General features: G+C 73.6%; 52 protein-coding genes (2 of these 52 only partly in view). 24 read left to right on the top strand and 28 right to left on the bottom strand.

Annotated elements, in window-relative coordinates:
* Positions 1–362, top strand: partial view of a sulfotransferase family protein gene (locus BM223_RS02885; RefSeq protein ID WP_052139030.1) — the final stretch only. Its footprint begins 637 nt before the window's first position; 362 of the gene's 999 nt are visible here — the last part of the coding sequence; its start codon lies beyond the left edge, outside the window; the stop codon is at positions 360–362.
* On the opposite strand, the gene BM223_RS02880 is transcribed toward BM223_RS02885, so the two are convergent.
* A complete protein-coding gene (locus BM223_RS02880; protein WP_075018450.1) occupies positions 305–1198 on the bottom strand; it encodes a hypothetical protein in 894 nt (297 codons plus the stop codon). The genes BM223_RS02885 and BM223_RS02880 overlap by 58 nt on opposite strands.
* A 91-nt stretch (positions 1199–1289) precedes the next feature.
* Between BM223_RS02880 and BM223_RS02875 the strand changes: the two genes are divergently transcribed.
* Both BM223_RS02875 and BM223_RS02870 read left to right on the top strand, forming a co-directional pair.
* Positions 1290–1652 carry a hypothetical protein gene (locus BM223_RS02875; protein WP_038681792.1) on the top strand — a complete coding sequence of 121 codons (363 nt, stop codon included), beginning with the start codon at positions 1290–1292 and terminating at the stop codon, positions 1650–1652.
* 58 nt (positions 1653–1710) lie between these two features.
* Entirely contained in the window at positions 1711–4275 is a 2565-nt protein-coding gene (locus tag BM223_RS02870) for a LuxR C-terminal-related transcriptional regulator (protein ID WP_038681794.1), read from the top strand.
* Here BM223_RS02870 and BM223_RS02865 read toward each other — a convergent pair.
* Positions 4232–5689 (bottom strand): MFS transporter, encoded by a 1458-nt coding sequence (locus BM223_RS02865; RefSeq protein WP_141267385.1) that lies wholly within the window; start codon positions 5687–5689, stop codon positions 4232–4234. The two genes, BM223_RS02870 and BM223_RS02865, sit on opposite strands and share 44 nt — an antisense overlap.
* Positions 5690–5766: 77 nt before the next feature.
* Between BM223_RS02865 and BM223_RS02860 the strand changes: the two genes are divergently transcribed.
* Both BM223_RS02860 and BM223_RS02855 read left to right on the top strand, forming a co-directional pair.
* Entirely contained in the window at positions 5767–10917 is a 5151-nt protein-coding gene (locus BM223_RS02860) for an Ig-like domain-containing protein (RefSeq protein WP_141267381.1), read from the top strand.
* Between the two features lie 233 nt (positions 10918–11150).
* Complete coding sequence (locus BM223_RS02855; protein ID WP_038681800.1) at positions 11151–11468, top strand: antibiotic biosynthesis monooxygenase family protein; 318 nt, start codon at positions 11151–11153, stop codon at positions 11466–11468.
* Here BM223_RS02855 and BM223_RS29640 read toward each other — a convergent pair.
* The 4 genes from BM223_RS29640 to BM223_RS02835 all read right to left on the bottom strand — a co-directional run bounded on the left by BM223_RS29640 (position 11455) and on the right by BM223_RS02835 (position 15298).
* Entirely contained in the window at positions 11455–11850 is a 396-nt protein-coding gene (locus BM223_RS29640; RefSeq protein ID WP_342351426.1) for an SRPBCC family protein, read from the bottom strand. The genes BM223_RS02855 and BM223_RS29640 overlap by 14 nt on opposite strands.
* Positions 11851–11855: 5 nt before the next feature.
* A complete protein-coding gene (gene purB / locus BM223_RS02845; protein WP_038681802.1) occupies positions 11856–13274 on the bottom strand; it encodes an adenylosuccinate lyase in 1419 nt (472 codons plus the stop codon).
* 45 nt (positions 13275–13319) lie between these two features.
* Positions 13320–13844, bottom strand: a complete 525-nt coding sequence (locus BM223_RS02840; protein WP_038681803.1) for a GNAT family N-acetyltransferase — start codon at positions 13842–13844, stop codon at positions 13320–13322.
* 173 nt (positions 13845–14017) lie between these two features.
* The gene (locus BM223_RS02835) at positions 14018–15298 is read right to left on the bottom strand and encodes an HNH endonuclease signature motif containing protein (RefSeq protein ID WP_038681804.1); all 1281 of its coding nucleotides are present in this window, start codon (positions 15296–15298) and stop codon (positions 14018–14020) included.
* A 77-nt stretch (positions 15299–15375) separates the two neighbouring features.
* On the opposite strand from BM223_RS02835, the gene BM223_RS02830 reads away from it, so the two are divergent.
* Positions 15376–15801 carry an SMI1/KNR4 family protein gene (locus BM223_RS02830; RefSeq protein ID WP_038681806.1) on the top strand — a complete coding sequence of 142 codons (426 nt, stop codon included), beginning with the start codon at positions 15376–15378 and terminating at the stop codon, positions 15799–15801.
* A 23-nt stretch (positions 15802–15824) separates the two neighbouring features.
* On the opposite strand, the gene BM223_RS02825 is transcribed toward BM223_RS02830, so the two are convergent.
* The 4 genes from BM223_RS02825 to BM223_RS02810 form a co-directional block, all read right to left on the bottom strand.
* Positions 15825–16334 carry a GNAT family N-acetyltransferase gene (locus BM223_RS02825; protein WP_038681808.1) on the bottom strand — a complete coding sequence of 170 codons (510 nt, stop codon included), beginning with the start codon at positions 16332–16334 and terminating at the stop codon, positions 15825–15827.
* A complete protein-coding gene (purD, locus tag BM223_RS02820; protein WP_038685343.1) occupies positions 16334–17605 on the bottom strand; it encodes a phosphoribosylamine--glycine ligase in 1272 nt (423 codons plus the stop codon). Before purD ends, BM223_RS02825 begins: the two co-directional genes overlap by 1 nt.
* A gap of 17 nt (positions 17606–17622) precedes the next feature.
* Complete coding sequence (locus BM223_RS02815; RefSeq protein WP_235319056.1) at positions 17623–19560, bottom strand: PAS domain S-box protein; 1938 nt, start codon at positions 19558–19560, stop codon at positions 17623–17625.
* Between the two features lie 102 nt (positions 19561–19662).
* Positions 19663–20946, bottom strand: coding sequence for an adenylosuccinate synthase (locus BM223_RS02810; RefSeq protein ID WP_038681812.1), 1284 nt, complete (start codon positions 20944–20946; stop codon positions 19663–19665).
* 209 nt (positions 20947–21155) lie between these two features.
* On the opposite strand from BM223_RS02810, the gene BM223_RS02805 reads away from it, so the two are divergent.
* Entirely contained in the window at positions 21156–21530 is a 375-nt protein-coding gene (locus BM223_RS02805) for a nuclear transport factor 2 family protein (RefSeq protein WP_038681814.1), read from the top strand.
* Here BM223_RS02805 and BM223_RS02800 read toward each other — a convergent pair.
* Both BM223_RS02800 and BM223_RS30180 read right to left on the bottom strand, forming a co-directional pair.
* Complete coding sequence (locus tag BM223_RS02800) at positions 21523–22950, bottom strand: carboxyl transferase domain-containing protein (RefSeq protein ID WP_038681816.1); 1428 nt, start codon at positions 22948–22950, stop codon at positions 21523–21525. The genes BM223_RS02805 and BM223_RS02800 overlap by 8 nt on opposite strands.
* A gap of 64 nt (positions 22951–23014) precedes the next feature.
* A complete protein-coding gene (locus BM223_RS30180) occupies positions 23015–23557 on the bottom strand; it encodes a MauE/DoxX family redox-associated membrane protein (RefSeq protein WP_342351425.1) in 543 nt (180 codons plus the stop codon).
* A 43-nt stretch (positions 23558–23600) separates the two neighbouring features.
* Between BM223_RS30180 and BM223_RS02790 the strand changes: the two genes are divergently transcribed.
* The 7 genes from BM223_RS02790 to BM223_RS27765 all read left to right on the top strand — a co-directional run bounded on the left by BM223_RS02790 (position 23601) and on the right by BM223_RS27765 (position 28435).
* Positions 23601–24287: a hypothetical protein gene (locus BM223_RS02790; protein ID WP_141267388.1), complete on the top strand. Its 687-nt coding sequence runs from the start codon at positions 23601–23603 to the stop codon at positions 24285–24287.
* A gap of 20 nt (positions 24288–24307) precedes the next feature.
* On the top strand, positions 24308–24865 hold the full coding sequence (locus BM223_RS02785; RefSeq protein WP_038681820.1) for a hypothetical protein: 558 nt from the start codon (positions 24308–24310) through the stop codon (positions 24863–24865).
* Positions 24862–26016 carry a hypothetical protein gene (locus BM223_RS02780; protein ID WP_038681821.1) on the top strand — a complete coding sequence of 385 codons (1155 nt, stop codon included), beginning with the start codon at positions 24862–24864 and terminating at the stop codon, positions 26014–26016. Before BM223_RS02785 ends, BM223_RS02780 begins: the two co-directional genes overlap by 4 nt.
* 29 nt (positions 26017–26045) lie before the next feature.
* Positions 26046–27203, top strand: coding sequence for a WD40 repeat domain-containing protein (locus BM223_RS02775; RefSeq protein ID WP_038681823.1), 1158 nt, complete (start codon positions 26046–26048; stop codon positions 27201–27203).
* The gene (locus tag BM223_RS02770) at positions 27200–27688 is read left to right on the top strand and encodes a hypothetical protein (RefSeq protein WP_038681825.1); all 489 of its coding nucleotides are present in this window, start codon (positions 27200–27202) and stop codon (positions 27686–27688) included. Before BM223_RS02775 ends, BM223_RS02770 begins: the two co-directional genes overlap by 4 nt.
* A gap of 190 nt (positions 27689–27878) precedes the next feature.
* Positions 27879–28190, top strand: a complete 312-nt coding sequence (locus tag BM223_RS27770; RefSeq protein ID WP_083427842.1) for a hypothetical protein — start codon at positions 27879–27881, stop codon at positions 28188–28190.
* On the top strand, positions 28175–28435 hold the full coding sequence (locus BM223_RS27765) for a hypothetical protein (RefSeq protein ID WP_052139036.1): 261 nt from the start codon (positions 28175–28177) through the stop codon (positions 28433–28435). The genes BM223_RS27770 and BM223_RS27765 overlap by 16 nt, the downstream gene beginning before the upstream one ends.
* A gap of 12 nt (positions 28436–28447) precedes the next feature.
* Here the strand turns inward: BM223_RS27765 and BM223_RS02760 are convergent, their stop codons facing one another.
* Positions 28448–29089, bottom strand: a complete 642-nt coding sequence (locus BM223_RS02760) for a response regulator transcription factor (protein WP_200887201.1) — start codon at positions 29087–29089, stop codon at positions 28448–28450.
* A complete protein-coding gene (locus BM223_RS02755; RefSeq protein WP_038681829.1) occupies positions 29077–30363 on the bottom strand; it encodes a sensor histidine kinase in 1287 nt (428 codons plus the stop codon). Before BM223_RS02755 ends, BM223_RS02760 begins: the two co-directional genes overlap by 13 nt.
* 107 nt (positions 30364–30470) lie before the next feature.
* On the opposite strand from BM223_RS02755, the gene BM223_RS02750 reads away from it, so the two are divergent.
* From BM223_RS02750 to lysS, 4 genes are read left to right on the top strand one after another with little or no spacing between them, the layout of a single operon-like run.
* Positions 30471–31214: an ABC transporter ATP-binding protein gene (locus tag BM223_RS02750; RefSeq protein WP_038681832.1), complete on the top strand. Its 744-nt coding sequence runs from the start codon at positions 30471–30473 to the stop codon at positions 31212–31214.
* Complete coding sequence (locus BM223_RS02745; protein WP_038681834.1) at positions 31214–33082, top strand: FtsX-like permease family protein; 1869 nt, start codon at positions 31214–31216, stop codon at positions 33080–33082. Before BM223_RS02750 ends, BM223_RS02745 begins: the two co-directional genes overlap by 1 nt.
* Positions 33045–33938: a diacylglycerol/lipid kinase family protein gene (locus BM223_RS02740; RefSeq protein WP_235319057.1), complete on the top strand. Its 894-nt coding sequence runs from the start codon at positions 33045–33047 to the stop codon at positions 33936–33938. The genes BM223_RS02745 and BM223_RS02740 overlap by 38 nt, the downstream gene beginning before the upstream one ends.
* A gap of 17 nt (positions 33939–33955) precedes the next feature.
* Positions 33956–35638 carry a lysine--tRNA ligase gene (gene lysS, locus BM223_RS02735; protein ID WP_052139038.1) on the top strand — a complete coding sequence of 561 codons (1683 nt, stop codon included), beginning with the start codon at positions 33956–33958 and terminating at the stop codon, positions 35636–35638.
* On the opposite strand, the gene BM223_RS02730 is transcribed toward lysS, so the two are convergent.
* Together BM223_RS02730 and BM223_RS02725 are read right to left on the bottom strand one after the other, a co-directional pair.
* Entirely contained in the window at positions 35635–36690 is a 1056-nt protein-coding gene (locus BM223_RS02730) for an AbrB family transcriptional regulator (protein WP_038685347.1), read from the bottom strand. The genes lysS and BM223_RS02730 overlap by 4 nt on opposite strands.
* Positions 36691–36694: 4 nt before the next feature.
* Positions 36695–37120: a DUF3151 domain-containing protein gene (locus tag BM223_RS02725; protein WP_038681835.1), complete on the bottom strand. Its 426-nt coding sequence runs from the start codon at positions 37118–37120 to the stop codon at positions 36695–36697.
* Between the two features lie 57 nt (positions 37121–37177).
* Here BM223_RS02725 and BM223_RS02720 point away from each other — a divergent pair, with 57 nt between their 5' ends.
* The gene (locus BM223_RS02720; protein ID WP_052139039.1) at positions 37178–38698 is read left to right on the top strand and encodes a DHA2 family efflux MFS transporter permease subunit; all 1521 of its coding nucleotides are present in this window, start codon (positions 37178–37180) and stop codon (positions 38696–38698) included.
* A gap of 179 nt (positions 38699–38877) precedes the next feature.
* On the opposite strand, the gene ilvA is transcribed toward BM223_RS02720, so the two are convergent.
* On the bottom strand, positions 38878–40173 hold the full coding sequence (gene ilvA / locus BM223_RS02715) for a threonine ammonia-lyase IlvA (protein WP_038681838.1): 1296 nt from the start codon (positions 40171–40173) through the stop codon (positions 38878–38880).
* Positions 40174–40177: 4 nt separating this feature from the next.
* The gene (fbaA, locus tag BM223_RS02710) at positions 40178–41209 is read right to left on the bottom strand and encodes a class II fructose-bisphosphate aldolase (protein ID WP_038681840.1); all 1032 of its coding nucleotides are present in this window, start codon (positions 41207–41209) and stop codon (positions 40178–40180) included.
* A 115-nt stretch (positions 41210–41324) separates the two neighbouring features.
* Here fbaA and BM223_RS02705 point away from each other — a divergent pair, with 115 nt between their 5' ends.
* Positions 41325–41921: a hypothetical protein gene (locus BM223_RS02705; RefSeq protein ID WP_038681841.1), complete on the top strand. Its 597-nt coding sequence runs from the start codon at positions 41325–41327 to the stop codon at positions 41919–41921.
* Complete coding sequence (locus BM223_RS02700; RefSeq protein ID WP_038681843.1) at positions 41918–42415, top strand: SigE family RNA polymerase sigma factor; 498 nt, start codon at positions 41918–41920, stop codon at positions 42413–42415. Before BM223_RS02705 ends, BM223_RS02700 begins: the two co-directional genes overlap by 4 nt.
* Before the next feature lie 15 nt (positions 42416–42430).
* On the opposite strand, the gene BM223_RS02695 is transcribed toward BM223_RS02700, so the two are convergent.
* A complete protein-coding gene (locus tag BM223_RS02695) occupies positions 42431–43078 on the bottom strand; it encodes a TrmH family RNA methyltransferase (RefSeq protein WP_038685349.1) in 648 nt (215 codons plus the stop codon).
* An 85-nt stretch (positions 43079–43163) separates the two neighbouring features.
* Between BM223_RS02695 and BM223_RS02690 the strand changes: the two genes are divergently transcribed.
* Both BM223_RS02690 and BM223_RS02685 read left to right on the top strand, forming a co-directional pair.
* On the top strand, positions 43164–43931 hold the full coding sequence (locus tag BM223_RS02690) for a DedA family protein (RefSeq protein WP_235319058.1): 768 nt from the start codon (positions 43164–43166) through the stop codon (positions 43929–43931).
* 108 nt (positions 43932–44039) lie between these two features.
* Positions 44040–44468, top strand: a complete 429-nt coding sequence (locus BM223_RS02685) for a VOC family protein (protein ID WP_038681845.1) — start codon at positions 44040–44042, stop codon at positions 44466–44468.
* A 43-nt stretch (positions 44469–44511) separates the two neighbouring features.
* Here BM223_RS02685 and pyrE read toward each other — a convergent pair whose 3' ends face one another.
* Entirely contained in the window at positions 44512–45057 is a 546-nt protein-coding gene (gene pyrE, locus BM223_RS02680) for an orotate phosphoribosyltransferase (RefSeq protein WP_038681847.1), read from the bottom strand.
* 56 nt (positions 45058–45113) lie between these two features.
* Here pyrE and BM223_RS02675 point away from each other — a divergent pair, with 56 nt between their 5' ends.
* Positions 45114–46313: a pyridoxal phosphate-dependent aminotransferase gene (locus BM223_RS02675; protein ID WP_038681850.1), complete on the top strand. Its 1200-nt coding sequence runs from the start codon at positions 45114–45116 to the stop codon at positions 46311–46313.
* A 6-nt stretch (positions 46314–46319) separates the two neighbouring features.
* On the opposite strand, the gene BM223_RS02670 is transcribed toward BM223_RS02675, so the two are convergent.
* From BM223_RS02670 to clpB, 8 genes are all read right to left on the bottom strand, one after another.
* Positions 46320–47387 carry a hypothetical protein gene (locus BM223_RS02670; RefSeq protein WP_038681852.1) on the bottom strand — a complete coding sequence of 356 codons (1068 nt, stop codon included), beginning with the start codon at positions 47385–47387 and terminating at the stop codon, positions 46320–46322.
* Between the two features lie 42 nt (positions 47388–47429).
* Positions 47430–48113: a response regulator gene (locus BM223_RS02665; protein ID WP_038681854.1), complete on the bottom strand. Its 684-nt coding sequence runs from the start codon at positions 48111–48113 to the stop codon at positions 47430–47432.
* Positions 48110–50611, bottom strand: a complete 2502-nt coding sequence (locus tag BM223_RS02660; protein WP_038681856.1) for a sensor histidine kinase — start codon at positions 50609–50611, stop codon at positions 48110–48112. The genes BM223_RS02665 and BM223_RS02660 overlap by 4 nt, the downstream gene beginning before the upstream one ends.
* Before the next feature lie 4 nt (positions 50612–50615).
* Positions 50616–51188 (bottom strand): potassium-transporting ATPase subunit KdpC, encoded by a 573-nt coding sequence (gene kdpC / locus BM223_RS02655; protein ID WP_082003804.1) that lies wholly within the window; start codon positions 51186–51188, stop codon positions 50616–50618.
* A 5-nt stretch (positions 51189–51193) separates the two neighbouring features.
* Positions 51194–53209 (bottom strand): potassium-transporting ATPase subunit KdpB, encoded by a 2016-nt coding sequence (gene kdpB / locus BM223_RS02650; protein WP_038681860.1) that lies wholly within the window; start codon positions 53207–53209, stop codon positions 51194–51196.
* A complete protein-coding gene (gene kdpA / locus BM223_RS02645) occupies positions 53206–54864 on the bottom strand; it encodes a potassium-transporting ATPase subunit KdpA (RefSeq protein WP_038681862.1) in 1659 nt (552 codons plus the stop codon). The genes kdpB and kdpA overlap by 4 nt, the downstream gene beginning before the upstream one ends.
* Before the next feature lie 2 nt (positions 54865–54866).
* Positions 54867–54956, bottom strand: coding sequence for a potassium-transporting ATPase subunit F (locus BM223_RS28195; RefSeq protein WP_141267390.1), 90 nt, complete (start codon positions 54954–54956; stop codon positions 54867–54869).
* 156 nt (positions 54957–55112) lie between these two features.
* A protein-coding gene (gene clpB, locus BM223_RS02640; RefSeq protein WP_038681864.1) for an ATP-dependent chaperone ClpB crosses the window boundary here: on the bottom strand, positions 55113–55955 show its 3' end. 1758 nt of this gene lie beyond the right edge of the window; 843 of the gene's 2601 nt are visible here — the last part of the coding sequence; the start codon falls outside the window, past its right edge; its stop codon occupies positions 55113–55115.

Below are 55955 nucleotides of genomic sequence, written 5' to 3'. Positions count from 1 at the left end.
TGAGCGCGATCCCGCGGGACAACTCCCGCCCGTACGTCGCTCCCGGCTGGCGTCCGCGGTTCCTCGGCCCGCTCGTGCGCGGCGGCGCCTGGGCCGGTCAGTTCGCGCCCCCGCAGGCCTGGCGGCGGGCGAGCGTGCCGCTGGTGTCCCGGCTGCAGGCGCGCGACGCGCACCGGCCCTCGCTGACCCCGGCCCAGCGGGAGCGGCTGCTGCCCGCCTTCGCCGACGACATCCGGCTGCTGGGCGAGCTGACCGGCGAGGACTTCTCCGACTGGCTCTCGACCCGCGACCGCGGCTCGTTCGCTCAGCGCACCAGCGTCACCAGGTCGTGGGCGCCGTCGGACCGCGCGGCCTCGACGTAGAACCGGGTGCGGCCGTCGGGCAGCGGCACCGCACTGGCGTAGCGCCACGCCCCGTCACCGTGCGGCGACGTGATCGGCGGCCCCTCGGCGGGGACGAGACGGCGACCGTCCCAGGTGGCCACCCCGGTGGTCTCGAACCAGTTGGACGCGGCATCGGGCCGGCCGTCGTAAAGGACGGTGAGGGGTGCCCCCGCGGGCTGCGGCAGGACGGCGGTGACCCGGGCCCCGCGGGCGTCCCACTCCCCCGGGCGGCCGGCGAGCACCACGCCGCGGTCGGTCCAGGACAGGCCGTCGTCGCTGGTGAGCCGGCGGGTGGTCATCCGGTCCTCGTGGCCGGGCTCGTCGAGCGGGTGGCAGCACAGCCACATCTCCCAGCCGTCGGGTCCGTGCGTGACGACGGGGTCCTTGACCGCGACCAGGTCGTCGCCGGGCAGCACCACCTGGCGCCGGCCGCCGGGCAGCTCGGCCGGCGTCGCCGCGGTGAGGCTGTCGACCCACCAGTGCTTCGACCCGGGCGTCGCGCACGAGAGGTAGAGGCGCCAGCCGAGGCCCGGCACGGGCACCAGGACCGGCCGCTCGAACGACTCGCAGCCGAACGCCTCGCGGGACACCTCGGCGACCGGCTCGAACCGCTCGCCGTCGTCGGAGCGGGCCACGACCACGGTGACGCCACGCCCCTCGGTCAGCGGGCGGCGCACCCGGTAGGTCAGCCAGAAGACACCGTCGACCAGGACGGCGCTCGCGGCGCCGGCCCAGTTGCCGGCACCGGCAGCCGGGGCGGGGACGACGACCAGCGGGTCGTCGTACGTCGGGACGGCGGTGGCACCCAGGGTCATGCCCGGGATCATACTTCACCAGATCGATCGACTTTGACGAGAGAGAAGGGGCGGCGACGAGTGCGCCGAGCACGAGTGGCAGCATGTCGCCATGACGGAGTCCGCGCAGCCGCTCACCGACAGCACGTCCTTCGCCCCCGACCAGGTGGTCTGGGAGGACGAGATCTGGGTCCTCGCCCGTCACGACGCCGGCGAACGGCTCGGGCTGACCCTCCACCACCGCGACCCCGAGGCGTTCGGCCAGCTCTCCGACGAGCACGCCTCGCAGCTGGGCCGGATCGGCAACCGCCTCATCCGGATCGTCGAGAACCTGCCCGGCGCCGGCAAGGTCACCCTCGGCCGGACCACGGGCGAGTACGTCCAGCTCGCCTTCGAGGCCGACGGCGTCGGCACCGACCGGCTGCACGAGATCGCGGTCAAGCTCGCCAACTGGGGCGGGGACGCCCGCGCCTGATTCTGCTCCCGAACCTCGTTCGGGACACTAGAGTCCCCCCGGAAAGGGGGCCACTCTGATGACGGTTCCGGGACCCGTCCTGCTCACGCGCCCCCGCTTGCACGCCCGGCTCGACCCGGACGTGCCCCGGATCGCCGTCCTGTCGGCACCGAGCGGCTCGGGCAAGACGAGCCTGGTCCGCTGCTGGGTCGCCCCGCGACCGCCGGGCACCGTCATCTGGGCGACCCTCGAGACCGACCACGTGCGCCGGGCGAGCTTCTGGCAGACCGTGCTCACCAACGCCGGCCGGCTCGGGGTGCTGCCCGCCACCGAGGCCGCCGGCCTGGTCGGCGACGTCGACCGGGCGAGCGACGTGCCCGAGCTCGTCGCCGGCGCGCTGCGTAGGCGCGGCCCGCTCGTGCTGGTGGTCGACGCCCACGAGCGGCTGCGCGACGACTCCGCCGCGGTCGACGCCGACCTGGTCCGGCTGGTCCAGCTCTGCCCCGACCTCAAGGTCGTCGTCACCACCCGGACGAGCACCGGGCTGGCCAGCCCGGGACGCACGCTGCGCGGCGAGGTCGAGCTGCTCACCGCCGCCGACCTCGCGTTCACCGAGGACGAGACCCGCGAGCTGCTCACCACCTTCGCCGACCCCGCCGTCGCCGCGAGCGCGGCCGACCTGCACGCCGCGACCGACGGCTTCCCGCTCGCCGTCCGGGCGGGCATCCTCTCGCTGAGCCGGGCGGGCTCCGCACCGGGCACGCCCGACTGGCGGTCGCTGGTCGCCGAGGACCTGCGGGTCCAGCTCGGCTCCGGCGCGACGTACGACCTCGTGCTCGCGACCTGCCTGCCGCCGTACTTCGACACCGACCTCGCGATCGAGCTGACCGGGACGACCGACGTCAAGGAGACGCTCGCCGAGCTCGAGTGGAACGGCTTCGGGCGCTGGATCCCCTTCGCACCGGGCCGCCAGGTCTTCCAGTACGTCGAGTCGCTGCGCACCGCGATGCTCGCCGACGCCGCGGGGCGCCCCGCCCCCCAGCAGGCCCGGGCGGCCAAGCTGGCGGCCGCCTGGCTGCACCGCAACGGCAACTTCGAGACCGCGTTCGAGGTCGCCGTCGCAGCCCGCCAGTACGACTTCGCCGGCCGGGTCTACGCCTCCCTGCTGGCCAGCGACCCGGACACCATCACGACCGGCCGGTTCGACCAGCAGCTCGTCTCGATCCCGCGCAGCGCGCTCACCCAGTTCCCCGCGCTCGCCCTGGGCCGCGGCCTCGCGTGCCACCGCAACCCGGCACTGCTCGGCGCCGCGGCGGACTTCTTCCGCATCCCCGCCGCCTGGACCGGCCCGCGGCTGCCCGACATGGGGCCCGGCGAGGTGATGATGGGGCACACCGCCAAGGTCGCCAGCCTGCGGGTGCTCGGCCGCTTCGACGAGTCGGCCCGCGCGGCGCACCAGGCGCTCGCCTACTTCGACACGATCCCGGACGGCGAGCAGCACCACGTCGCCGACCTCGGCGCCACGCTGCTGCGGCACCTGTCCTACTCGCTGTTCCAGGACGCGCAGGTCGACGCCGCACGGTCGGCCGCGCTGCGCGCGATCTCGATGAGCACCCGGCCCGAGTCCCTCAACCACACCGCCGTCTACGTCGTCGGGTTCAACGCGCTCGACGGCCGCTCCGCCGATGCCCGGGCCGCCCGCGGCCACGTCGACCCGGAGGCCTGGCGCCCCGGCCAGGACCGCACCTACGGCAACGCGCTCGGCCGGATCGGTCAGGCCGCGCTGCTGCTCGACGACTTCGACCTCACCGCCTCGATCGACGAGTACGACGGCTGCCGGTTCGCGACGACGTCCGAGTTCTGGCCGTTCGTCACCTGGACCCTGATGCACGCCCGGCTCGGGCTCGGCCAGGCGGCCACCGAGGCGCACCGGGTCGAGGCCGCGCTCGCCCGCACCCCGGCGCCGCCCGGCACGGCCGACAGCCTCGGCTCGGCCGCCGTCCGCTCGGCGCTGGCGGTGCTCTGGCTCGCGGCCGGCAACCGCACGAAGGCCGGCCCGCTGCTCCGGCTCCGCACCCGCTACACCGGCCAGGTGGCCCCCGCCGTGGTGCTCGCCCGGCTGCTGGCCGGCGAGCCGGCCGAGGCGCTGGCCGCACTGCCCCGGCTCGAGACCCGGCCCGGCCACACGAACCGCTCGCTGGCCGCGCTGCTCACCGTCGGCGCGGCGGCGGCCGTGCGCACCGGGCTGCCCGAGACGTCCGCGGCGCTGCTCGACCGGGTCCTCGCCCTGGTCGGCCCGGGCGGGGCGCGCGCCCACCTCATGTACCTCCCGGCCAGCGACCTGGCCGGGCTGCGCGCGCTCGCCGGCGAGCGCGGCGACGCCGGGCTGCGCGACTACCTGGCGGGCCCGGTGCCCGACTGCATCACCGCCGAGACCCTGGCCGCGTCGCTGACGCCGCAGGAGCGGGTCGTGATCGCGGCGCTCGCGCACCACCCCACGCGGGCGGCGGCCGCGGCGGCGCTGCACGTCACCGAGAACACCGTGAAGACCCACCTGCAGCGGATCTACCGCAAGCTGGGGGTCAACTCCCGCGACGCCGTCATCGAGAAGGCGATCGAGCTGGACCTGCTGGCTCCTCGCTGAGCACGACGGCGCTGCGGCGCGCGGTCAGCGCGAGGACGAGGGCCGCCGCCAGGCCCGAGGCCGCGCAGATCGACCACACCGCGTAGTAGCCGGCCAGGCTGCCGCCGTCGACCTTCAGCGAGCCGGTGCTCGCCAGGCAGAGCGCGAACACCGACGACGCGATGCCGCCGCCGATCGTCTTGCTGGCGTTGGTGAGCCCGGTCGCCGAGCCGACCCGCCCGGCGGGGGCGACCGCGGCCGCGGCGGCCGGGATCGCCGCCACCAGGCCGCCGGTGCCGAGACCGATCACCGCCATCACGCCCCAGGCCGCACCGGGGCTCGCGTGCAGGGGCAGCCAGGCGGCGTACCCGATCGCGTAGACGACGCAGCCGGTGGCCATCGCGCGGCGGGCGCCGAGGAAGCGGCTGACCGGTCCGAGGGTCAGCGCGCCGATCGCCAGGAAGGCGACGTAGAAGGCGACCCGGGCCGAGCCCTGGGCCGCGGTGAGACCGAAGCCGTAGCCGTGCACCGCCGGGTCGCTGCGGAAGTACGTCGACAGCGGCACCTGCGCGCCCAGCAGCGACATGCCGACGAGGAAGGCGGTCGCCTGGACGCTCCACTGCGCCGGGTGTGCGAGCAGCCGGACGTCGACCAGCGGGTCCGGATGGCCCCGCTCGTAGCGCCACCACGGCACGAGCACGGCGAGCCCGGCTCCGACCAGCAGCCAGGCGGGCACCGACGTGACGCCGTCGAGACGGATCAGCACGAGCCCGCCGAGCACGGCCAGCACCGCGAGCGCCATCAGGCCGAGCCCGCCCCAGTCGAAGCGGCCGCCGGGGATCCCGGGGACCTCCTCCAGCAGCGCCAGCAGCGGCACGCAGAGCGTCACGACGACCGCGGGCAGGACGAGCATCGTGGTGAGCGAGACCCGCTCCGCGAGCTGGCCGGCGAGGACCGCGGCGACGATCACCGACAGCTCGAGCGTCGCCACCAGGATCGCCGCCACCCGACGCGTCATCCGGCCCTGGTCGGGGCGTCCCGCCGTGCGGCGGTGGATCACGGCGACCTCGATCGGCAGCCACACGACGTAGGTGCCCTGCAGGGTCCAGGCCACCAGCATCACCGGGAAGCTCGGCGCGAACGCGATCCCCCAGGTGGCCACGGCCACCACGGCCGTCGCGCCCACGAGCACCCGGCGGTGCCCGACCAGGTCGCCCAGCCGGGCCAGCGGCGGCACGACCAGCGCGGAGAAGATCAGCTGGGCGGCCTCGAGCCAGTTCAGGTCGGCGTACCGGACGTCGAGGTCGTGGGCGATGTCGACCAGCACCGGGCCGTAGTAGCCCTGGATCACTCCGCTCGCCACCTCGACCGCGGCGAGCAGCGCGATCACGGCGAGGAGCGGGTGACGCGGCGGGCGACATCCGCGACGGAGCATTGTCACGAGACTCATGGTGGGGGTTCGCTGATTCTGCCGGTGCATGTCGTCCGGCCCTCGGAACGAAAGATGCTCCCTTGCGCGCTCCCCGCACCCCCTCCCTGGCTCGTCGCGCCCTCGTGACGGCACCCCTCGCCCTCGCCCTCGGCCTCACCGGGACGGCGGTCGTCGCGACCGTCGGGGCGGCACCGGCCAGCGCGGCGGCCGCACCGCAGCCCTGCGGCCCGCTGCCGGCGACCGGGTACTCCCCCGCCGACGTCGCGACCGGGCTGAACGCGCCTGCCGCGCTCGACGTCGACGCCGACGGCCGGATCTTCGTGGTCACCCGCGGGGACGGTGCCGTCCGGCGGTACACGCCGGCCGGGGCGTCGTACACCTCGGCGGACCTGCCGCTGAGCGCGCACACCGGCCAGGGCCTCGCGGTCGACCCGGCGGGCCGGGTGTGGGTCTCGACCGCCGGCAACGGCCGGGTGGACCGGGTCGCTCCGGACGGCACCGGCTACGGCGCCGAGGAGAACGTCGTGTGGGGCCTGGGCGGTCCGACCGGGCTCGCGGTCGACGCCACGGGCCGGGGCTACGTCGCGGTGGGCAGCAGCCGGACGGTCGTCGAGCTGACACCGGGCGACCCCGACTTCAGCACCTCGGTGGTGCGCCCGGCCGCCGCGGGCACCACGCCGTACGGCGTGGCGGTCGACGCCGGGGGCGCCACCGTCTACTCCACCTCCACCGCCGGCGACGGCACGAGCCAGGTCGTGCGGTCGGACCGCGCGGGCGGCGGGTGGACCCACACCGACGTTGCGGCCACGGGCCTGAAGAACGCCGCCGGCATCACGACCGGCCCGGGCGGCACGCTCTACGTCGCCGACAGCGGCAACGACCGGATCGTCACCCTCACGCCGTCCGGAGCGGGCTACACCCAGGCCGTGCTGCCGCTCACCGGCCTCGACGACCCCCGCGACGTCGCGGTCGCCGGCGACGGCACCCTCTACGTCGCCGACACCGGGAACGACCGGGTCGTGCGGCTCTCCGCCCGCAAGGTCACCGCCACCGCGGACACGGCCGGAACGACCGCCGGGACCGCGGTGAGCACCGACGTCACCGCCAACGACTCCGCCACCGGTGCCGGCCTCGCCCGGCCGACCGTCGCCGTCGACCCGCAGCACGGCACCGCGACGGTCAACCCGAACGGCACCATCACCTACACGCCCGACGCGGGCTTCTCGGGCACCGACACCTACCGCTACGCCGTGCGCGACGCAGGCGACCCGGCCTCGGTCTGCGCGAGCGCGACCGTCACCGTGACGGTGGGCCAGGACAACTCCTGCGGACCGGTCGGCAGCACCGGCGGCACCGCGCGCACCGTCGTCCCGTCGGGGATCGACTACCCCAGCCGGTTCGCGATCGACGGCGACGGCAACCTGTTCGTCTCCGACGGCGATCGCGGCGAGGTCGTCCGGCTGAGCCCGTCGGGCGGCGGGTTCACCCGCACGGTCGTCGCCACCGGGCTGCCCGGGGTCGCCGGCATCACCGTCGCCGGCGACGGCACCCTGTTCGTCACCTCGTGGAACAGCGGCACGGTGAGCCGGCTGACCCCGTCCGGGCCCGGCTACTCGGCCACGACGATCGCCTCCGGCCCGCTGCTCGCCCAGCCCTCCGGGATCGCCGTCGCCCCGAACGGTGACCTCTACGTCGTGGCCAACGCCAACCAGCTCAGCCAGGGCCGGGTGGTCCGGCTCGACGCCGCCTCCGGCTACACCCCGGAGGTCGCCGCCTCCGGCATGGACTTCCCGCACCAGACGGCCGTCGGCCCCGACGGCACCGCCTACGTCGTCACCGCGGACAACGTGGTGCGGATCAGGCACCACGGCTCCGGCTACTCGCAGGACGTCGTGGCGAGTGGGCTCCAGGACGCCACCGGTCTCACCGCCGACGCCGACGGCAACCTCTTCGTGGGCGACACCTACAACGACCGGATCCTCCGGCTGACCCCGTCCGGCGCCGGCTTCACGCAGTCCGTCGTGCCCGGCTGGGGCGACAGCAGCCCCGAGGGCGTCGCGGTGCGCGCCGACGGCGTCCTCTTCGTGGGCGACGGCGGCACCAACAAGATCGTCATGCTCGGCCCGGCCCGGCTCGAGGCCGGCGACGACAGCGCCTCCGTCCCCGGCGACGGCTCGGTGATCACCGACGTCCGGATCAACGACGTCAGCAACACCCCGCTGGCCGCGCCCACCGTGACCGGCGCCCCCGCGCACGGCACGGCCACGGTCGACAGCGACGGCACGATCACCTACCGGCCCGACGCCGGCTGGTCGGGCACCGACCACTACACCTACGAGGTCCGCGACCGCGCGACCCCCGCCCAGGTCTGCGACGTCGCCACGGTGACGATCACGGTGAGCCCGCCCAACGGGTGCGGACCGCTCAGCTCGAGCGTGTACGCCGGCCGCTACGTCGGGACGCACGACCTGGCCAACCCGACGGGCATCGCCGTCGACGCGCGCCGGATCGTCTTCATCTCCGATCCCGGCAACGAGGAGGTCATCGCGTGGGGCCCCGGCAGCGGCCCGGCCACGATCGACTCCCGGCCCGGCCTCGACCCCCAGGGCATCGCCGTCGACAGCGCCGGCAACGTCTTCTACGCCGACGAGAACGACCACGAGATCGTGAAGCTGACCTGGTCCGAGGCGGACAACTGGTACACCGAGCGCACCGTGATCGCCGACGACCTCCAGCGTCCCTCCGGCGTCGCGGTCGACGCCGACGGCACCGTCTACTTCACCGAGCGCGGCAGCAGCCACGTCGAGAGGCTGACCCCGTCGGGAGGCGGCTACACCCGCACGACCATCGCGGAGGACCTCGACCGGCCGTTCGGCATCGCCGTCGACGGCGACGGCAACCTGTTCGTCGCCGACCGCGGCAACGACCGGATCGTGCGGCTGACCCCGTCGGGTGACGGCTACACCGCGTCGGTGGTGGCCACGAGCGTCGTCGCCCCCATCGGCGTCGCGGTCACCCCCGAGGGCGACCTGGTCATCGGCGACGCCGGCCACGACCGGGTGCTGCGGCTGGTCCCGTCCGGATCCGGCTACCGGCAGGAGGAGGTCCTCGGCTGGGGCGGTGCGGCGACGTCCTGGGTCGCCGCCTTCGGCGGCGCCATCCTCGCCGTCGACGACGACGAGACCGAGGTCGTGATCATCCCGTCGCTGCGCGTCGACGCGGTCGAGGACAGCGCGAGCACCGATGCCCCCGACCCGGTGACCACGGACGTCACCGCCAACGACGGGTCGGTTCCCGAGGGCTTCCCCCTCGCGAAGCCGAGGATCGGGACCCCTCCCGCGCACGGCACCGCGACCGTGACCGGCGACGGCTCGATCACCTACACGCCGGCGGCCGGCTTCTCCGGCGAGGACGTCTACACCTACACGATCTCCGAGGACCAGGAGGAGCCGATCACCTGCGACGGCGCTCCGGTGACGGTGCTCGTCCGCAACGGGTTCACGCCCGGCCCCGGGTTCACCGTGCCCCAGAACGGGGTGCACGTCTCGGCCCTCACCGACCTCGCCACGACGACAGGGCGTCCGCTGTCGGCCACCGGGGTCAGCCAGGTGCGGGCACCGCAGCACGGCACCATCGACGTCCTCCCGGCCGGTCCGGTGCGCTACACACCGACCCGTGGCTACAGCGGGCCCGACGACTACGTCGTCCGGGTGTGCGACACCTCCGTCCCGCAGCAGTGCACGGAGGTCACCGTCCCGATCACCGTCGGCGTCAACCAGGTGACGGCGGTCGACGACGAGTCGAGCACGACCGTCGGCGTCCCGGTGATCACCGACGTCACGGCGAACGACCTCACCGAGACCGGTCAGGAGCTGGCCGCCCCGACGATCACGACCCCGCCCGCGCACGGCACGGCGATCACGTCCGAGGACGGCCTGTTCTACCGCCCCGACGCCGGGTTCTCGGGCGTGGACTCCTTCGGCTACCGGGTCTGCGACACCTCGGCGCCCCCGACCTGCGACACCGGCAGGGTGACGGTGACGGTCGACAACGTGTTCACGACCGGCGCCGCGATCACCACCGCCCAGGGGGTGCCGGTGGTCACCGACCTGGCCGACATCGCGAGCGTCACCGGCAGCCCGCTCGACCCGACGGCCGTCCAGCAGGCGGTCCAGCCGGAGCACGGCGGCGCCGTCATCAACGGCACCACCGGCGCGGTGACCTACACGCCGCTGCCCGGCTTCCACGGCGAGGACTCCTACACCGTCCGGGTGTGCGACACCTCGGCGCCGGTGCAGTGCGTGGACGCCCTCGTGCGGGTCACCGTGACCGCGCCCGAGGTGCCCGCGGCGCCGGTGATCACGACCTCGGCCCGCGCCCGGGTGGCGATCCCGGTCGACCGCTCCGGCGCCCCGCGCTCGGTCCGGCTCACCGACCAGGTGCGGATCTCCGGTTTCCAGCCCGGCGGTACGGCGACCGGCCGGGCCACGCTGTACGGCCCGGTCGACCGCCCCTCGGCGTCCATGTGCACCCTCGCCAACGCGGTCGGGACGGTCTTCTTCACGCCCCGCAACGGCACCCTGACGACGCCGCCGATCACCGTGCGCGAGCCCGGCTACTACACCTGGGTCGTCTCGACCACGGCCGACGACGACAACCAGGCGGCCTCCCACTCGTGCGGCCAGGTCGCGGAGACGACGCTCGTCCACCGGCCCGGCGTCGGGAAGGTCCGGGTCGAGGCCGGCTACTCCGGCACCGACCGCTCGGTGCGCGCCCGCCGGCTGCGCCCGGTCCAGGTCTCCGTCCCGGCGCTGGGCATGAAGGCCCGGATCGACACCGTCGGCACCCGCCGCGGCACGATGCTGATCCCCGGCAGGATGGCTCGGGGCGGCTGGCTGCTCGGCTCCGCGGCGCCCGGCGAGGCCGTCGGCGCCACGGTGATCGCGGGCCACGTGTCCGACCGCCGCGACCGGCCCGGCGCCTTCGGCAAGCTGCGAAAGGCGCGCACCGGCCAGCTGGTCGAGGTGCGCGGGGCCGACGGGGTGGTCCGGACCTACCGGATCACGTCCGTCAGGTCGCAGCCGCGCGGCCGCGGCCTGACCGGCGCCCCGGTGTCGACCACCGGCGCGCACCGGCTCACGCTGGTGACCTGCACGGGCAAGGTGACCTACCGCAACGGGCGCTTCCACTACACCAGGAACCTGGTGGTGACGGCGGTGCCGATCGGCTGAGGACGCGGCGCGGGTGACATGGCGGGCGACATCGCGCTCCCGTCCTTGCTCACCCGCGCTCCGGACGATTGGCTGGTACCTGCCGACGTCCGCCGCCCTGCTCCCTGGGCCGCCGCGCGGCACCGGCACCGCGCGTGGGGCGACGGTGCCGGCAGGCCGGTGTGCCCGGACGGACCACCCAACCCCCCAGGTCCGTCCGGGCACACCTTCGACCCGCGCCCTAGAGTCGGGACATGCCCGTCGTGAAGATCAATGCCATCCAGGTCCCGCCCGACGCCGGTCCCGAGCTCGAGAAGCGGTTCGCCGCCCGGGCCGGCGCCGTCGAGGGCTCCCCCGGCTTCCTCGGCTTCCAGCTGCTGCGCCCGACCGCCGGCGAGGACCGCTACTTCGTCGTCACCCAGTGGGCCGACGAGGAGTCGTTCGCCGCCTGGCGCGACGGCCAGGGCCGCGCGGCCCATGCGGAGAAGCCGGGCGAGGCGCCCCGCAAGCCGGTGTCCACGGGCGCCGACCTGCTGGAGTTCGAGGTCGTGCTCGACGTCAAGGGCGGCTGAGCAGCCGCGCGGCGCGGCGCAGGTCGGCGGCCACCGTCGACCTGCTCCCCCACGTGACCAGCCCGCCCACCCGGAGGCCGCGGACGCGGAAGTCCGCGGTCACCCGGCAGCGCTGCCCGTCGTCCAGCTCGGCGAAGCGCAGCTCGAGCCGGGCCCGGAAGGGGCCGCACGTGCCCTCCTCGACCCAGCGGTACGGCGGCTCGCTCAGCGTCGTGCGCATCCGCGGGCGGACGCCGGGGACCACCGTGACGTCGGTCCACCCACTGAGGTCGGCCCGCACGTCGGCGACCGCCCGCAGCGACGACTGCCAGGCCGGCCGGTTGCGCGGGTCCTCGAGGTAGCCGAAAGCCCGGTCCCGCGGGACCGGGAAGACGACCTCGATCGACGTCAGAGGATGGCTCCGGGGGTGTAGGCGGCCGCCGCCGGGTGCGCCTCGACGATCGCCGCGACCTGGCGGCAGACCGCCTGGGTCTGCGCGACGGCCGCACCCGTGAAGGTGATCGGCTCGGCCACGAGCGACTGCAGCTGCTCGGTGGTGAGCCCGAGCCGGTCGTCGGCGGCGAGCTTGGCGAAGACGTCGTTCTCGGCCTGGCCCTGGCGCATCGCGAGGGCGGTGCCGACGGCGGCCTCCTTGATCGCCTCGTGCGCGGCCTCGCGGCCCACTCCGTTGCGGACCGCGGCCATGAGCACCTTCGTCGTCGCGAGGTAGGGCAGGTAGCGGTCGAGCTCGCGCTGGATCACCGCCGGGAAGGCCCCGAACTCGTCGAGCACGGTCAGGAACGTCTGGAAGAGCCCGTCGACCGCGAAGAAGGCGTCGGGCAGCGCGACCCGTCGTACGACGGAGCAGGAGACGTCGCCCTCGTTCCACTGGTCGCCGGCGAGCTCGCCGACCATCGACAGGTAGCCGCGGGTGACGACGGCGAGGCCGTTGACCCGCTCGCACGAGCGCGTGTTCATCTTGTGCGGCATGGCGGAGGAGCCGACCTGGCCCTCCTTGAAGCCCTCGGTGACGATCTCGTTGCCGGCCATCAGCCGGATCGTCGTCGCCAGGTTGGACGGCGCCGCGGTCAGCTGCACGAGCGCCGACAGCACGTCGAAGTCGAGCGAGCGCGGGTAGACCTGCCCCACGCTCGTCAGCACCCGCTCGAAGCCGAGGTGGCGCGCCACCCGCTGCTCGAGGTCGGCCAGCTTGTCGGCGTCCCCACCGAGCAGGTCGAGCATGTCCTGGGCCGTGCCCATCGGGCCCTTGATGCCGCGCAGGGGGTAGCGGACGAGCAGCTGCTCGATCCGCTCGACGGCGATCATCAGCTCGTCGGCCACGGTCGCGAACCGCTTGCCGAGGGTCGTCGCCTGGGCGGCCACGTTGTGGCTCCGTCCGGCCATCACCGTGGTCTCGTGCTCGGCCGCGAGCCGGGCCAGCCGGGCCAGCGTCGCCACCGCGCGGTCGCGCAGCAGGTCGAGGGACTGGCGGACCTGGAGCTGCTCGACGTTCTCGGTCAGGTCGCGGCTCGTCATGCCCTTGTGGATGTGCTCGTGGCCGGCGAGCGCCGCGAACTCCTCGATGCGCGCCTTCACGTCGTGCCGGGTGACCCGCTCGCGGTCGGCGATGCTCGCCAGGTCGACGACGTCGACCACCTTCTCGTAGGCCTCGACGACCCCGTCGGGCACCTCGATCCCGAGGTCCTTCTGCGCCTTGAGGACGGCGATCCACAGCTGCCGCTCGAGGACGATCTTGTGCTCGGGCGACCAGATCTCAGCGAGATCGGCGGCGGCGTAGCGGGTGGCGAGGACGTTCGGCACGGTCACGGTGGCCCATTCTCCCACGCCCGGCGAGCGGCTCCGATTCGCCGCTCAGCCGAGAGACGCGGGCACCCGCCGGACCAGGACCATCTCGCCGTCCTCGGTGCTCCCCCGCACCTCGGTGAACCCGGCCTTCGCCGCCACCCGCAGGCTCGCCGCGTTCACCGGCGCGATCGACGCCCGCACCCGGACGCCCGCCCCGTCGGCCCGGGCCAGCAGCGCACCCAGCGCCTCGCTCGCCAGCCCGTACCCGCGCGCCGCCGGCACCAGGCCGTAGCCGACCTCGACCTCGGCCACGCCGTCGTCCGCCTCCTCGGGCGGGCCGAAGAAGCCGATCGAGCCGATCACCAGCTGCTGCTTGAGCGACACGATCGACCGCGGACCCCACGGGTCGCCGTCACGCCAGAGCGTGGCCGCGCCCTCGTCGTCCTCACGCGGGAAGTCGGCGTGCCACTCGGGACGGCGGCGTCCCGCCTTGATGTCGGCGACGGTCGCGGCGTCCCACAGGACGAGGCTCAGCCGGGCCGTGCGGACGCCCGCTGCGGACGCGGACGACGCACCCGTGGTGTCCGTCATCAGTCAGCTCCTCTCGGCGGCCGACCCCGAGCGCATCGGCAACGCCGCAACCCTAGACGTTCGGTTGCCGCACGACGCCGGACGTCTAGGGTTGCGGCGCCTCGCGGGCTGGGGTCTTCTTTACCGATGGCGTGGTGGCGCGCCGCAGTGGTCGAGGTACCTGGATGCGGTGATCAGCGGGTTGCGGGTTGTTGCCGGTACACCCCTGGCTCGGGGTCGTCGGCTTCATCGGTTCGGTCGTGCTGGTGTGTGCCGCGGTGGCTCACCTCGAAGTGGAAGCCGGACGGGCTTCGCCAGACGTAGGTGCCGATCTTGGTGACTTGGTAGCGCCATTGGCTGTGGGTCTTGGCGCGGTGGTGGCGCCGGCAGAGCGGGACGAGGTTGCACGGGCAGGTCGGCCCGCCTTGGCCGTGGGGTCTGGCGTGGTCGAGGTCGCAGCGCATCGCCGTTCTGGTGCAGTACGGGAAGCGGCAGGTGTGGTCGCGGAGCTCGACTTGCTGGCGGTGACGGTCCGGGATCTCGTAGGCCGTGACCGGCACATGGTCAGCGAGGTCGAGCACCGGGCGGACCGTCACCGACATCCCGGGCTGCGCGAGCCAGTCGCGGATCTGCTCGGCACTGACCGGCTGCTGGTCCCACTGGCCCACCGGGTTGGCACCGGTCCCGCGCAGCGTCGCATCAGTGATGTGCACGTTGAGCACGGCCCGGCGGCCCGGCACGCCCTCAAGGTCGAGCGTCAGGTCGTTGCGGGCAAGGTCGCCGAGGGCCTGGGAGCGGCGCACGTCCAGGCTCGCCTCGTTACCCAGTCGGCCGAGCAGGGTCGCGCGGCGGCTGATCGCGTCATCCAGGTCACGGCCGTCGGCCGCATCGAGAAGCCCGTCGATCGACACCAGCCCATTGCCATCCGGCGCCCCCACCTCCACATAGCGGTGGTCGCTCGCCCTAGCCCGCTCGGCTTCGTAGCGCTCGGGGTCGAACCTGATGACCGCCTCCGCAATGAGCCGCTCGAGCTGGGCCCAGCCGACTCCGGTGGCATTGAACAGCTGGCGGTCGACGAACGCTGCGGCCGCGGGGCAGAGGGGGCGGGTGGCTTCGGCGATCCGCTCGGCGCGCCACGGCGCCAGGCGGCCGGCGACCACTGAGGCGTAGACCTGCGGCAGGCGCCACGCACATTCGAGCACCCGGCCGACGTAGACCCGGCCACCATCCGGTGAGCGGCCCAGCACGGCCACGAGCTCCATGAGTGCGAACTCCGAGACCAGCGGGGCGCCCTCACCCGCGATCGGCAACCCCGTATCGACGAACCCGTCGCGAATGGTCGCGGCGCCCGCCTCCGGGTCGGCCACGGTGTTGCCGGCGGCCCACTCCACGATCCCCGCCCACTCGGCAACCACCGACTCCTCCCGCACCCGCACCCCCGCCCGGAGGCCGGCGAGAAGGGCGCTCGAAGTCATACCCGTATTAGATCAGGAGGGTCCGACACAACCCCCGCGCCCGCACCCCTCCCGCCCGGCGCCCCTAGGGTCGCGCCATGGCCCTCGACGACGACCTGGTCGCGCGCATCGCCCGCGCCGTCACGACGTACGGCGCCGGCCGGCCGATCCCGCCGGACGAGCTCGCCGCGCGCCTGGCTCCGCTCGGCCTCACACCGGACCCGGACCTCGCCGACTTCGCCGCGCGCTGGGGCGGGTGCTTCGTGGGCGTCGCCGTGCACCTGTGGGACCACGCCGGGCTGCTCGGCCGCGAGACGTGTCTCGAGATGACGACGTGGGCGCGGGAGACGCACGGTGCGGTCATCGACGGCCTCGTCATCGCCGACGACGGCGCCGGCAACCCGATCTGGATCGCGGCCGACGGGCCGGTGCGGATGCTCGACCACGACAGCGGGCGCGTCGATGCGCTGGCCCCCGACTTCCGGACGTTCGTCGCCGAGAACGTGCACGACTGGCAGGACTGAGCAGACCGGGAGCGTCGGCCCGGTCAGCCGAGCATCTTCTGCCACCACGCGATGTCGATCCAGCGCCCGTGCTTGCGCCCGACCTCCCGCAGCACCCCCTGCCGCTCGAACCCGCACGCGCGGTGCAGCCCCTCGCTGGCGTCGTTCGGGAGCGCGACGACGGCCAGGGCGGTGCGCATCCCGGCCGCGGTCATCCGGGCGAGCAGGTCGTCGTAGAGGAGGCGGCCGACACCGCGTCCGGTGGCGCCGGCGTCGAGGTAGACGGTGACCTCGCGGGTGTGGTGGTAGGCGCCGCGGTCGCGGAAGGGGCCGGAGTAGGCGAAGCCGAGGACGTCGTCGTCCGGCGCGGGGCCGGCGGCGGCGACCAGGAAGTGGTCGCCGGGGTGGGTCGAGGCGAGCTTGGTCTCCCACACCGACCGCGGGGGCGGCTCGACGTCGAAGGTGGCGTGTCCCTCGGCGACCTCCCGGGCGTAGAGGGCGGCGACGGCGTCGAGGTCCGCGTCGGTGGCGGGGCGGACCACGACGGCCGGCATCAGTCCTCCTTGAGGGAGGCGCCCTCGACGGCGCCGAGCGGCTCCGCCGCGATGTCGGTACGGCGCTGCAGCCCGTCGAACCGGACCAGGTCGGCCGCCGCGTAGGCCCGGGCGCGGGCGTCGGCGATGTCGTAGCCGACCGCGCGGACGGCGACCACCCGGCCGCCCGCGGTGACGAGGGAGCCGTCGGCGAGAGCGGTGCCGGCGTGGATGACGTCGACGTCGGTCACGCCGTTGGCCGCGCCGACGCCGGTGATCACGTCGCCCTTGGACGACGTCTCGGGATAGCCCGCCGAGGCGAGGACCACGGTCACCGAGGCCGCGTCACGGAACACCGGGGCGGGCACGGAGGCCAGGTCACCGCGGGCCGCCGCGTCGAGGAGCGCGCCGAGCGGCGACTCGAGGACGGCGAGCACGGGCTGGATGTCCGGGTCGCCGAAGCGGCAGTTGAACTCGATCACGCGCGGCCCGTCGGCAGTGAGCGCGAGGCCGACGTACAGGCAGCCGACGAAGGGCGTCCCGCGCCGGCTCATCTCGTCGAGCGTGGGCTGCACGACCTGCGCCATCACCGTCGACGCGAGGTCGGCGGGCGCCCACGGGAGCGGCGAGTACGAGCCCATGCCGCCGGTGTTGGGGCCGCGACCGCCGTCGAAGATCCGCTTGAAGTCCTGCGCCGGCTGCAGGGGGTACGCCGTCGCGCCGTCGCAGACCGCGAACAGCGAGACCTCGGGCCCGTCGAGGAACTCCTCGATCACGACCCGGCCGCAGCCCGCGGCGTGCGCGAGCGCCTCGTCGCGCGAACGGGTGACGACGACGCCCTTCCCGGCGGCGAGCGCGTCGTCCTTCACGACGTACGGCGGCCCGAACTCGTCGAGCGCGGCCGCGACCTCGTCGGGGGTCGTGCACGTGCGCGAGCCCGCGGTCGGCACGCCGGCGGCGGCCATGACCTCCTTGGAGAACGCCTTGGAGCCCTCGAGCATCGCGGCGGCACGGGAGGGCCCGAAGACCGCGATCCCCGCCTCCCGCACGGCGTCCGCGACACCGGCCACGAGCGGCGCCTCCGGCCCGACCACCACGAGGTCCACGCCCAGCGACGACGCCAGCGCGGCGACGGCCGCGCCGTCCATCGGGTCGACCGGGTGCAGCGTGGCGAAGGCGCCGATGCCGGGGTTGCCCGGGGCCGCGTGGACCTCGCCGACCCCGGGGTCGCGGGAGAGGGCGAGCGCGAGCGCGTGCTCGCGGCCGCCGGTGCCGATGACCAGACAGGTGATGCTCACGGGCGCTCAGCCTAGTTGCGCGGCACCTGCGGCGACATCGGCAGGTCGAGCACGAACGCGGGGCGGCCGCCGGGGCCCTCCACGAGGTAGCGCGCGTCACCACCGTGCAGGCGCGCGATCTCCCGCACCAGGTAGAGCCCGAGGCCCGTCCCGGCGGTGGTCCCGGCGTGGGCGAAGCGCTCGAACAGCCGGCCCACGAGGCGTTGCTCGACGCCGGGACCGGCGTCACTGACGGTCACCCGGACGCCGTCGTCGGTGCGCTCCCCCGTCAGCGCGATCGGCGGCCGGCCGTGCCGGTAGGCGTTCTCGAGAAGGTTGTCGAGCGCCTGGCCGAGCCGAGCGGGGTCCGCGACGAAGTCGACCTCCTGGTCGACCCGGGTCTGGATCCGCGCGGTCCCGTGGGCCGCGTGGACCCGGTCTGCCGACGACATCAGCGTGCGCCGCAGCGACACCACCTCGGGCGCGAGCGCGAGCGCCTCGGTCTGGACGTCGGACGCCGTGCCGAGGTCGGTGACGAGCCGCTGCAGCCGCCGGGCGCTGGATGCCATCGCCTCGAGCACCTGGGCGCGCTCCTGCGGGTCGAGCTCGTCCCCGCCGTCGCGGAGCATCGCGACCGCGCCCTCGACCACCGCGGCCGGCGTCCGCAGCTCGTGGGCGGTGACGGCCAGGAGCTGCGCCTGCTGCTCGAGAGCGCGCCGGCGCTCCTCCTCGTGGGCCCGCTGCTCGGACTGGTCCCGGGTGATCTTGGCGAACCCCCGGAGCCGACCGGCCTCGTCGTGCACGGCCGTGATGACGACGCGCGCCCAGAACCGGCTCCCGTCGCGGCGGACCCGCCAGCCCTCCTCGGCGTGGACGCCGTCGCGCAGCGCCAGCTCGAGGTTGTGCTCCGGATGTCCCGCCGCCTGCTCCTCGGCCGGGTAGAAGAGACGGAAGTGCCGGCCGACGACCTCGTCGGCCCGGTAGCCCTTGATGTGGGCCGCCCCGGCGTTCCAGCTCGCGACGTTGCCGTCGACGTCGAGCATGAAGATCGCGTAGTCCTTGACCGCCGTGACCAGCAGCCGGAAGATCTCCTCGCTGCGCCGCAGCTCGAGCTCGGCCGTGGCGTCCTGGATCTGGGCGAACGCGTAGAGGGCGCTGCCCTTCGAGTCGCGCACCGGGGTCAGCGTGACCCGCACCGTCCGGATGCCGGCGCCGCTGTCGATCGGGTGCTCGAAGGCGACGAGGTCCTCGCCGCCCTCGGTGATCCGGGCGAGGGCCTCGTCGAGGTGGTCGCCGTGCTGCCGGGTGAGCACGCCGTAGTCGAGACCGATGAGGTGGTCGGCGGGACGCCCCACCATGTCGAGGAGCGCCTGGTTGGCGCGGACGATGCTGCCGTTGAGCGTCATCGTCGCCATGCCGATCGCTGCCTGGTCGAAGACCTCCCGGTAGCGCTCGAGGTGCTCGTCCAGGGTCTTCTGGTCGCGCACCTCGTCGACGTCCGCCTCGCCGGCCACCCGCAGCGGCCGGGGCGGCCGGGGCGGCGGGTCGCCCGGGAGCCCGCGCGCCCCGATCCCGCCCAGCCCCGCGTACCCGTGCGCGTCGGCGACCTGGCGCCACAGGCGGTCGACCAGGACGTCGAGCGGGACCGACTTCTCGACGAAGTCCGAGGCCCCCAGCTCGCGGGCCCGGTCGGCCAGGCCGCGGCCGCTGAAGCCGGTGTACATGACGACCCTGGTCTCCGGGGAGACGGCGAGCACCAGCGGCAGGCACTCGAGCCCGTCGAGGACGGGCATCGAGGTGTCGAGCAGCATCAGGCTGGGGCTGTGCTCGTGGGCGAGCATCATCGCCTCGCCGCCGTCCGCGCCCTCCCCCACGACCTCGAAGAGCCCGGACGCGCGGAGCCGGGCACCCACGAGGGCGCGCAGCTCCGGTGAGTCATCGACGAGGACGATCGTCGGCCGTTCTGACACGCCACCCCCTACAGGTCCCACACGGCCCCGACCTGCCGGTGCCCCGCCCGGGCATTCTCATACCTGGGCGGGGCACCGTTCTCTCGCGGGTGGCGCGGGGAGTCAGCGCAGCGGGTGCCGGACGACCGCCTGCTCGCGCTCGGGACCCACCCCGATCACCGAGATCCTGGCGCCGGAGCGCGCCTCGACGTACTCGACGTAGTCCTGGGCGGCCTGGGGCAGCTCGTCGAAGCTGCGGCAGCCGGAGATGTCCTCGGTCCAGCCGGGGAGGTTCTCGTAGATCGGCACGGCGTGGTGGAAGTCGGTCTGGTTGACCGGCATCTCGTCGTGGCGCACCCCGTCGACGTCGTACGCGACGCAGACCGGCAGCTCGGCGAGACCGGTGAGCGTGTCGAGCTTGGTGAGCACGAAGTCGGTGACGCCGTTGACCCGTGCGGCGTAGCGGGTGATCACGGTGTCCATCCAGCCGCAGCGGCGCGGGCGGCCGGTCGTGGTGCCGTACTCCCACCCGGCCTTGCGCAGGAACTCGCCGTTCTCGTCGTGCAGCTCGGTCGGGAACGGACCCTCGCCCACGCGGGTCGTGTAGGCCTTGGCGATCGCGATGACCTGGTCGATGCGGGTCGGCGGGATGCCGGTGCCGGTGCACGCGCCGGCCGAGATCGCGCTGCTGGACGTCACGAACGGATATGTGCCGTGGTCGACGTCGAGCAGGGTGGCCTGGCCGGCCTCCATCAGCACGACCTCGTCGCGGTCGAGCGCCTGGCTGAGCAGCAGCCCCGTGTCGCAGACGTACGGCGCGAGGCGGTCGGCGTGGCCGAGGAGCTCGCCGACGACCTGCTCGACCGACGGCGCGCGCCGGTTGTAGATCTTGGTGAGGATCTGGCCCTTGAGCTCGAGCGCGCCCTCGACCTTGGCGGTGAGGATCTTCTCGTCGAACAGGTCCTGGACCCGGATGCCGATCCGGTTCATCTTGTCGGCGTACGTCGGCCCGATGCCGCGGCCCGTCGTCCCGATCTTGCGGGAGCCGAGGAACCGCTCGGTGACCTTGTCGATCGTGCGGTTGTAGTCGGCGATGACGTGCGCGTTGGCGCTCAGCTTGAGCCGGCTGGTGTCGACGCCGCGCGCCTCGAGGCCCTCGATCTCCTGGAACAGCACGTCGATGTCGACGACGACGCCGTTGCCGATGACCGGCGTGCAGCCGGGCGTGAGGATGCCGCTGGGCAGCAGGTGGAGGGCGTACTTCTCGTCGCCGATGACGACCGTGTGGCCGGCGTTGTTGCCGCCGTTGAACTTCACCACGTAGTCGACCTGGCTGCCGAGGTGGTCGGTGGCCTTGCCCTTGCCCTCGTCGCCCCACTGGGCTCCGACGATCACGATTGCGGGCATCTGGTTGCTCCTTCGCTACGGACGGAGTCCCTCCGTCCGCGCGGACGGCTGCTCAACGCACCAGTTGTGTTGCTTCTTGCACTCGGACAAGCAAGAAGCCCCGGCAAGGACCGGGGCTCTTGCGGCGTCACGTTACCAAATCGCGACCTGGCCGCTAGATTCGGCACAAACGAGAACACGTTCTACTACCCGACGACCAGGAGCACCCCATGGGCGCCAGCCGCGAGACCATCCTCGAGACCATCCAGAACTACGTCGACCTCGTCGCGACCGGCAGCTCCGCCGACGTCGTCGCGCTGTACGCCGACGGCGCGACCCTGGAGGACCCCGTCGGCTCCGAGGTGCGCACCACCCGCGAGCAGATCGCCGAGTTCTACGGCACGCTCGACGGCCTGGAGCAGTCTGGGCGGCTCCTGTTCGCGCGGGTGGCCGGCAACGAGGCGGCGTTCGCCTTCGAGCTCGCCACCAAGGCCGGCGACGAGACCTACACGCTGGCGCCGATCGACGTCATGACGTTCGACGACGACGGCCGGATCACCAGCATGCGGGCTTTCTGGGCCGGCGAGGACATGGTCGTCAGCTGAGCCGCGCCGCGATCTCCGCGGTGACCGCTCGCGCGAGCGTCTCGGCCGTGTCGTCCGCCTGCTCCGGCACGACCCCGTGGACGTCGCCCGCGGCGAGGAGGTCGAGCGCGCCCACCTTCTGCTGAGCCGCCATCTCGGCGGCCTTCGAGGGCTCGCCGTGCACGATCACGCTGGCCCCCTCGGGCGGCAGCGGCGAGAGCCACCCCCGCTCGGTCGCGAGGACCGTCCGGGCCGGCAGCAGCGCCAGCGCCCCGCCCCCGCAGCCCTCCCCCAGGATCACCGAGACCGTCGGCACGGTCATCGTCACGAGGGTCGCGATGCAGCGGGCGATCTCGCCGGCGATCGCGCCCTCCTCCGCCTCCTGGGAGAGCTCGGCACCCGGGGTGTCGATCACCGTCACCAGCGGCAGCCCGAGCTCCTCGGCCAGCTTCATCCCGCGCCGGGCCTCGCGCAGCGCACCCGGGCCCATCGGCGTCGACGGCGTCTGCCGCGAGCGGTCCTGGCCCACCAGGACGCACGGCTGGCCGTCGAGCCGGGTCAGCGCGATCAGCACGGTGTCGTCGCGCTCCCCCTCGTCGGTCCCCTTGAGCCGCAGGGTGCCCGCGGCGCCGTACCTCAGCAGGTCGCGGACCCCGACCCGCCCCTCGGCCCGGGTCACCGCGATGTCGTCCCACACCGGGTGGTCGAGCGCGGTGCCCGCCTCGACCGGCGTACGGCGCTCGAGGGAGCGCTCCCCCGGCGGGTCGACGAGCACGCCGAGCGCGTGGTCGACCAGCGCCGGCAGGTCCTCGACCCGGATGACGGCGTCGATGACGCCCTTGGCCGCGAGGTTCTCGGCCAGCTGGACGCCCTCCGGGAACGGCCGCCCGTTGAGCGCCTCGAAGACCTTCGGCCCCAGGAAGCCCACCAGCGCACCCGGCTCGGCGACCGTGACGTGCCCCAGCGAGCCCCACGACGCGAACACCCCACCGGTCGTCGGGTGCCGCAGGTGCACGAGGTACGGCAGCCGCGCGGCCCGGTGCTCCATCAGCGCCCGGGAGATCTCGATCATCTGCACGAACGCCCGGGTCCCCTCCTGCATCCGGGTCCCACCCGACGACGTGCTTGCCAGCACCGGCAGCCCCTCGGCCGTCGCCCGTCGTACCGCGGCCGCGATCCGAGCCGCCGCCGCCACCCCGATCGACCCGGCCAGGAACCGGAACTCGTTGACCACGAACGCCACTGGCCGACCCCGCACCGTCCCCCGCCCGGTCAGCACCGACTCGTCGGTGCCCGCCTTCTCGGCGGCGGCACGCAGCTCGGCCTGGTAGGCCTCGGCATGGCCACTGATGTCGACCTCGGTGTCCCACGACTCGTAGGAGCCCTCGTCGAGGACGAGGTCGATCAGCTCACGTGCGGTCCAGCGGCGGGAGGCGCTCATGGCCAGGCATCCCATCACATCCCGGTGCGGTCGGCGCGGGCAACAACTGCCGAAACGCCGGTCCCTAGCCGATGAGTCCGGCGACGCCCGCCAGTAGCCCGAGGCCCAGGGCCCGGAGCACCGTGAGAACCGAGCTGGGCCGGCCTCCGGCGAAGCAGCCGCACGGGGCACCAGGCGCCGTGCGGAGCTGCCGAGCGACGTACCCGGCCATCGCCAGGTAGACCGCGGCCACCGACGCGGCGATCGCCGCGCGCGCCGGCCCCCAGCAGCCGGCACCCGACGCAACCGCCAGCACGGTGCCCAGCAGACCGAGGACGAGCTCCACGACGGGGAACACCGTGGCGACGGCGCCCGTCAGCCGGTACGGCAGCACCTGGTGCGCCACCAGCACGGCGTGGAATCGAAGGGAGCCCGCCAGATGAAGGACAGCCGACCACACCAGGAGCGCGCTCGGCACGAGGAGTGTCGGCACGACGACCCAGGTCACCGGAACCCTCCCGCGCACCGTCTCCCGATCGACGATCTGCGCATTGCTAACCCTTTCGAGGCGGATCCAGGCAACTTCACTGGCACGGTAGTCACCCCCAGCACAGGCAGGTGAATCCATGGCCACGACCGAGTTCACGACCGCGGACGGCAGGCGCCTTCGGATGGCGAGCCTGACGGCGGAGTTCCCCCATCCCTGGGACGAGATCGTCAAGGTGAGCAACCGCGTTCTCGACGGCACCGTCCCCGACGAGTTGCAGATCCGCGATGTCTTCATCGCGCCGCGCGGCAATGCCGACGGCATCCTCGAGCACGTCCTCGACGCCGAGGTCACCCAGGTCCTCCAGGCCCGCGAGGGCACGCTCCAGATCGCCGAGAGCAGACGTTCCGACCTCCAGGGCATCGCGTTCTGGCGCGGTCCGCACCACGAGGCACTCGTCTGGCTGCCGTCCGAGGACGACGGCGGCTACGACGACCCTCTGAAAGGGCTGAGCGGCCTGGCCTTCACCGACCGGTCCGACGGCCTCGAGATCCGCCCCGACGCCGGCCAGGACTGGGTGATCAAGCCGGGCCACCTCGGGATGCACGTCCCCGGTGTCGGCTCGCTGTCGGTGCGCCCGGCGGAGGACGCCCTGGCCCAGATCCCGGCCTGGGCGGGGCAGCTGATCGATGTCGGAGAGCTCTGGCAGGTCCAGCACGACGACATCGAGGACCTCGCCGCATCGACCTACTTCACCTTCGCGACCCCCACGGTGGTGGCGAACCTGTTCCCGGAGCGCCCCGACCCGACCGCGCGCTTCATCCCCCAGCTCACGTTCCTGGCCGGGCTCAGCCGGCTCACCCTCAGCTAGCGCCGAAGGAGGCCGTCACCATGGTTCATGACCAGCGCACCATCGACATCGCGTCCGTCCCGTCGGCGATCCACCCACCCAGCCGAGCCACCCGGTCCGGTGTCCGCGACAGCATCGTCGCCCTGCACTTCGGACGGCGGTCGCTGCTGAAGTCGGTGTTCGCCCTGGGCGTCGCGATGGGCCTGGTGTCGCTGGACGGCGTCGCGCGCCTGTCGAAGAGCTACGCCGCCCCGTCGAACTGGGGCGACTGCCAGAACTGGATCAATCGCAGCGGCGCCGCAACCGACTGGACGAAGTGCAACCCGGACGGCTCGGCGCAGGGCTACATCGGGGGCAGCTACTGCAACGCCAACGGCTACCACCGCACCGACCAGGTCGGCGACCCGCCGTACACCTTCACGCAGTACTCGCGGGAGCCCCGCTGCCTCGGGCGCAATGCATGGGAGTGGAAGCCCAACGGGATCAGGCCGTTCCCGGAGCCCCGGCACCGCCGATGCTCCGACGGCGTGGTCCGGAAGTTCAACAACGGCCGCCAGGTCCTCGTCCACGAGTCGACCTGCCAGCGGTTCCTCTCATGAGGCGGGCCCGGACGCTCGGTGTCGCAACGACCATCGCCGTCACCACGCTCGCGGCCTCGTGCGCCGCCGACCGGCCCGCGCCCACCACCTCGCCCTCCGCTGCGTCCACCGAGGGGCCGACCTCCAGAGCCCCCTCCGCGACTGCCCTCGCCTCGCCCATCCCCGACCGGCTGACCACTCCGCTGCGGGACCGCGGCCCGGTGGCCGGTCTCGACCCACGGCTCCAGGACCTCGACCTGCGCGACGCAATCGAAGCGCCGACGCTGGCAAGCACACCGATCGACCGCGCGCTGCTCGTCGCGGACCAGAGCATCTTCGTCGAGCGGCTCGACGTCATCGACGCGGTCAACCAGATCTTCGTCCTGGCCCCGGACCTGACCTGGCGGCGGATCCCGCTGGCCTCGTATGGCGACTTCCACGTGGAGCCGAACCCCACCGTGAGTCCCGACGGCCGACGCGTCGCGCTCTCCGAAGGGAGCAACGGGGCGGTCGCGGTGATCCAGCTGAGCACCGGCGGTCACCGTCGCTACCCGGTCCCGGTCCGCGAAGCGGTCGGCCTCGACTGGTCGCCCGACGGTCGCGCGTTGATGTTCAAGTCGCGCGACAAGGCGGGGTCCGGCGGGTACGAGCTCGACCTGCGCACGGGGACCGCGACCCCGCGCACCGTCGATGTCTTCCGGTCCACCTTCAGCGGCGACAGCAGGTCCGTGATCGAGATCGGCAAGGACTCCACCGGGGCGGCCGAGGTCCGGCGCTACCGCGACGGCAAGAGGACCGGGTCTCGGCTGCTGGAGTACTCGACCATCCCGCGCGGCCAGGTCACCGTGAAGCGCTACGCGGCGTTCGGGTTCTTCCCGACCCGTCGGCAACGAGCGGCGGGGCACCGCGACGGCGCCGTGGTCGTCGACCCTCGCGACGGACGCTTGGTGGCGATGGGGGTCGATCCTCGCCTCCGCGCGACCTGGACCGCTCCGAGCACGTGGATCACCGCGGACCTGCTGGTGGTGGACACCATGCTCTCCGGGGTCCTGCGGGTGTGGAACGTGCGGACCGGCGAGGTGCGACGCCTCGCCCGCTTCCGCAACGAAGGCGTGAACGTGTCGCTCGCACCCGGGCCGGTCGCAGACCTGCTCGCCGGAGTCGAGCGATGAGCCGAGCCGTCGCTGAGAGGAGATCCGCCATGCCGGAACGAGCTCCGCAGGTCGCGTCGATCGTCGCTGTCGCGACGCTGGCGCTGACCTCCTGCACCGGACCGACGACATCCGGCGCTGATCCCGGCCAGCGGCCGACCTCGACGGCGCCGGAGACCACAGCCGCGGCCGTCGACAAGATCCGCGTCCCCGACCGCCTCATCACCGAGCTCCGCGATGCCGGGCCGGTGCCCGGCATCGATCAGGACCTCCTGCGGCTCGACCTCCGCGACGCCCGGAACGCGCCCGCCCTGGCGGACGCTCCCGTGGCGCGCGCCCTGCTCGTGACCGATCAGGAGTTCTGGACCGCGAAGCAGGGTGAACCCCTGGGACCCGACCCCGTCCACCAGGTCTTCGTGGTCACCCCGAACGCGCAGTGGCGCCGCATCCCCTTGGACGACTACGGCAAGTTTCACAGCGAGCCGGTGCCCACACTGAGCCCGGACGGCCGACAGGTCGCGATCTCCGAGGGCGGCAACCGGGCGATGGTGGTCATCGACCTGGCCACCGGCGAGCACCGGCGCTACCCGACCCCGACCAGGGACCCGGTCTTCGTGCAGTGGTCTCCCGAGGGCGACGCGTTGAAGTTCGTGTCGCGCAACAAGGCCGTGTCGCTCGGGTTCGAGCTGGACCTGCGCACGGGCGAGGTGAGCGAGACGGCGTACGGCGTCGTGGGGGCCACCTACCTCAGGTCCCGGCGCACGGTGCTCGAGGTGGGCGCGGACCCGGGCGGCGCCGGCGTGATCCGGCGCTATCGCGACGGGGTGCGGGTGGGTGCCCAGCCGCTGGAGTACCCCCGGCTCCTGGGACTCTCACCTCTGGCCCGTCGCTACCTCGCGTTCGGGCACGACTCGACCAAGCGCACCCGGGCCCAGGGCGACCGCGACGGTGTGGCGGTGGTCGACCCGCGCGACGGCCGCCTCGTCGGGCTGCTGACGGCGGATGGCTTCCGGCGCACCTGGACCTACCCGGCGACCTGGATCACCCCCGCGGTGCTGGCCGTCGTCAGCTCCCGGCCCGGGACCGTGCGCGTGTGGAACGTGACGACCGGAGAGGTGCGGAGGCTCGCCCAGTTCCGCAACCGGGGAATGCACGTGTCCCTGGCCTCCGAGCAGGTCGCGGCGCTCCTCCGCAAGGGCCGCCGATGACGCCGCTGGTCGCCGTGGTGGTGCTCCAGGGCGTCGCCCTGGTGCTGGTGGTCCTCGCACTCGTCGGGCTGCAGCAGAACCTGCGCCGCCTGGAGCGACGGGTCGGACGTACGGGCGCGAGCCGTCGCGGTGCGACCGAGCTGACCGCGCTGCGGCCGCAGGACGGCGCGAACCTGTCGTGCGTCCTGCTGGTGTCGGACCACTGCCCGATCTGCGCCTCCGTGCTGCCGGCGTTCGTCGAGCCCGGGGCCGACGACCGATCCGTCGAGCGGATCGTGCTCTCCCGCGTCGCCCTGACCCAGCACGACGTGGGGCCGCTCCGCACCGTCGTCGACCGCGATCTGTACGACGCACTCGACCCCGGCTGGCAGCCCGCTCTGGCGGTGGTGGACGCCGCTGGCGAGGTCCTGGCGATCCGCCCGGCGGGCTCGGTCGATGCGGTCCGGGCCCTCCTCGGCACGGCCGCACAACGGGCCGGCCGATGACGCCCGGCCTGGCCCGATCCGCGATCCACCATCCGGCGACCCCGGTGGTCGGGCTCGCGGTGGCCGCGCTCGCGGTCGCGCTGACCGATCTGGCCGCGCCGAGCGGGACCACGCCCCTCGGTACTGGCTGGTGCTGGCGCTCGCCGCGGGCTACGCCGTCTCCGGCAGCGTTTGAAGCCACAACTCAGCGATGCTGGCCTCGTCGGTCTGGCGGGGTACTTCCCAGGGATGGTTCATCGGCGGGCTCGTCGTCGGCGGCACCGCGACGGCGACGCTGCTGGCAGCACTCGGCTCGCTGCCGCGCGCCCTGCTCCCCGACGTGGTCGTCGCCGGTGCCGTGGCCGTCGTGCTCGGCGTGGTGCTGCTCCACGAGCTCGGGGCACTGCACCTGCGGCTTCCGCAGAACGCCCGCCAGGTCCCGGAACGGATCGCCGAGGAAGGGCCTCGATTCGGCGCTCTCCAGTTCGGCTGGAGATGGGGACCGGGATGCGGACCTTCCTGACCAGCGCGGCGCCCTACGCGCTGCTCGCCCTGGTGGCGCTGGTCGCGTCGCCGTGGGAGTTCGTCGCCGCCGGCGCGGGGTTCGGAGGTGGGCGAGCCCTGATGACGACCGCTCGCAACGGCTACCCGGAGCCGACCGAGTGGGATCGCCTCCTCGCCAAGCACGACGTCGTCCTGCGCCGCTGCCTCGTCCTCCTGGTCGTCGCGCTCGCGGTCGTCATCGTCTGGATCCGACTCGTCCGCTGACCGCCCGCGCCCTCACCCCCGCAGGTACGCCAGCACCGCCGACACCCGCCGGTCGCTCTGCGGGTCCAGGTCCAGCTTGGCGAAGATCCCACCCACGTGCTTGCGGACGGCGGCCTCGCTCACCACCAGCTGCGCGGCGATCGACCCGTTCGTCCGCCCCTCCGCCATCAGCGAGAGCACCTCGCGCTCCCGCTCGGTGAGCGCGGCGAGCGGTCCGTCGTCGCGGCGGCGGGCGAGGAGCTGGCGGACGACCTCGGGGTCGACGACGAGGCCGCCGGCGGCGACCCGGTCGATGCTGTCGAGGAACTCGCGGACGTGGCCGACGCGGTCCTTGAGGAGGTAGCCCATGCCGCCGGGGCCGGGGGTGTCGAGGAGGCCGTCGAGGTAGGCGTCGGCGACGTACTGCGAGAGCACGAGGATGCTCACGGCGGGGTGGGAGGCGCGGATCTCGGCGGCGGCGCGCAGGCCCTCGTCGGAGTGACCGGGGGGCATCCGGACGTCGGTGACGACGAGGTCGGGTGGGTCGCGGCGGACGTAGGCGAGGAGGGCGTCGGCGGTCTCGACGGCGGCGAGCACCTCGTGGCCGGCGCGCTCGACGATGCCGACCAGGCCCTCGCGCAGGAGGGCGAGGTCCTCGGCGATCACGACACGCAACGCGGGCACTCCATCCGGACCTCGGTCGGCCCTCCGTCGGGGCTGCGGACCGACAGCGTGCCACCGAGGGCGTCGAGCCGGGTCACCAGGCCCGCGAGACCGCTGCCGGAGCCGCCACCGATCCGGGCGCCGCCGGCGCCGTCGTCCGTGACGGTGACGACGAGCCGGTCGTCGTGCAGCCAGCCGGTGACCTGGGCGGATCCCGCGCCGGAGTGGCGGGCGACGTTGGTGAGCGCCTCGCTCGCGACGAAGTACGCCGCGCCCTCGACCGGCGGGGGCAGCCGCGAGACGTCGATCCGCACGGTCACCAGGATGGGCATCCGGTCCGCCACCTCGCGGACGGCGGCCGCGAGGCCGTGGTCGACGAGCACCCGCGGGTGGATCCCCCGGACGGCCTCCCGGAGGTCGGCGAGTGCCGACTCCACCTCGCCGTGCGCCTGGCGGACCAGGTCGAGGCCCGGTCCCTCCGGGACGTCGAGCTCGGCGCGGCCGAGCGTCATGCTCAGCGCCACGAGCCGCTGCTGGACGCCGTCGTGGAGGTGCCGCTCGATCCGCTTGCGCTCGGTCTCGAAGGCGTCGACCAGGTCGAGGCGCGAGCGGCGGAGCTGGCCGATCCGCTGCTCGAGCTCGTTCTCGCCCGGCGACAGCAGCAGCCGGGCCAGCGCGGACTGGCCGGCGGCGAGCAGCGTCACGACGTAGGCGCTGAGCGCGTAGGCGATCGGGCCGCCGACGAGCGCCATCGGCAGCGCCTCGCCGGGTGACTCGACGGTCCACGCGAACACGACGACCTGGTCGGCGGCGGCGACCACGGGCGCGAGCACGAAGGCGCCGGTGAGCAGCACTGCGTTGAACACCACGACGGCGTCGAGCAGCCACAGCAGGGTCACCAGCAGGACGACGTACCCGCCCTCGCGGCCCGACGGCGGCTCGCCGCGGCGCTGGCGCACCCAGGCTCGCAGGCCGCGGCCGTCGGCCACCGGGGGACGCGGCGCGCCGAGCGCCGGCGCGTCCGGCTGGACGACGCGCAGCCGGCGCCGCTCGAGCCCGAGCACCGCGACGCACAGCACCGGGATCGCGCCGATCAGCACGAAGCCCACCACCACGACCGCGGTGAGCGCGCCCGCCATCAGCAGCGCCAGCAGGACGCCGAGCAGCGCGAACCCGACGGCCGCCGTCCCGGCCAGGTAGGCGAGCGAGCGCCACGGCCACGACGAGAGCAGGAACCGGACCGGGTTGCCGCGCAGGGCGCTCCACGCGGACTCCGGTCGGGACATGCGGCCAGCCTAGGGAGCGCGCGAGCCCCGCGGGGTAGCGCACGCGCTACCCCTGACCTCGCGTCCGGGCCAGCGCGCGGACGGCCGATCCGCACCAGGCTCGGAGCATGACCACAGCGACCCTCGCCGCGCCCGCGATCGTCCTCGACGGAGTAACTCGCAGCTACGGCTCGCGCGCCGGCCGGGTCGACGCGCTCCGCGGTGTCACCCACGCCTTCGGCGCCGGCACCTTCACCGCGATCATGGGGCCCTCGGGCTCCGGCAAGTCGACCCTGCTGCAGTGCGCCGCCGGGCTCGACCGGCCGACGTCGGGACGGGTCCTGGTCGGCGGCCACGACCTGGTCCGGCTCGACGAGGCCGCGCTCACCCGGCTGCGGCGCAGCGCGATGGGCTTCGTCTTCCAGGCCTACAACCTGCTGCCGGCGCTCACGGCGTACGACAACGTGGCGCTGCCCGCGCGGCTGGCGGGACGACGTCCCCCGCGCGGGGAGGTCGCCGCGGCACTGACCCGGGTCGGCTTGGAGGCCCAGCAGCGCCGGCGTCCCGCCGAGCTCTCGGGCGGCCAGCAGCAGCGGGTCGCGATCGCGCGGGCGCTGGTGACCCGCCCCCAGGTCGTGTACGCCGACGAGCCCACCGGCGCCCTCGACCGGACCACCGGCCGCCAGGTGCTGGAGCTGCTGCGCTCGACCGTGGACGACGAGGGGCTGACCGTCGTCATGGTGACCCACGACCCGGTCGCCGCGTCGTACGCCGACAGCGTGCTGTTCCTCGAGGACGGCCTCCTCGTCGGCCACCTCGCCCGCGGCACGGCCGCGCAGATCGCCGCCGCGATGAGCGAGCTGGAGCGATGATGCCGGTCGCGATCCGCCTCGGGCTGAGCTCGGTGCGCCAGCACCGCGCGCTCTACGCCGGCTCGTTCGTCGCGGTCGCGCTCGGGGTCGCGCTCATCGCCGGGGTCGTCGTGCTGACCGTCTCGGCCGAGGCGCAGGGGCCCGGGCTCGAGGACACGCTCTCGCTGCTCGGTGTGATGGCCGGCTTCGCCGGCTTCATGGCGATCTTCGTCGTGGCGAGCACGTTCGGCTTCGCCGTCACGGCCCGCCGCCGCGAGCTCGGGCTGCTGCGGCTCGTCGGCGCGACCCCGCGGCAGGTGCGGCGCCAGGTGCGCGTCGAGGCCCTCGTCGTCGCCGTGCTGGCGGCCGCCACGGGCGCGGTGCTCGGCCAGCTCGTGGCGCTGGCGCTCGCCGTCCTGCTCGATGCGCAGGACGTCACCCCCGGGCGGATCCCCCTGTCGTGGGACCTCCTCCCCCTGCTCATCTCGGCCGGCTGCGGCGTCGGCGTCGCGCTGCTGGGCGCCTGGGCCGCCTCGCGGCGGGCGGCGAAGGTCGCCCCGGCGCAGGCCCTCCGCGAGGCGACGGACACCGGCCGCCGGATCGGCGTCGTCCGCGCGGTGATCGGCACGCTCTGCCTGGCCGGCGCGGCGCTCATGCTCGCCGGCATCCGGGCGGGCGACCCGCTGCTGGCGCTGATGCTCTCGATCTTCGTGCCCGAGCTCATCGTGGTCGGGCTGGTCTGCTGGGGACCGGTCCTCCTCCCCCTGCTCGTCCGGGTGCTGGCCGCCCCCTTCCGCGAGCACCCCGTGCTCGGGCTGGCCCGCGAGAACGTGGGCAACCAGGCCCGCCGCACCACCTCGCTGGCGGCGCCGGTGCTCGCGATCTCCGCGATCGCGGGCTCGCTCATCCTCAGCCTCAGCTTCGCCGCCGACTGGGACCAGGGCATCACCCGCCAGCAGCTCGTGGCGCCCGTCGTCGTCACCGGGACGACGAAGGCGCCCACCGCACCGGGCGCGGGGATCGTGGACGGCCGCAACGCCGTCCCCATGGCGACCGCGGGCGAGGCCGGGATGGACTGGACGGCCGAGGGCATCGACCCCGCGACCGCCGTCGCCACCCGCGGCCTGCGGACCCACGAGGGCGACCTGACCCGGCTGACCGGGCGGACGATGGCGATCAGCCGCTCCGCGGTGTTCGACGCCGGCTTCGGGCTGGGCTCGCAGGTGCGGGTGCGCTTCCCCGACGGCGCCCGGATGCGGCTGCGCGTGGTCGCGGTCGTCGAGGATGCGGCGACCCTGCACGAGGACGTCCTGCTCCCGAGCCGGCTCGCCCGGGCGCACGGCGCGAAGCCGACCGGCACCTGGTTCGTGCTGCCCGCACCGGGGGTCGACGCCGCCGCGCTGCGCACCGCGCTCCGGGACGGGGGCACCGGCGACGTCCTCACGGCCGAGCAGTGGATCGCGCGCGTGGACCGCGCCCAGCGCGACCAGAACCAGGTCGGGCTCGTCGCGGTCCTCGGCCCCACCGGGCTCTACGCCGGGATCGCCATCGCCAACACGCTGCTGATGGGCAGCCTGCAGCGGCGCCGGGAGTTCTCGGTGACCCGGCTGGTCGGCGCCACCGCCGCGCAGGTGCGGCGGATGGTGCTCGCCGAGTCCGCGCTGGTCGCCACCGCCGCGCTGCTCCTCGGCTCCGCGGTCACCGTGACCGTCGCGGTGCTGCTCCGCGCCCCGATGACCGCCGGCCTCGACGACGTGCCGCTGACCGTGCCGTGGACGAGCCTGCTCGCGATCGCCGGTGCCTGCGTGACCGTGACCGTCGTCGCCGCGGTGCTGCCCGTATCGTGGCTCCGTGGCCACCCCTCCGCTGCTGCTGATCACCAACAGTGACGCCGGGACGGCGGACCAGGAGGCGGTCGACGCCGCACTCGCGGTCCTCCGCGAGGCCGCCGAGGTCGAGGTGCGGGGCACGTCGGGTCCCGACGAGCTCGCCGAGGTCCTCGCCGAGGCCGGCGCGCGCACGGTCGTCGTGGCCGGCGGCGACGGCAGCATCCACGCCGTCGTGCAGGCGCTCCACTCCCGCGGAGACCTCTCCGGCCGCACGCTCGGGCTGATCCCGCTCGGGACCGGCAACGACTTCGCCCGCACGCTCGGCATCCCGCTGACGCCCGCGGAGGCGGCCGCGGTAGTCGTCGCCGGCCACACGCGGCCGACCGACCTCGTCGTTGACGAGGACGACCGGATCACCGTCAACAGCGTCCACCTCGGTGCGGGCGCCGAGGCCGGCAAGCACGGCGCCCGCTGGAAGAAGCGCCTCGGCAAGATCGGCTACCCGATCGGCGCGCTGCAGACCGCGCTCAACCCGCCGAGCCTGCGGCTGCTGGTCGAGGTCGACGACACCGTCGTCGTGGACGTCGACCGGCCGGTGCTCATGGTCGCGGTCGGCAACGGCGCCTCGGTCGGCGGCGGCACCGAGCTCACCCCCGACGCGGACCCCCACGACGGCCGGGTCGACGTCCTCGTCGCCACGCCCGTCTCGCCCCTGTCCCGGCTCGGCTACGTGCTGCGCCTGCCCTTCGGCCGCCACGAGGACCACTCGGACGTCGACATCGTCCGCGGGCGGACCGTCCGGGTCGCCGGCACCGCCTTCGACTGCAACAGCGACGGCGAGATCGACGGGCCGGTGCGCTCCCGGACCTGGCGGGTCGTCCCGGCGGCCTACGCGATGCTGGTGCCCGGCCCCTAGAACCCTAGGCTTGGCCCGTGGCACGAGGACAGCGCAACCAGCAGGGCGACCAGCAGCAGGACCCCACCGACTGGGTGACCCGGACCGCCGACCTGGCGCTCCGGCACGCCGAGTCGGTCAACGGAGGGACCCTGCCCGACCTCGTCACGTGCGCGTCCGGCATCAGCCCCTCGGGCCCGATCCACCTCGGCAACCTGCGCGAGTTCCTCACCGTGCACTTCGTCGCCGAGGAGATCCGCCGCCGCGGGATCAACGTGCGGCACCTGCACAGCTGGGACGACTACGACCGGTTCCGCAAGGTCCCCGCCGGGGTCGACCCCTCGTGGAGCGAGCACATCGGGCGCCCCCTGTCCGCCGTCCCCGACCCGACCGGCGAGTTCACCAGCTGGGCCGAGCGCTACAAGGCGCCGCTGCGCGCCGCGCTCGCCGAGATGGGCTGCGACATGGTCGAGGTGAACCAGACCGAGATGTACACCTCGGGCGCCTACCGCGAGCAGGTGCTGACCGCGATCCGCAAGCGCGGCGAGATCGAGTCCGTGATGGCGCGGTTCCGCACCAAGAAGACCGACGACGCGCCCGCCGACGACGAGGGCTCCACCGAGGGCGACCTGGCCCGGTTCCCCTACAAGCCCTACTGCCGCGGCTGCGGGCGCGACACCGTCACCCTCACGTCCTACGACGACGAGACGACCGATCTCGCCTACACCTGCGACGCATGCGGTGACTCCTACGTCACCAACGTCGCGACCCAGAACGAGGGCAAGCTCGTCTGGAAGGTCGACTGGCCGATGCGCTGGACCTACGAGGGCGTCCACTTCGAGCCCGGGGGCGTCGACCACGCCTCGCCCGGGTCGTCGTACACGGTGGGCAAGGAGCTGGTCGGCCCGATCTTCGGGGGGACCGCCCCGTCGTTCGTCGGCTACTCGTTCGTCGGCGTCGCCGGGATGCCGAAGATGTCGTCGTCCAAGGGCGGCGTGCCCACCGCGGCCGAGGCGCTGCGGATCCTCGAGGCCCCCATCCTGCGCTGGCTCTACGTGCGCCGCCAGCCCAAGCAGGCGTTCAACGTCGACTTCGGCCAGGAGGTCCTGCGCCTGTACGACGAGTGGGACGCGCTGACCAAGAAGGCCGCGATCCCCGAGAAGCGCGACGCCGCGGTGCTCGCCTGGGAGCGGGCGTCGGCGACGTCGACCGCGGGCACGCTGCCGACGCCGGCGGTCGTCGTCCCGTTCCGGATGCTGTCGTCGGTCGCAGACGTCACCGCCGGCTCACGCGAGATCACCGCCCGCACCGTCGGCGCGACCGAGGCCGACCTCGAGCCGCGCCTCGACAAGGCGGCCACCTGGATCACGTCGTACGTCGACCCGGAGGAGCGGACGACGGTGCGCGAGGACGCCGACACCGCCCGCCTGGCTGCGCTCGACGACGACGAGGCGCGCTGGCTGGGCCTGCTCCTCGACGGGCTCCCCGCGTCGTTCGCCGACGCCGACGAGATGACCACGCTGATCTACGGCGTGCCCAAGGTCGCCCGGGGCCTGGCCGTGGACGACGCGCCGACCGACGAGGTCAAGACCGACCAGAAGGCGTTCTTCAAGCTGCTCTACCACCTGCTCGTCGACGCCGAGCGCGGTCCGCGGCTGCCCACGCTGTTCGCGGCCCTCGGCCCCGACAAGGTGCGCACGCTGCTCACGCCTCCGGCCTAGGACGCCGTGCCGCACCCGCGCCGGCGCAGCACCGCGCCGATCGCGGGGGCGAGGGCGAGCGCGACGAACACCCGGACGAACTGCATGGTCAGGATCAGCCCGATCGCGTCGCCGGAGTCGACCGCGACCGCCACCACGGCGGGCAGGCCGCCCGGGGTCGTGGCGAGGTAGCCGTCGATCCGGGAGATCCCCACGGCGTCGGCGAAGAGGACGCCGACCACCGCGCACGCCCCGACGCTGAGCACCACCTGGGCGAGCGCGAGCGGGAAGAGTCGGACGAGCTTGCGCAGCCGGTCGAGGGTGAGGCTCAGGCCGACGTTGGCGCCGACGATGGTGAAGCCGACGGCGACCACCGCGGCCGGCACCCGCGCGTCGGCGAAGAGCCCGGACAGCGACAGCGCGCTGGACGCCAGCAGGGTGCCGATGATCGGAGCCGCGCTGATCGGCACCAGCCGGGCCAGCACGAGACCGCCCACCACCGAGCAGGCGGTGTAGAGCAGCGCCGACCACGGGTCGGCCGCCGCGCCGGGTGGGGCGGCGGCACCGCCGGAACCGCCGGCGTCGCCGAGCAGGGGCGCCACGAGAGGGACGCTGATGAGGACCAGCACCACGCGCAGGTACTGGACCGAGATCACGATCGCGTCGTCGGCGCCGTACTCGCGGGCCGCCAGGGCCACGCCCGAGGCGCCACCCGCGATCGAGGCGAACACGGCTGTCGTCCCGTCGACGTGCCGGGAGAGCCGCAGGAGCTGACCGATCAGCATCGAGACGAGCAGGGTGGCGACGACGCCACCGACGACCGCGACCGGCTCGCGGGCGACGGTGCGCAGCACCGCGACGTCGACGCTCGCGCCGGCCGCCGTCCCCACCACGGCCATGCCGAGCGCGCGCAGCCGCGGCGGCATCGGCGGCGGCTCGGGCGCCCGCAGCGCCACCACGACGGCGGCGACCATCGCCGCGAACAGCGGCGGCGAGGGCGCACCGACCCAGGCCAGACCCGCGACGACGACGGCGTACGTCGCCGCGGCCGCGAGCCCGAGCCGGACGGTCAGCGGATCAGCTGCCGAGCAGCTCGTCGTACGCGGTCGGGCTGGAGTCGCGCAGGAACGACGAGCAGCGCTCCCACTCGTCGGTCTCGCCGATGGCGCGGGCGGCGACGGCGAGCAGGCCGAGCGCGCGCAGGAAGCCGCGGTTGGGCTCGTGCTCCCACGGGACGGCGCCATGGCCCTTCCAGCCGTTGCGGCGCAGCGTGTCGAGCGAGCGGTGGTAGCCGACCCGGGCGTAGGCGTAGACGGTGACGTCGTCCGCCCCGCCGTCGCGGGCCTCCTCGGCGAGGGTCGCCCAGGCCAGCGGCGAGGCCGGCAGCCGCCGGACGACGGCGGTGGGGGTCTCGCCGGCCGCGAGCAGCTCGGCCGCGGGGTCGACGGGCAGGTGCGTGGGCGGAGGTCCGGCCATCAGGTCGGTACCGGGCGTGAGGCTCATGCGTCCATTCTGTCCCTCACCGGCACCGGTGTCGGTCGGCGGGTGTTCACTGGACTCGTGACTCGGAGCGCACCCACCACCCCTGCCGCGACCAGCTCGGGCGAGGTCGCCAACCCCTGGCCGGCGCTGTGGGCGCTCGTCATCGGGTTCTTCATGATCCTGGTCGACCTGACCATCGTCACGGTCGCGACGCCGACGATCATCGAGAAGCTCGACGCCTCGGTCAACGACGTCGTGTGGGTCTCCAGCGCCTACATGCTGGCCTACGCCGTGCCGGTGCTCATCACGGGACGGCTCGGCGACCGGTTCGGCGCCAAGTACCTCTACCTGATCGGCCTGACCGTCTTCACCCTCGCGTCGCTGTGGTGCGGGCTGACCACCACCGTCGAGGCGCTCATCGTCGCGCGCGTCGTCCAGGGCCTCGGCGCCTCGATGATGACGCCGCAGACGATGGCGATCATCACCCGGATCTTCCCCGCCGCCTCACGCGGGCGGGCGATGGCGGTGTGGGGCGCGACCGCGGGCGTCGCGCTCGTCGTCGGGCCGATCCTCGGCGGCGTGCTGACCGACGGGCTCGGCTGGGAGTGGATCTTCTTCGTCAACATCCCCGTCGGCGTCCTCGCCTTCGTGATGGCCGTGCGCAACGTCCCGGCACTGCCCACCCACCAGCACTCGTTCGACTGGCTCGGCGTGCTGCTGTCGGGGGCGGCGATGTTCCTGCTCTGCTTCGGCATCCAGGAGGGCCACCAGAAGGACTGGGCCGGCTGGATCATCGCGATGATCGCCGGCGGCGTCGTCCTGCTCGTGCTGTTCCTGGTCTGGCAGCGGCTCAACCGCACCGAGCCCCTCGTCCCCCTCAGCCTCTTCGCCGACCGCAACTTCTCGGTCTCCAACATCGCCATCACCTGCATGGGCGCGATCGCCGCGTCGTTCGGCTTCCCGCTCATGCTCTACGCCCAGGCCGTGCGCGGCTACTCCCCCACCCAGGCCGCCCTCCTCATGCTGCCCATGGCCGTGATGTCGATCTTCCTGGCCCGCCTCGTCGGCTCCCTCTCCGACCGGCTGCACCCCCGCAAGGTGCTCGGCTTCGGCTTCGGCACCAGCCTGGTCGGCTTCCTGCTCCTCATCTGGCGCCTCGCCCCCGGCGTCGCCGTCTGGGAGCTCGCCGTCCCCATGGCCCTGATCGGCGTCGGCAACGCCTTCATCTGGGCCCCCACCGCCACCACCGCCAACCGCAACCTCCCGATGCACCTCGCCGGCGCCGGTGCCGGCGTCTACAACGCCACCCGCCAGGTCGGCTCGGTGCTCGGCGCGGCCGCGATCGCCGTCCTCATGGACAGCCGGCTCGCCCACTACCTCCCCGGCGCCGCCGCCCACGGCGACGCCGGCGCCGCCCAGATCCCCGACCCCCACGCCGCCGACCTCTTCAGCCGGGCCATGCAGCAGTCGATGTGGCTGCCCGCGGCGATGTACGCCGTCGGGCTGGTCGCGGTGATGTTCTACGAGCGGCCGCAGCACGAGGGGTTCGGGCAACGGTCGGCGGCGGGGGCACCGGCAGTTTCACCGCCTAGGCGGTGAAACTGGACCTAGGCACACGGAACTCCCCACGCCGACGCCCGGTTTCGTGTGCCAAGTCGTTAGAACGCCGCGGACGGCGAGTTGCGCCCGGCGCGGCGTTCGTCGGGGTGCCCTGCCTCACCCCGCGGGCAGTTTCACCGCCTAGGCGGTGAAACTGCCACCAGGCGCACACAACTCGCCTACGACAGCACGAACCCGAACAACGGACTGTCCGGCGGCACCTTCTCGACCCGCAGCCTCGAGTCGGCCATCCGCGCGACGAGCCCCTCGAGGTCGTCCGGCGACTGCATCTCGATGCCGACCAGCGCCGGGCCGGTCTCGCGGTTGTTGCGCTTGGTGTACTCGAAGAGCGTGATGTCGTCGTCGGGCCCCAGGACGTCGTCCAGGAAGCGCCGCAGCGCGCCCGGCTCCTGCGGGAACTCGATGAGGAAGTAGTGCTTGAGCCCCTCGTGGACGAGCGCCCGCTCGACGATGTCGGCATAGCGCGAGACGTCGTTGTTGCCGCCCGAGACCACGACGACGACCCGGCTGCCGGGCGCGAGGCCGGCCAGGCCGGGCAGGCCGCCGGCGAGGCGGAGGGCGGCGGGGGCGAGGGCGCCGGCGGGCTCGGCGATGATGCCGTCGACCTGGTAGAGGTCGAGCATCTCGACGCAGATCAGGCCCTCGGGCACGGCGGCGGCGGAGAGGCCGACGGAGGCGCGGGCGGCCGCGACGGCGCGGTAGGTGAGGTCGCCGACGCGGCGGACGGAGGCGCCGTCGACGAAGGGGTCGACGGCGTCGAGCTCGACCGGGCCGCCGGCGGCGAGGGCGGCGGCGAGGGAGGTCGCGCCGGAGGGCTCCGCGGCGACGACGCGGACGCCGGGCAGCCGCTCGGCGAGGACGGTGAGGCAGCCGGCGAGGAGGCCCGCGCCGCCGACCGGCAGGACGAGGGCGTCCGGCTGCCAGCCGAGCTCGGCGGCCTGGGTGAGGATCTCGGCGGCCACGGTGCCCTGGCCGGCGACGATGCCCGGGTGGTCGAAGGCCGGGACGACGGTCGCACCCGAGGCCGCGGCGAAGTCCGCCGCGGCGACGGCGGCGTCGTCGTAGGCATCGCCGGCGATCACCACCTCGACCTGGTCGCCGCCGAGCGCGGCGACCCGGTCGCGCTTCTGCCGGGGCGTGGTGCGGGGCAGGAAGATCGTCGCGTGGACGCCGGCCCGGGCGCACGCGAACGCGACGCCCTGGGCGTGGTTGCCCGCGCTCGCGGTGGTCACGCCGCGCGAGCGCTCGTCCTCGGTGAGGCCGGCGAGGACCGTGTAGGCGCCGCGCGCCTTGTACGAGCGCACCGGCGTGAGGTCCTCACGCTTGAACCAGACGTCGAGCCCGGTCAGCGCGGAGAGCCGGTCGGCCCTCCGCAGCGGGGTCGGCGGGATCACCGAGCCCAGCAGCGCCGCCGCCCGGTCGACGTCCGCCGCGGTGGGGAGGTCCGGAGCCAACTGATCAGCCGACGGTCTTGCCGGCCGAGCGGAGGTTCTCGGAGGCCTCGACGACGCGCGCGGCCATGCCGGCCTCGGCGGCCTTGCCCCAGGCGCGCGGGTCGTAGGCCTTCTTGTCGCCGACCTCGCCGTCGATCTTGAGGACGCCGTCGTAGTTGCGGAACATGTGGTCCGCGGCCGGCCGGGTGAAGGCGTACTGGGTGTCGGTGTCGACGTTCATCTTCACCACGCCGTAGTCGACGGCGGCGGCGATCTCGTCGGCGGTCGAGCCCGAGCCGCCGTGGAAGACCAGGTCGAACGGCTTGGCGTCGGCCGGGAGGCCGAGCTCGGCGACGATCGCGGCCTGCGCGTCGCGCAGGATCTCGGGCCGCAGCTTGACGTTGCCCGGCTTGTAGACGCCGTGCACGTTGCCGAACGTGAGCGCGGTCAGGTAGCGCCCCTTCTCGCCGACGCCGAGCGCGCGCACCGTGGCGAGCGCGTCCTCGGGGGTCGTGTAGAGCTTCTCGTCGATCGCGCCGACGATGCCGTCCTCCTCGCCACCGACGACGCCGACCTCGATCTCGAGGATGATCCGGGCCGCGGCGGCACGCGCCAGCAGCTCCTCGGCGATCTGCAGGTTCTCGTCGAGCGGTACGGCGGACCCGTCCCACATGTGCGACTGGAACAGCGGCGCCTCGCCCCGGGCGACCCGCTCGGCCGAGATGTCGAGCAGCGGGCGGACGAAGCCGTCGAGCTTGTCCTTGGGGCAGTGGTCGGTGTGCAGCGCGATGTTGACCGGGTAGCTCTTGGCGACCTCGGCCGCGTAGGCCGCGAAGGCGACCGAGCCGGTGACCATGTTCTTGATCGAGGGGCCGGAGAGGTACTCGGCACCGCCCGTCGAGACCTGGACGATGCCGTCGGAGCCGGCATCGGCGAAGCCCTTGAGCGCGGCGTTGAGGGTCTGGGAGGACGTCACGTTGATGGCCGGGAAGGCGAACGAGCCCGCCTTCGCGGCGTCGAGCATCTCGGCGTACTTCTCAGGGGTGGCGATCGGCATGCTGGCTGGCTCCTGCGCGGGGTCCGGTTACGACCACATCAACCTACCGTGACAACCGATCGCTGTCGGCCTGCGTATCCCTGGTTGAGTTGACTGCGCACCCCCTGGAGGAACCATGCAGGACATCAAGGACGTGCTCGACGCCGAGCTCCGCACGCCGCCGGCACCGACGTTCGACGTCGCGGCGACGCTCGGCCCCGGCCGTCGCGCCGTACGCCGCCGCCGGCTCGCCGCGGGCGGCGCGGCCCTGGCGCTCGCGCTGGTCGTGGGCGGCGCGGGCGTGGCGGTGACCTCGCAGTTCGCCGGCAGCCAGGGCGCGGACCCGGTCCAGGTCGCGGCCGGCGTCTCCGACGAGGGGCTCGCCTCGACGGAGAAGCTGGTCGACGACTCGCCGGCCGGCTACGACCCCCAGGACGACGACGTGATCCTGGTCCGCAGCGGCTGGGAGGTCGTCGAGCGGGTCGAGGACCCGGTCACCGGGATGAGCTCCACCAACGGCGGCGGCCCGATCACCGACTCCACCGCGCTCGCCCTGCGCAAGGGCGCCACGACCACCTGGGTGGTGCTCTACCGCTTCGCCAAGGAGGGCACGACCGTCGCCACGCAGGGCGGTGGCGGGGTCGCCGAGACGGAGGCGGAGTCCGGCTACGACACCCTCGCCGGCTGGCTCGACCACCAGCGAACCCTGACGTTCACCGGGACCGCCCGGTGAGGCGCGCCGAGCGCGAGGCGGCGTACGTCGAGTTCGCGACCACCCGCCGCGACCAGCTGCGCCGGATCGCCTACGGCATGTGCGGCGACTGGCACCGCGCCGACGACCTGGTGCAGACCGCCCTCGTCCGGCTGTACGTCGCGTGGCCGCGCGTCGTGCGCAGCGGCACGGAGGAGGCCTACGTCCGCAAGATCCTGCTCAACGCCGCGATCGACGAGTCCCGCCGCGTCGTCCGCCGGGAGCGGCCCACCGACGAGCTGCCCGAGGTGGTCGCCCCCAGCGGGGTGAGCGTCGAGGACCGGTCCTCGCTGGTCGAGGCGCTCCAGCAGCTGCCGGCCCAGCAGCGGGCGACCGTGCTGCTGCGGCACTGGCTGGGGCTCTCGGTGGCCGAGGCGGCGGCCGAGCTCGGCATCTCCGAGGGCACGGTCAAGAGCCACACCTCGCGGGGGCTGACCGCCCTGCGCGGGCACCTCGAGGAGACGTCCGAGGTCTAGCCGCGCCCGGCCGGCTCAGCCGCGCCAGGCCGCGTCGCTGCTCAGGTCCGCGTGCTGGCGGACCCAGGCGTGCATCGCGATCGCGGCCGCCGCGGAGGCGTTGATCGAGCGGGTGGAGCCGAACTGGGCGATCGAGAAGGTCCCGTCGCACGTCGCGCGGGCGGCCTCCGAGAGCCCCGGCCCCTCCTGCCCGAAGAGGAAGCAGACCTGCGCGGGGAGGTCCATCGTCTCGAGGTGGGCCGACCCGGGCAGGTTGTCGATGCCGAGCAGCGGGACGCCGCGCTCGGCCAGGTAGGCGTGGAGCTCGGCGACGGTCGGGTGGTGCCGGACGTGCTGGTAGCGGTCGGTCACCATCGCCCCGCGCCGGTTCCAGCGGCGGTTGCCGACGATGTGCACCTCCGCGGCGAGGAAGGCGTTGGCCGAGCGGACGATGGTCCCGATGTTGAAGTCGTGCTGCCAGTTCTCGATGGCCACGTGGAAGCCGTGCCGGCGCCGGTCGAGGTCGGCGACGATGGCCTCGACGCTCCAGTACCGGTACCTGTCGACGACATTGCGCCGGTCGCCCTCGCGCAGCAGCTGCTCGTCGTACACCTCGCTGCCGGGACCCTCCGGCCACGCTCCGGGCCACGGCCCGACGCCCACCTCGGGCGGCCCGTGGGGCATCGGGTCGTACGGCGCACGTTCGTCCCGGTCCACGAACCGCACCCTATCCGTCACGCTCTTGGGCACCGGCCGGTAGCGTGGCGTCGTGAACTCGCTGGTGGCGACCCCTCTCGTGGTGCCGATGCTGCTCGGCATCAAGTGGCTCGATCCGTCGTGGCTGCAGTCCGAGTACGGCACGACCTTCATCTGGATCGCGATCGCCATCGTCTTCGTCGAGTGCGGGCTGTTCTTCCCGTTCCTGCCCGGTGACACGCTGCTCTTCGCGCTCGGCCTCTTCATCGCGGGCAGCAACAAGACCGGCTACAGCGTCGTCGGCATCTCCAACGAGCCGGTCGAGCTGGTCATCGCGATCGCGCTGCTCGTCGTCGCCGCCTTCGCGGGCAATGTCGCGGGCTACGAGATCGGGCGCAAGCTCGGCCCGCCGCTCTACGAGCGCGACGGCCGGATCCTCAAGAAGAAGTACTTCGACAACACGTCGGCCTTCTTCGACAAGCACGGCAACAAGGCGCTGGTGATCGGCCGGTTCGTGCCGTTCGTGCGGACCTACATCACCGTCGTCGCGGGCGTCACCCTCATGGACCGCCGCCGCTTCTTCACGTGGAGCGCCATCGGCGCCGTCCTCTGGGTCGTCTCGATCACCCTGCTCGGCTACTTCCTCGGCGCCGCGATCCCGGCGCTGGGCGAGAACATCGACTACGTCACGCTCGCCATCCTGGCGTTCTCGGCGGTCCCGCTCGCGTGGGAGTGGTGGCGCCACAAGCGTCCCGCCGCCAAGGCCCGCAAGGCCGCCTCGACCTCCGATGCCACGACCGGCACCGCCACCGACGCTCCCGCCGACGCCCCCGTCGACTGATCCCGCCCCCGGGCGACGTGAGGTCCTCGCCGGCCCAGCGATGAGTTCCACCCGGACCGCCGGTCCATCCCGGCGTCCACCTCACCTCACCTCGACCCGGGAGTCACGATGATCAACCTCAACCCCTACATCAACTGGCGCGGCCAGGCGCGCGAGGCGATGGAGTTCTACCAGTCGGTCCTCGGCGGCGAGCTCAACGTCATGACCTTCGCCGACATGGGCGGCACCGCCATGGGCGTCGCCGAGGAGGAGGTCGACTGGGTCATGCACGCGGCCCTGTCCGTCTCGGACTCGGTGCTCCTCATGGGCGCCGACCACCCCCAGCACGTCCCCGGCGAGCCCCAGCAGCAGCAGGTCAGCATCAGCGGGCCGGCCGAGGACGAGGCCACCCTCCGCGCCTGGTGGGACGGCCTGTCCGAGGGCGCGACCGTCCACCAGCCGCTCGAGAAGGCGCCCTGGGGCGACAGCTTCGGGATGCTCGAGGACCGCTACGGCGTCAGCTGGCTGGTCAACATCGCGGGCGCCCCGCAGGACTGACCCACCCGCACCTCGCACTGCCGACGGGCGGTCGCCCCGGGCCTCAGGCCTGGGCGGCCGCCCGCGCCGCGTCCAGCTCGGCCTTCGTCAGCACCGCGCGGACCTCGAGCGCGACGTCGTCCAGCGGGTTCTCCGCGCCCGGGCTCCGGTCGATCGCGCAGACCACCGTCTCGACGATCGCCCCGCCCTCGCGCAGCGCCGCGGTCGCGTCCCGCACCGCGCCACCGGTCGTGATGACGTCCTCGATGAGCACCACCCGCTTGCCGTCGTACGACGGGCCCTCGGCGAGCTTGGCCGTGCCGTACTCCTTGGCCTTCTTGCGCACGAACACCACCGGCAGCCCCACCAGCTGGCTCACCGCCGTCGCGATCGGGATGCCACCCATCTCGAGCCCGCCGAGCAGGTCCGCGTCGCCGGGCAGCAGCTGCGCCACCTCGCGCGCGACCCGCGCCAGCAGGAGCGGGTCGGCCTCGAAGAGGTACTTGTCGAAGTACTCGTTGCTGACCTGGCCGGAGCGGAGCGTGAACTCGCCGGTCAGGCGGCAGGTGGCGTCGATGTCGGCGGCGAGGGAGGTGTCGGTGGTCGTCACGGTCCTGAGGATAGGAGAGGACGCGCCCCGCCGCTGATCCCGGATAGGGTCACGACGTGCCCTCCCCCGCCGCCAGCCGCGCCGCCGCCCGGGTCGCCGGGACCGGCCAGACGATCTTCGCCGAGATGTCCGCGCTGGCGGTGCGGACCGGGTCGGTCAACCTCGGCCAGGGCTTCCCGGACACCGACGGTCCGCCTGCGCTGCTCGACGCGGCCGCCCACGCGCTGCACCACGGCGCCAACCAGTACGCGCCCGGGATCGGGATCCCGGCGCTGCGCCAGGCGATCGCCCGCCACCAGGAGCGGCGCTACGGGATCGTGCTCGACCCCGACACCCAGGTGGCCGTGACGACGGGGTGCACCGAGGCGATCGCGGGGGCACTCCTGGGGCTGGTCGACCCGGGTGACGAGGTGGTGGTGCTCGAGCCGTACTACGACTCCTACACCGCGATGATCGACTACGCCGGCGGCGTACGGCGCCCGGTCACCCTGCGCGCCCCGGACTTCCGGCTCGACCCCGACGAGCTCGCGGCCGCCGTCACCGACCGCACCAAGCTGATCCTGCTCAACACGCCCCACAACCCGACCGGGCGGGTCCTCGACGAGACCGAGCTGGCCGCGGTCGCCCGGGTCGCCCGCGAGCACGACCTGCTCGTGGTCACCGACGAGGTCTACGAGCACCTGACCTTCGACGGACGCCGGCACGTCCCCCTGGCGACGCTGCCGGGGATGGCGGAGCGGACCCTCACCCTGTCCAGCGCCGGCAAGTCGTGGTCGGTGACGGGCTGGAAGATCGGCTGGGCGGCCGGTCCGGCCGACCTCGTCGCCGCGGTCGTGGGCGCCAAGCAGTGGCTGACGTTCACGTCGGGCTCGCCCCTGCAGCCGGCGGTGGCGGCGGCGCTCGACGCGGGCGACGACTTCCCGGCCGCCCTCGCGGGCGACCTGCAGGCCCAGCGCGACCAGCTGGTCGCCGGACTGCGCGCGGCCGGGCTGACGACGTACGTGCCCGAGGGGACCTACTTCGCGACGACCGACGTCCGCGCCCTCGGCTGGGCCAGCGGCGGCGACTTCTGCCGCGCCCTGCCAGAGCGGGCGGGCGTCGTCGCGATCCCGTCCGAGGTCTTCTACGACGACCCGGACGCGCCCGGCGCCGGCCGGCACCTGGTCCGCTGGGCGTTCTGCAAGCGTCCCGACGTCATCGCCGAGGCGGTGCGACGCCTCGCCGCCGCCGACCTGACCGCTCCCGGTACGCGGTGACGGGACTCAGGGCAGGAACCAGCGCCCCACCTCGGGCCGGGTGAGCAGCCAGGTGGCGGCGCCGAGCATCCCGACGAGGACGACGAGCGGCCAGAGTGCGAGCGTGAAGAACAGCGCCACGGCGGCGGCAGCGGCACCCGAGACGGCGAGGACGATCCGCGCCCAGTTGTGCCCGAGGTAGGCGAGCCCGGCCAGCACGGTCGCGCCGACCGCCCACAGCGCGCCGCCGACGAAGAGCAGGTAGAGCGTGGCGACCAGCTCGGACTCGGTCAGCTGGTAGGCCTCGAGCATCTTGGGCTGCTCGCGCGTCATCTGCGCGAAGATCTCCTCGCCGAGCCGGCTCGCGAAGGTCGCGCCGAAGCCGAGGCCGACCACAGCCAGCGCCGAGCTGGCCCAGGTCAGGACGCACGCCAGGCGCAGCGCGGGCGGGCGCGGCCCCCGCTCGGCGGCGGTACGACGGCGCTGCCCCGGGTGGCGCGGCGGGATCGGCGCCGGGCCGGTGAGCGGGCGCGGCGCCCCGGCAGTCGGAGCCGGCGCCGGGGCCGGAGCCGGGGCCGCCGGAGCGGGAGGCTGCCCGGGAGCGGTCGAGGCGGGCGGCCGGAGTGCGGCGAGCCGCGCGGCCCGGCGCTCCTCGTAGCGCTTGACCCACGGCCGTCCGGCGTACCAGTCGCGGGTCGGCTGGAGCCAGAGCAGCGCGATGCCGACGAGCACCATCGGCGTCAGGAAGCCGTCGGAGACGAGCCCGCCGAGGAACAGGAACGGGGTGAGCGCGGTGAGCGCGATGCGGGCGCTCGTCGAGCGCTTGTAGACCTGGACGCCGAGGATCGCGGCAGCGGTCGCGGCGGCGGCGCCGACGATGCAGAGGACCCGGACGAGCATCGAGAAGTCGTCGGCGGTCCAGCCGAGCTCGGAGAGCATCGGGTCGCGCACGACCTTCTCGAAGCTCTCCTGGACCTCGAGCGTGCGCAGCGTCGCGATCCGCTGCCAGGCAGCGAGCACGAGGATGACCGAGCCGCCGATGATCAGGGCTCCCGCGAGGGTCGCCTGTCCTGGCCGGGGCTCCTCCTTGGTCATGGGCCCCATTCCACCAGACGCCCCCAGGCCGTCCGCCGGTGGTCAGGCCACGCCGGGCGCGAACCGGTAGCCCATGCCCGGCTCGGTGACGAAGAGCGCCGGGTGCGCCGGGTCGCGCTCGAGCTTGCGGCGGATGCTGGCGAGGTGGACGCGCAGGTAGTTCGTCTGCCTGTCGTACGCCGGACCCCACACGGCGTGCAGGAGCTCGGTCTGCCGGACCAGCTTCCCGCGGCGCTTGACGAGGACCTCGACGATCGCCCACTCGGTGGGCGTCAGGTGCACCTCCGCGCCGTCGCGGACGGCCCGGGAGTCGCCGAGGTCGAGGGCGAGGCCGTCGACGTCGAGGCGCAGCGCGGGCTCCTCGACGCCGACCCGGCGGGTGGTGGCGCGGATCCGGGCGAGGAGCTCCTCGATCACGAACGGCTTGGTGACGAAGTCGTCGGCGCCCAGGTCGAGCGCCTCGACCTTGTCGTCGGAGCCGGTCCGCGCGGAGACCACGATGACCGGCACCTGGCTGAAGGTCCGCAGCCGGCGCAGCACCGTGACGCCGTCGAGGTCGGGCAGCCCCAGGTCGAGCAGGATCACGTCGGGCATCCGCTCGTCGACGGCCTGGAGCGCCGAGCGGCCGTCGCCGGCGGTCTCGACCTCGTAGTCGCGGGCGCGCAGGTTGATCGCGAGGGTACGGCGGATCGCCGGGTCGTCGTCGACCACGAGCACGACCGTCATCCCTGCACCTCCTCCGCCGCCGGCAGCTCCAGCACGAACGTCAGCCCGCCGCCGGGCGTCTCCTCGGTGGCGATGGTGCCACCCATCGCCTCGGTCAGGCCCGCGGCCACCGCCAGACCGAGCCCGACGCCGTCCTGGTCGGGCACGTCGCCGAGCCGCTGGAACGGAACGAAGAGCCGTGCGTGGTCGCCCGCGGCGACCCCGGGCCCGGTGTCGGCGATGCGCAGCGTGACCCGGTCGCCGTCGGTGACGGCGTCGATCCGGATCCGGGCGCTGTCGGGGGTGTACTTGAGCGCGTTCTCGCAGATGTTCGCGAGCACCCGGTCGAGCAGGCCGGGGTCGGCGAGCACCTCGAGGTCGGGGTCGACGCGCACCTCGATCCGGGCGCCGCCGGCCAGCGGCGCGACGGCCTGGTCGAGGGCCCGGACCAGCCCGGTCTCGGTGAGTGCGACCCGGACCGAGCCGGTGTGGATCCGGCTCATGTCGAGCAGGTTGGTGACGAGCGCGGTGAGCCGGTCGGTGGCCTCCTCGATGGTCTCGAGCAGGTCGGCCTCGTCCTGGGCCGACCACTGGACGTCGGTGCTCCGCAGGCTCGACACGGCCACCTTCACCGCGGCGAGCGGTGAGCGGAGGTCGTGGGAGACGGCGGCGAGCAGGGCGGTCCGGGTCCGGTCGGCCTCGGCCAGGCGGAGCCGCTCGACCTCGGCGCGCGTGGCCCGGCGGCGCTCGGCCATCACGCCGGCGTAGGCGGCGTAGGCGTTGAGCAGGCCGCGCTCGGAGGCCGGCAGCCGCGAGCCGACCAGGACCAGGACGGTGCGCTCGTCGATGTCGGCGCTCATGTCGGCGGCCGCGACGCTCTCAGGCGGCGTGCCGCAGGCGCCGAGGACCTCCTCGGTGCCGTCGTCGCGGCGCCGGAACACCGCGGCCCCGCGGGCGCTGAAGAGCTCGCAGGCCGAGGTGAGCAGCCCGGCCAGGTCGTCGCTGGCATTGAGCAGGCTGTGCGAGAGGACGGTGAGCGCGTCGGCCTCGGCCCGGGCCTTGGCCGCCTGGGCGGTACGACGGGCGGCGTTGTCGACGACGGTGGCGACCGCGATGCCGACCACGACGAAGAGCAGGATGGCGATCGCGTTCTCCGGCTCGTCGATCGTCAGTGTGTAGAACGGCGGCGTGAACAGCAGGTTGAGCAGCACGCCGCTGAGCAGCGCGGCGAGGACGGCGGGGAGCAGCCCGCCGATCAGCGCGGTCACGACGACGACCACCATCAGCGTCATCGCCTCGGTGGGCAGGCCGTGCAGGTCGTTGCTCGCCCACAGGACCAGGCTGAACCCGACCGGGCCGAGGACCGCGAAGACGAGCCCGGCGACCCGCCGGCGCCGCCCGAGGCTCGCGGGCGGCCGCAGCGGGCTCGGTCCGCCCCGGCGGGCGTGCTCGTGGGTGACGATGTGGACGTCGATGTCGCCGGACGCGGCGACCACCCGCTCCCCCACGCCGGGCCGCAGCAGCGCCGAGACCCGGCCGCGGCGGCTGGCGCCGATGAGCACCTGGGTGGCGTTCTCGGCGCGCGCGAAGTCGAGGATGCCCTCGGCCGGGTCGTCGCCGACGACGGTGTGGAAGCTGCCGCCGAGCCCCTCGGCCTTGGCGCGGAGCTGCGCGAGCCGATCGGGGGCGATGCCGCTGAGCCCGTCGCGCCGGGTGACGTAGAGCGCCTGCCACTCGCCGCCCGCGCTGCGACTGGCGATCCGGGCCGCCCGGCGCATGAGCGTCAGCGACTCGGGGCCGCCGGAGACCGGAACGATCACCCGCTCGCGGGTGGCCCAGGTCGAGTCGATCTCGTGCTGCGCGCGGTAGCGCTCCAGCCCCTCGTCGACCCGGTCGGCCAGCCAGAGCAGCGCGAGCTCGCGCAGCGCGGTGAGGTTCCCCTCGCGGAAGTAGCGCGAGAGCGCCGCGTCGATCTTGTCGGCGGCGTAGATGTTGCCGTGCGCCATCCGCCGGCGCAGCGCCTGCGGGCTCACGTCGACCAGCTCGATCTGGTCGGCCGAGCGGACGACGTGGTCGGGCACGGTCTCGCGCTGGCGCACGCCGGTGATCGCCTCGGTGACGTCGTTGAGCGACTCGAGGTGCTGGATGTTGACGGTGGTGACGACCTCGATGCCGGCGTCGCGCAGTGCCTCGACGTCCTGCCAGCGCTTCTCGTTCACGCTGCCCGGGACGTTGGTGTGCGCGAGCTCGTCGACCAGGACGACGGCGGGCCGGCGGTCGAGCACCGCCTGCAGGTCCATCTCCTCGAGCTCGGCGCCCTTGTAGCCGAGCCGGCGCCGCGGGACCTGCTCGAGGTCCCCCAGCGCCTGCTCGGTCTTCGGGCGGCCGTGCGTCTCGACGTACCCGACGACGACGTCGGTCCCGCGCTCCGCGCGCCGGTGCCCCTCGTCGAGCATCGCGAACGTCTTGCCGACCCCCGGTGCCGCACCGAGGTACACGCGCAGCCTGCCTCGGTCCATGGGCTCAGTCTGCCCGCTGCAGCGCGAGGTTGAGCTCGAGGACGTTCACGCCGGGCTCCCCGAGGAAGCCGAACGACCGGCCGGTCGTGCTCGCCGCCACCAGCCGGCGGACCGTGGCCTCGCTGAGCCCGTTGGCCCGCGCCACCCGCGGCACCTGGAGCGCGGCGTACGCCGGGGAGATGTGCGGGTCCAGCCCGGAGCCCGAGGCGGTGAGCGCGTCGGCCGGCACCTGGGTCGGGTCGACGCCCTCGGTCTGCGCGACCTGCGCCCGGCGCTCGGCGATCAGCGCGAGCAGGTCCGGGTTGCTGGGCCCGAGGTTGCTGGGTGCCGAGGCGAGCGAGTCGTAGTCGTTGGCCGACGGGCGGCTGTGGAACCACCGCTCGCCCTCGAACTGCTGCCCGAGCAGCCGGGAGCCGACCACGCGGCCGTCGTACGAGACCGGCTGGCCCTCGGCGCGGTCGCCGAACGCCTGGCCCGCGGCCCACACCGCGAGCGGGTAGCCGACGCCGAGCAGGACGGTCATCACGAGGAGGAGCCGGAGCCCCGCGAGGGACTGGCGGGTGAGGTCAGTGAGCATGGTGATCAGCCGATTCCGGGGATGGTCGAGACGAGCAGGTCGATGAGCTTGATGCCGGCGAACGGGACGACGATGCCGCCCAGCCCGAAGACGAGGATGTTGCGGCGCAGCACGGACGTCGCCGACGCCGCCCGGAACCGGACGCCCCGCAGGGCCAGCGGGATCAGGCCGACGATGACGAGCGCGTTGAAGATGACGGCCGAGAGGATCGCCGACTGGGGCGTCGCGAGGCCCATCACGTTGAGCTTGTCGAGCGAGGGGTACGCCGCGACGAACATCGCCGGGATGATCGCGAAGTACTTCGCTACGTCGTTGGCGATCGAGAACGTGGTGAGCGCGCCGCGGGTGATGAGCAGCTGCTTGCCGATCTCGACGATGTCGATGAGCTTCGTCGGGTCGGAGTCGAGGTCGACCATGTTGCCGGCCTCCTTGGCGGCCGCCGTCCCGCTGTTCATCGCGACGCCGACGTCGGCCGCGGCGAGCGCCGGGGCGTCGTTCGTGCCGTCGCCGGTCATCGCGACGAGCCGGCCGCCCTCCTGCTCCTTGCGGATGTAAGCCATCTTGTCCTCGGGCGTCGCCTCGGCGAGGAAGTCGTCGACGCCCGCCTCGTCCGCGATCGCCCGCGCGGTGAGGGCGTTGTCGCCGGTGATCATCACCGTGCGGATGCCCATCGAGCGCAGCTCGTCGAAGCGCTCGCGCATGCCCTGCTTGACGACGTCCTTGAGGTGGACGACGCCCAGCACCCGGCCCTCGGCGGCGCCGGCGTCGATGCAGCCGATCACGAGCGGGGTGCCGCCGGAGCGGGCGATCTCGTCGACGACGTCGGTGACCTCGGGCGAGGGGTTCGTGCCCAGCCAGCCGGCGACGGCCGAGCCGGCACCCTTGCGGACCTGGGTGCCGTCGGCGAGGTCGACGCCCGACATCCGCGTCTGCGCGGTGAACTCGACGAACGTCGCCCCGGCCGGAAGGTCGCGGTCGTCGGCGCCCTGCGTGAGGGCGAGCTCGACGATCGAGCGACCTTCCGGCGTCTGGTCGGCGAGGCTCGACAGTCGCGCGACGTCGCGCAGCCGCTCCTCGCTCACCCCGGGCGCCGGGACGAACCGGGCCGCCTGCCGGTTGCCGTAGGTGATCGTCCCGGTCTTGTCGAGCAGCAGCGTGCTGACGTCGCCCGCGGCCTCGACTGCGCGCCCGGACATGGCGAGGACGTTGACCCGGACCAGCCGGTCCATGCCGGCGATGCCGATCGCCGAGAGCAGCGCCCCGATCGTCGTCGGGATCAGGCAGACCAGCAGCGCGACCAGGACGACGAGGTCCTGCGGCGCCCCGGCGTAGTCGGCCATCGGCGGCAGCGTCGCGACCGCGGTCAGGAAGACCAGGGTCAGGCTGACCAGCAGGATCGACAGCGCGATCTCGTTGGGCGTCTTCTTGCGCGAGGTGCCCTCGACGAGGGCGATCATCCGGTCCAGGAAGGTCTCGCCGGCGGCGGCGGTGATCGTGACGACGATCCGGTCCGACAGCACCCGGGTGCCACCGGTCACCGCACTGCGGTCACCGCCCGCCTCGCGGATCACCGGCGCGGACTCGCCGGTGATCGCGGACTCGTCGACCGACGCGATTCCCTCGACGACGTCGCCGTCGCCGGGGATCACCTCACCGGCCTCGACGACCACGCGGTCGCCGACCTTCAGCCGGGTGCCGGGGACCCGGCTCTCGGTACCGTCGTCGGCGAGGAGCCGGGCGACCGTGTCGGTCCGGGTGGCCCGCAGCGACGCGGCCTGCGCCTTGCCACGGCCCTCGGCGACCGCCTCGGCGAGGTTGCCGAAGACGACGGTGAGCCACAGCCACACCGCGACGGAGATCGTGAACACGCTGGGGCCGGTGATCGCGGCGACCGTCGTCGCGACCGACCCGAGCCAGACCAGGAACATCACCGGGGAGCGCCACAGGTGGCGGGGATCGAGCTTGCGCAGCGCCTCGGGGAGCTGCTGGAGGGCCTGCGCGGCCAGGAGTCGGAGTGTCATGCGAGGGCCTCTGCGATCGGACCGAGAGCGAGCGCCGGGAAGTAGGTGAGGCCGGTCATGATGAGGATGACGCCGACCAGCATCCCGACGAAGAGGGGCTTGTGGGTGGGCAGGGTGCCGGCGGTCTCGGGGACCTTGCCCTGCTGGGCGAGCGAGCCGGCCAGCAGCAGGACGAGGACGATCGGGATCAGCCGGCCGAGCAGCATCGCGAGGCCGATGGTGACCTGGAAGAAGGTCGAGGTCACCGTGATCCCGCCGAACGCGCTGCCGTTGTTGTTGGCGCCCGAGGTGTAGGCGTAGAGCACCTCGCTGAACCCGTGCCCGCCGGGATTGCCCATCGTGTCGGGCGTCGCGCCGAGCGCCATCGCCACGCCGGTGCCGAGCAGCACGAGGGCGGGCGTGGTCAGCGTGTAGAGCGCGACATAGGTCATCTGCCGCGAGCCGATCTTCTTGCCGAGCAGCTCGGGCGTGCGGCCGACCATGAGGCCGGCGACGAAGACGGTCAGGATCGCCATCACGAGGATCCCGTAGATGCCGGAGCCGACGCCGCCGGGCGTGATCTCACCGAGCATCATGTTGACCAGGACGCCGCCCCCGCCGGCCGGCGTGAACGAGTCGTGGGCGGAGTTGACCGCGCCGGTCGACGTACCGGTGGTGGCCATGCCGAACAGCGCCGAGGCCCACTCGCCGAAGCGCGTCTCCTTGCCCTCCATCGCGGCGCCCGCGGCCTGCGCGGTGGCGGAGTGCCCGCCGACCTCGGCCACGGTGACCACCGTCAGCGAGACCGCCATCAGGAACACCATCGCACCGAGGACGGCGAGGCCCTGGCGGCGCCTGCCGAGCAGCGTGCCGAGCGTGCGGGTGAGCGCGATCGGGATGACGAGGATGAGGAAGATCTCGAGCAGGTTCGTGTAGCCGCTGGGGTTCTCGAACGGGTGCGCGGAGTTGGCGTTGAAGAATCCACCGCCGTTGGTGCCGAGCTCCTTGATCGCCTCCTGGCTGGCGACCGGGCCACCGGTCAGCACCTGGTCGGCGCCCGACAGCGTGTGCATCGTCGAGTCGGAGAACGATTGGATGACCCCGCCGGCGATCAGCAGCACCGCGCCGACGAACGCGATCGGCAGCAGGATCCGCACCGTGCCCCGGGTCAGGTCGACCCAGAAGTTGCCGAGCGTGCCGTCCTTGACCCGGACGAACCCGCGGACCAGCGCGATCGCGACGGCCATGCCGACGGCGGCGGACAGGAAGTTCTGCACCGCCAGCCCGGCCATCTGGGCGGTGAAGCCGAGGGTCGACTCACCCGCGTAGGACTGCCAGTTCGTGTTGGCCACGAACGACGCCGCGGTGTTGAACGACATCCAGAACGGCATGCCGGGCAGGTCCCGGCTCATCGGCAGGTGGGACTGCCCGATCAGGATCGCCATCAGCACGACCACGCCGACGAGCGAGAAGCCGACCACGCTGAGCGCGTACGACCGCGGGCTCTGCTCGACGTCCGGGCGGACGCCGCTGAGGCGGTAGACCAGGCGCTCCACGCGCAGGTGGCGGGACGAGGTGTAGACGCGGGCCATGTGGTCGCCGAGCGGGACGTAGACGGCGGCGAGGAGGAGGACCAGGACGGCGATGCTCAGCAGTCCGGCAGCGGTGTCGGACATGGCTAGAAGCGCTCCGGGAGGACCAGGGCCACGAGGAGGTAGATCGCCACGGCGATCACCCCCGCGATCAGCAGGCAGCTTTCGATACTCATGAGGCCGAGCCTCGTCCGGGTTCCGGCCCGCTCCGCCTGTCTTGACGCGTTCTTAGCGCGCTTTGACGCGGTCTTGCCGCCGCTGTGGCCCGGCCCACGGCCGGCACGCACGAGGCCCCCGGACGCCGGGTCCGGGGGCCTCGTGGAGCGGAGAGCTCAGGCGGTGAGGACGAGCCCATCGTCGCCGCGGTCGACCGTGACCGCGCCGCCGTCGGCGACCTCGCCGCCGATCAGCATCCGCGCGAGCGGGTCGCCGATCGCCGTCTGCACCAGGCGGCGCAGCGGCCGGGCGCCGTAGGCCGGGTCGTAGCCGACGTCGGCCAGCCAGGCCCGCGCCTCCGGCGTCACCTCGAGGGTGATCCGCCGGCCGGCGAGCCGCGCCTCGAGCGAGCGCAGCTGGATCTCGACGATGTGCGCGAGGTCGTCGCGGGTCAGCGCGTCGAACGTGACGATCTCGTCGAGCCGGTTGAGGAACTCGGGCTTGAACGACTGCCGCACGACCGCGAGCACCGCCTCCTTCTGCGCCGCCGGGTCCATCGTCAGGTCGACGAGGTACTGCGAGCCCAGGTTGGAGGTCAGGATCAGGAGCGTGTTGCGGAAGTCCACCGTGCGGCCCTGGCCATCGGTCAGCCGCCCGTCGTCGAGCACCTGCAGGAGGATGTCGAAGACCTCGGGGTGGGCCTTCTCGACCTCGTCGAGCAGCACGACCGAGTAGGGACGCCGGCGCACCGCCTCGGTGAGCTGACCGCCCTCGTCGTACCCGACATAGCCCGGAGGGGCACCGACGAGACGCGCGACCGAGTGCTTCTCGGCGTACTCGCTCATGTCGATGCGGACGATCGCCCGGTCGTCGTCGAACAGGAAGTCGGCGAGCGACTTCGCCAGCTCGGTCTTGCCGACGCCGGTGGGGCCGAGGAACAGGAACGAGCCGGTCGGCCGGTTGGGGTCGGAGATCCCGGCCCGGGCCCGTCGTACGGCGTCGCTGACGGCGCGCACCGC

It is taken from the genome of Pimelobacter simplex, from assembly GCF_900114845.1.
In the GTDB taxonomy this organism is placed as follows: domain Bacteria; phylum Actinomycetota; class Actinomycetes; order Propionibacteriales; family Nocardioidaceae; genus Nocardioides; species Nocardioides simplex.
Note: the sequence above shows the minus strand (reverse complement) of the source record. Positions and strands in the feature narration are given on the sequence as shown.

Excerpts from the sequence above, each read along its gene's own strand:
- BM223_RS02775 (WP_038681823.1), top strand. The coding sequence starts at position 26,046 with ATGCCGGAACGAGCTCCGCAGGTCGCGTCGATCGTCGCTGTCGCGACG.
- BM223_RS02805 (WP_038681814.1), top strand. The coding sequence starts at position 21,156 with ATGGGCGCCAGCCGCGAGACCATCCTCGAGACCATCCAGAACTACGTC.
- BM223_RS30180 (WP_342351425.1), bottom strand. The coding sequence starts at position 23,557 with ATGGATTCACCTGCCTGTGCTGGGGGTGACTACCGTGCCAGTGAAGTT.
- BM223_RS02770 (WP_038681825.1), top strand. The coding sequence starts at position 27,200 with ATGACGCCGCTGGTCGCCGTGGTGGTGCTCCAGGGCGTCGCCCTGGTG.
- BM223_RS02785 (WP_038681820.1), top strand. The coding sequence starts at position 24,308 with ATGGTTCATGACCAGCGCACCATCGACATCGCGTCCGTCCCGTCGGCG.
- BM223_RS02780 (WP_038681821.1), top strand. The coding sequence starts at position 24,862 with ATGAGGCGGGCCCGGACGCTCGGTGTCGCAACGACCATCGCCGTCACC.
- BM223_RS02855 (WP_038681800.1), top strand. The coding sequence starts at position 11,151 with ATGCCCGTCGTGAAGATCAATGCCATCCAGGTCCCGCCCGACGCCGGT.
- BM223_RS02840 (WP_038681803.1), bottom strand. The coding sequence starts at position 13,844 with ATGACGGACACCACGGGTGCGTCGTCCGCGTCCGCAGCGGGCGTCCGC.
- BM223_RS02670 (WP_038681852.1), bottom strand. The coding sequence starts at position 47,387 with ATGACCAAGGAGGAGCCCCGGCCAGGACAGGCGACCCTCGCGGGAGCC.
- BM223_RS02755 (WP_038681829.1), bottom strand. The coding sequence starts at position 30,363 with ATGTCCCGACCGGAGTCCGCGTGGAGCGCCCTGCGCGGCAACCCGGTC.
- BM223_RS02790 (WP_141267388.1), top strand. The coding sequence starts at position 23,601 with ATGGCGAGCCTGACGGCGGAGTTCCCCCATCCCTGGGACGAGATCGTC.
- BM223_RS02800 (WP_038681816.1), bottom strand. The coding sequence starts at position 22,950 with ATGAGCGCCTCCCGCCGCTGGACCGCACGTGAGCTGATCGACCTCGTC.
- BM223_RS02750 (WP_038681832.1), top strand. The coding sequence starts at position 30,471 with ATGACCACAGCGACCCTCGCCGCGCCCGCGATCGTCCTCGACGGAGTA.
- BM223_RS02685 (WP_038681845.1), top strand. The coding sequence starts at position 44,040 with ATGATCAACCTCAACCCCTACATCAACTGGCGCGGCCAGGCGCGCGAG.
- BM223_RS02665 (WP_038681854.1), bottom strand. The coding sequence starts at position 48,113 with ATGACGGTCGTGCTCGTGGTCGACGACGACCCGGCGATCCGCCGTACC.
- fbaA (WP_038681840.1), bottom strand. The coding sequence starts at position 41,209 with ATGCCGATCGCCACCCCTGAGAAGTACGCCGAGATGCTCGACGCCGCG.
- BM223_RS02660 (WP_038681856.1), bottom strand. The coding sequence starts at position 50,611 with ATGGACCGAGGCAGGCTGCGCGTGTACCTCGGTGCGGCACCGGGGGTC.
- BM223_RS27770 (WP_083427842.1), top strand. The coding sequence starts at position 27,879 with ATGCTGGCCTCGTCGGTCTGGCGGGGTACTTCCCAGGGATGGTTCATC.
- BM223_RS02865 (WP_141267385.1), bottom strand. The coding sequence starts at position 5,689 with ATGCTCCGTCGCGGATGTCGCCCGCCGCGTCACCCGCTCCTCGCCGTG.
- BM223_RS02745 (WP_038681834.1), top strand. The coding sequence starts at position 31,214 with ATGCCGGTCGCGATCCGCCTCGGGCTGAGCTCGGTGCGCCAGCACCGC.
- BM223_RS02810 (WP_038681812.1), bottom strand. The coding sequence starts at position 20,946 with ATGCCCGCAATCGTGATCGTCGGAGCCCAGTGGGGCGACGAGGGCAAG.
- BM223_RS02725 (WP_038681835.1), bottom strand. The coding sequence starts at position 37,120 with ATGAGCCTCACGCCCGGTACCGACCTGATGGCCGGACCTCCGCCCACG.
- BM223_RS02695 (WP_038685349.1), bottom strand. The coding sequence starts at position 43,078 with ATGCCCCACGGGCCGCCCGAGGTGGGCGTCGGGCCGTGGCCCGGAGCG.
- BM223_RS02835 (WP_038681804.1), bottom strand. The coding sequence starts at position 15,298 with ATGACTTCGAGCGCCCTTCTCGCCGGCCTCCGGGCGGGGGTGCGGGTG.
- BM223_RS27765 (WP_052139036.1), top strand. The coding sequence starts at position 28,175 with ATGCGGACCTTCCTGACCAGCGCGGCGCCCTACGCGCTGCTCGCCCTG.
- kdpB (WP_038681860.1), bottom strand. The coding sequence starts at position 53,209 with ATGACACTCCGACTCCTGGCCGCGCAGGCCCTCCAGCAGCTCCCCGAG.
- BM223_RS02880 (WP_075018450.1), bottom strand. The coding sequence starts at position 1,198 with ATGACCCTGGGTGCCACCGCCGTCCCGACGTACGACGACCCGCTGGTC.
- kdpC (WP_082003804.1), bottom strand. The coding sequence starts at position 51,188 with ATGCTCACTGACCTCACCCGCCAGTCCCTCGCGGGGCTCCGGCTCCTC.
- BM223_RS02870 (WP_038681794.1), top strand. The coding sequence starts at position 1,711 with ATGACGGTTCCGGGACCCGTCCTGCTCACGCGCCCCCGCTTGCACGCC.
- kdpA (WP_038681862.1), bottom strand. The coding sequence starts at position 54,864 with ATGTCCGACACCGCTGCCGGACTGCTGAGCATCGCCGTCCTGGTCCTC.
- BM223_RS02705 (WP_038681841.1), top strand. The coding sequence starts at position 41,325 with ATGCAGGACATCAAGGACGTGCTCGACGCCGAGCTCCGCACGCCGCCG.
- BM223_RS02875 (WP_038681792.1), top strand. The coding sequence starts at position 1,290 with ATGACGGAGTCCGCGCAGCCGCTCACCGACAGCACGTCCTTCGCCCCC.
- BM223_RS28195 (WP_141267390.1), bottom strand. The coding sequence starts at position 54,956 with ATGAGTATCGAAAGCTGCCTGCTGATCGCGGGGGTGATCGCCGTGGCG.
- BM223_RS02830 (WP_038681806.1), top strand. The coding sequence starts at position 15,376 with ATGGCCCTCGACGACGACCTGGTCGCGCGCATCGCCCGCGCCGTCACG.
- BM223_RS02825 (WP_038681808.1), bottom strand. The coding sequence starts at position 16,334 with ATGCCGGCCGTCGTGGTCCGCCCCGCCACCGACGCGGACCTCGACGCC.